The 55,054-nt window shown below is 71.5% G+C and carries 55 protein-coding genes (2 of these 55 only partly in view); 31 read left to right on the top strand and 24 right to left on the bottom strand.

Annotation, left to right across the window (positions count from 1 at the left end):
• Positions 1-135, bottom strand: the 5' portion of a protein-coding gene (gene gndA, locus JI746_RS18380) for an NADP-dependent phosphogluconate dehydrogenase (protein ID WP_201691658.1). 1,275 nt of this gene lie to the left of the window's left edge; only the first 135 of its 1,410 coding nucleotides appear in the window; it begins with the start codon at positions 133-135; its stop codon lies beyond the left edge, outside the window.
• Between the two features lie 44 nt (positions 136-179).
• Positions 180-2,093 (bottom strand): ABC transporter ATP-binding protein, encoded by a 1,914-nt coding sequence (locus JI746_RS18375; protein ID WP_201691656.1) that lies wholly within the window; start codon positions 2,091-2,093, stop codon positions 180-182.
• Positions 2,094-2,386: 293 nt separating this feature from the next.
• On the opposite strand from JI746_RS18375, the gene JI746_RS18370 reads away from it, so the two are divergent.
• Entirely contained in the window at positions 2,387-3,370 is a 984-nt protein-coding gene (locus tag JI746_RS18370) for a hypothetical protein (protein WP_201691654.1), read from the top strand.
• Between the two features lie 19 nt (positions 3,371-3,389).
• On the opposite strand, the gene JI746_RS18365 is transcribed toward JI746_RS18370, so the two are convergent.
• Positions 3,390-4,352, bottom strand: coding sequence for a transporter (locus JI746_RS18365; protein WP_201691652.1), 963 nt, complete (start codon positions 4,350-4,352; stop codon positions 3,390-3,392).
• 70 nt (positions 4,353-4,422) lie between these two features.
• Positions 4,423-4,791, bottom strand: coding sequence for a hypothetical protein (locus tag JI746_RS18360; RefSeq protein WP_201691650.1), 369 nt, complete (start codon positions 4,789-4,791; stop codon positions 4,423-4,425).
• Between the two features lie 46 nt (positions 4,792-4,837).
• Here JI746_RS18360 and JI746_RS18355 point away from each other — a divergent pair, with 46 nt between their 5' ends.
• Complete coding sequence (locus tag JI746_RS18355; RefSeq protein WP_201691648.1) at positions 4,838-5,320, top strand: thioredoxin family protein; 483 nt, start codon at positions 4,838-4,840, stop codon at positions 5,318-5,320.
• 136 nt (positions 5,321-5,456) lie between these two features.
• On the top strand, positions 5,457-8,195 hold the full coding sequence (locus JI746_RS18350; RefSeq protein WP_201691646.1) for a response regulator: 2,739 nt from the start codon (positions 5,457-5,459) through the stop codon (positions 8,193-8,195).
• Here JI746_RS18350 and JI746_RS18345 read toward each other — a convergent pair.
• The gene (locus JI746_RS18345) at positions 8,192-8,581 is read right to left on the bottom strand and encodes a response regulator (RefSeq protein ID WP_236599944.1); all 390 of its coding nucleotides are present in this window, start codon (positions 8,579-8,581) and stop codon (positions 8,192-8,194) included. The two genes, JI746_RS18350 and JI746_RS18345, sit on opposite strands and share 4 nt — an antisense overlap.
• A gap of 200 nt (positions 8,582-8,781) precedes the next feature.
• Between JI746_RS18345 and JI746_RS18340 the strand changes: the two genes are divergently transcribed.
• Both JI746_RS18340 and JI746_RS18335 read left to right on the top strand, forming a co-directional pair.
• Entirely contained in the window at positions 8,782-10,524 is a 1,743-nt protein-coding gene (locus JI746_RS18340; protein ID WP_201691637.1) for an ABC transporter transmembrane domain-containing protein, read from the top strand.
• Entirely contained in the window at positions 10,514-12,331 is a 1,818-nt protein-coding gene (locus JI746_RS18335; protein ID WP_201691628.1) for an ABC transporter ATP-binding protein, read from the top strand. Before JI746_RS18340 ends, JI746_RS18335 begins: the two co-directional genes overlap by 11 nt.
• Before the next feature lies 1 nt (position 12,332).
• On the opposite strand, the gene JI746_RS18330 is transcribed toward JI746_RS18335, so the two are convergent.
• The 7 genes from JI746_RS18330 to JI746_RS18300 form a co-directional block, all read right to left on the bottom strand.
• Entirely contained in the window at positions 12,333-12,743 is a 411-nt protein-coding gene (locus tag JI746_RS18330; RefSeq protein WP_201691620.1) for an ABC transporter substrate-binding protein, read from the bottom strand.
• Positions 12,744-12,834: 91 nt separating this feature from the next.
• Positions 12,835-14,265 (bottom strand): NAD(P)/FAD-dependent oxidoreductase, encoded by a 1,431-nt coding sequence (locus JI746_RS18325; protein ID WP_201691618.1) that lies wholly within the window; start codon positions 14,263-14,265, stop codon positions 12,835-12,837.
• A 4-nt stretch (positions 14,266-14,269) separates the two neighbouring features.
• Positions 14,270-14,665, bottom strand: a complete 396-nt coding sequence (locus tag JI746_RS18320; RefSeq protein WP_201691616.1) for a hypothetical protein — start codon at positions 14,663-14,665, stop codon at positions 14,270-14,272.
• On the bottom strand, positions 14,665-14,934 hold the full coding sequence (locus tag JI746_RS18315; RefSeq protein ID WP_201691614.1) for a hypothetical protein: 270 nt from the start codon (positions 14,932-14,934) through the stop codon (positions 14,665-14,667). The genes JI746_RS18320 and JI746_RS18315 overlap by 1 nt, the downstream gene beginning before the upstream one ends.
• Before the next feature lie 136 nt (positions 14,935-15,070).
• Positions 15,071-16,174: an enolase C-terminal domain-like protein gene (locus JI746_RS18310; protein WP_201691613.1), complete on the bottom strand. Its 1,104-nt coding sequence runs from the start codon at positions 16,172-16,174 to the stop codon at positions 15,071-15,073.
• Positions 16,167-17,090: a ketopantoate reductase family protein gene (locus JI746_RS18305; protein WP_201691611.1), complete on the bottom strand. Its 924-nt coding sequence runs from the start codon at positions 17,088-17,090 to the stop codon at positions 16,167-16,169. The genes JI746_RS18310 and JI746_RS18305 overlap by 8 nt, the downstream gene beginning before the upstream one ends.
• Positions 17,091-17,125: 35 nt before the next feature.
• On the bottom strand, positions 17,126-17,632 hold the full coding sequence (locus tag JI746_RS18300) for a cupin domain-containing protein (RefSeq protein ID WP_330893028.1): 507 nt from the start codon (positions 17,630-17,632) through the stop codon (positions 17,126-17,128).
• Positions 17,633-17,928: 296 nt separating this feature from the next.
• Here JI746_RS18300 and JI746_RS18295 point away from each other — a divergent pair, with 296 nt between their 5' ends.
• The 4 genes from JI746_RS18295 (at position 17,929) to JI746_RS18280 (ending at position 22,130) form a co-directional block, all read left to right on the top strand.
• The gene (locus JI746_RS18295; protein ID WP_201691609.1) at positions 17,929-18,603 is read left to right on the top strand and encodes a hypothetical protein; all 675 of its coding nucleotides are present in this window, start codon (positions 17,929-17,931) and stop codon (positions 18,601-18,603) included.
• A 17-nt stretch (positions 18,604-18,620) separates the two neighbouring features.
• Positions 18,621-19,232: an NADPH-dependent FMN reductase gene (locus JI746_RS18290; protein WP_201691607.1), complete on the top strand. Its 612-nt coding sequence runs from the start codon at positions 18,621-18,623 to the stop codon at positions 19,230-19,232.
• Positions 19,233-19,374: 142 nt separating this feature from the next.
• Positions 19,375-20,199, top strand: coding sequence for a DUF4062 domain-containing protein (locus JI746_RS18285; protein ID WP_201691605.1), 825 nt, complete (start codon positions 19,375-19,377; stop codon positions 20,197-20,199).
• The gene (locus JI746_RS18280; protein ID WP_201691603.1) at positions 20,196-22,130 is read left to right on the top strand and encodes a hypothetical protein; all 1,935 of its coding nucleotides are present in this window, start codon (positions 20,196-20,198) and stop codon (positions 22,128-22,130) included. The genes JI746_RS18285 and JI746_RS18280 overlap by 4 nt, the downstream gene beginning before the upstream one ends.
• Here JI746_RS18280 and JI746_RS18275 read toward each other — a convergent pair.
• Together JI746_RS18275 and JI746_RS18270 are read right to left on the bottom strand one after the other, a co-directional pair.
• Positions 22,127-22,717, bottom strand: a complete 591-nt coding sequence (locus JI746_RS18275; RefSeq protein ID WP_201691601.1) for a DUF937 domain-containing protein — start codon at positions 22,715-22,717, stop codon at positions 22,127-22,129. The two genes, JI746_RS18280 and JI746_RS18275, sit on opposite strands and share 4 nt — an antisense overlap.
• A 106-nt stretch (positions 22,718-22,823) precedes the next feature.
• The gene (locus JI746_RS18270) at positions 22,824-26,249 is read right to left on the bottom strand and encodes a DUF748 domain-containing protein (RefSeq protein WP_201691600.1); all 3,426 of its coding nucleotides are present in this window, start codon (positions 26,247-26,249) and stop codon (positions 22,824-22,826) included.
• 90 nt (positions 26,250-26,339) lie between these two features.
• Between JI746_RS18270 and JI746_RS18265 the strand changes: the two genes are divergently transcribed.
• The 3 genes from JI746_RS18265 (at position 26,340) to JI746_RS18255 (ending at position 29,900) form a co-directional block, all read left to right on the top strand.
• Complete coding sequence (locus JI746_RS18265; protein ID WP_201691598.1) at positions 26,340-26,978, top strand: MBL fold metallo-hydrolase; 639 nt, start codon at positions 26,340-26,342, stop codon at positions 26,976-26,978.
• Positions 26,979-27,092: 114 nt separating this feature from the next.
• Complete coding sequence (locus tag JI746_RS18260; protein WP_201691596.1) at positions 27,093-28,655, top strand: DUF1800 domain-containing protein; 1,563 nt, start codon at positions 27,093-27,095, stop codon at positions 28,653-28,655.
• An 18-nt stretch (positions 28,656-28,673) separates the two neighbouring features.
• Entirely contained in the window at positions 28,674-29,900 is a 1,227-nt protein-coding gene (locus JI746_RS18255; RefSeq protein WP_236599943.1) for a DUF1501 domain-containing protein, read from the top strand.
• On the opposite strand, the gene JI746_RS18250 is transcribed toward JI746_RS18255, so the two are convergent.
• Positions 29,897-30,733 carry a M48 family metallopeptidase gene (locus JI746_RS18250; RefSeq protein WP_236599942.1) on the bottom strand — a complete coding sequence of 279 codons (837 nt, stop codon included), beginning with the start codon at positions 30,731-30,733 and terminating at the stop codon, positions 29,897-29,899. The two genes, JI746_RS18255 and JI746_RS18250, sit on opposite strands and share 4 nt — an antisense overlap.
• Before the next feature lie 31 nt (positions 30,734-30,764).
• On the opposite strand from JI746_RS18250, the gene JI746_RS18245 reads away from it, so the two are divergent.
• A complete protein-coding gene (locus JI746_RS18245; RefSeq protein ID WP_201691592.1) occupies positions 30,765-32,168 on the top strand; it encodes an AmpG family muropeptide MFS transporter in 1,404 nt (467 codons plus the stop codon).
• 98 nt (positions 32,169-32,266) lie between these two features.
• On the opposite strand, the gene JI746_RS18240 is transcribed toward JI746_RS18245, so the two are convergent.
• Positions 32,267-33,730 carry a class I adenylate-forming enzyme family protein gene (locus tag JI746_RS18240; protein WP_201691590.1) on the bottom strand — a complete coding sequence of 488 codons (1,464 nt, stop codon included), beginning with the start codon at positions 33,728-33,730 and terminating at the stop codon, positions 32,267-32,269.
• A gap of 102 nt (positions 33,731-33,832) precedes the next feature.
• On the opposite strand from JI746_RS18240, the gene JI746_RS18235 reads away from it, so the two are divergent.
• Both JI746_RS18235 and JI746_RS18230 read left to right on the top strand, forming a co-directional pair.
• On the top strand, positions 33,833-34,546 hold the full coding sequence (locus JI746_RS18235; RefSeq protein ID WP_236599941.1) for a response regulator: 714 nt from the start codon (positions 33,833-33,835) through the stop codon (positions 34,544-34,546).
• Between the two features lie 16 nt (positions 34,547-34,562).
• Positions 34,563-35,756, top strand: coding sequence for a sensor histidine kinase (locus JI746_RS18230; protein WP_201691588.1), 1,194 nt, complete (start codon positions 34,563-34,565; stop codon positions 35,754-35,756).
• Positions 35,757-36,101: 345 nt separating this feature from the next.
• Here JI746_RS18230 and arsC read toward each other — a convergent pair whose 3' ends face one another.
• The 6 genes from arsC to radA form a co-directional block, all read right to left on the bottom strand.
• Positions 36,102-36,539 carry an arsenate reductase (glutaredoxin) gene (arsC, locus tag JI746_RS18225; protein WP_201691851.1) on the bottom strand — a complete coding sequence of 146 codons (438 nt, stop codon included), beginning with the start codon at positions 36,537-36,539 and terminating at the stop codon, positions 36,102-36,104.
• Positions 36,540-36,561: 22 nt separating this feature from the next.
• A complete protein-coding gene (gene waaF / locus JI746_RS18220; protein WP_330893035.1) occupies positions 36,562-37,536 on the bottom strand; it encodes a lipopolysaccharide heptosyltransferase II in 975 nt (324 codons plus the stop codon).
• Positions 37,537-37,593: 57 nt separating this feature from the next.
• Positions 37,594-37,815 (bottom strand): zinc-finger domain-containing protein, encoded by a 222-nt coding sequence (locus JI746_RS18215; protein ID WP_201691584.1) that lies wholly within the window; start codon positions 37,813-37,815, stop codon positions 37,594-37,596.
• Between the two features lie 5 nt (positions 37,816-37,820).
• On the bottom strand, positions 37,821-38,759 hold the full coding sequence (locus JI746_RS18210; protein WP_201691582.1) for a branched-chain amino acid transaminase: 939 nt from the start codon (positions 38,757-38,759) through the stop codon (positions 37,821-37,823).
• A 50-nt stretch (positions 38,760-38,809) separates the two neighbouring features.
• Entirely contained in the window at positions 38,810-39,232 is a 423-nt protein-coding gene (locus JI746_RS18205; RefSeq protein ID WP_201691580.1) for a glycerate kinase, read from the bottom strand.
• Between the two features lie 61 nt (positions 39,233-39,293).
• The gene (gene radA / locus JI746_RS18200; RefSeq protein ID WP_201691578.1) at positions 39,294-40,673 is read right to left on the bottom strand and encodes a DNA repair protein RadA; all 1,380 of its coding nucleotides are present in this window, start codon (positions 40,671-40,673) and stop codon (positions 39,294-39,296) included.
• A gap of 34 nt (positions 40,674-40,707) precedes the next feature.
• On the opposite strand from radA, the gene JI746_RS18195 reads away from it, so the two are divergent.
• The 13 genes from JI746_RS18195 to JI746_RS18135 all read left to right on the top strand — a co-directional run bounded on the left by JI746_RS18195 (position 40,708) and on the right by JI746_RS18135 (position 50,724).
• Positions 40,708-40,992 (top strand): cupin domain-containing protein, encoded by a 285-nt coding sequence (locus JI746_RS18195; RefSeq protein ID WP_330893027.1) that lies wholly within the window; start codon positions 40,708-40,710, stop codon positions 40,990-40,992.
• 122 nt (positions 40,993-41,114) lie between these two features.
• The gene (gene hpaR / locus JI746_RS18190) at positions 41,115-41,546 is read left to right on the top strand and encodes a homoprotocatechuate degradation operon regulator HpaR (RefSeq protein ID WP_201691849.1); all 432 of its coding nucleotides are present in this window, start codon (positions 41,115-41,117) and stop codon (positions 41,544-41,546) included.
• Positions 41,543-42,166, top strand: a complete 624-nt coding sequence (locus JI746_RS18185; RefSeq protein ID WP_201691576.1) for a fumarylacetoacetate hydrolase family protein — start codon at positions 41,543-41,545, stop codon at positions 42,164-42,166. The genes hpaR and JI746_RS18185 overlap by 4 nt, the downstream gene beginning before the upstream one ends.
• Positions 42,163-42,912 carry a fumarylacetoacetate hydrolase family protein gene (locus JI746_RS18180; RefSeq protein WP_201691574.1) on the top strand — a complete coding sequence of 250 codons (750 nt, stop codon included), beginning with the start codon at positions 42,163-42,165 and terminating at the stop codon, positions 42,910-42,912. The genes JI746_RS18185 and JI746_RS18180 overlap by 4 nt, the downstream gene beginning before the upstream one ends.
• A 2-nt stretch (positions 42,913-42,914) precedes the next feature.
• Positions 42,915-44,372, top strand: a complete 1,458-nt coding sequence (gene hpaE, locus JI746_RS18175; RefSeq protein ID WP_201691573.1) for a 5-carboxymethyl-2-hydroxymuconate semialdehyde dehydrogenase — start codon at positions 42,915-42,917, stop codon at positions 44,370-44,372.
• A 210-nt stretch (positions 44,373-44,582) separates the two neighbouring features.
• Positions 44,583-45,509, top strand: a complete 927-nt coding sequence (gene hpaD / locus JI746_RS18170; RefSeq protein WP_201691571.1) for a 3,4-dihydroxyphenylacetate 2,3-dioxygenase — start codon at positions 44,583-44,585, stop codon at positions 45,507-45,509.
• A 2-nt stretch (positions 45,510-45,511) separates the two neighbouring features.
• A complete protein-coding gene (locus JI746_RS18165; RefSeq protein WP_201691569.1) occupies positions 45,512-45,916 on the top strand; it encodes a 5-carboxymethyl-2-hydroxymuconate Delta-isomerase in 405 nt (134 codons plus the stop codon).
• 128 nt (positions 45,917-46,044) lie between these two features.
• Positions 46,045-46,845, top strand: coding sequence for a 2-oxo-hept-4-ene-1,7-dioate hydratase (gene hpaH, locus JI746_RS18160; protein WP_201691567.1), 801 nt, complete (start codon positions 46,045-46,047; stop codon positions 46,843-46,845).
• 13 nt (positions 46,846-46,858) lie between these two features.
• On the top strand, positions 46,859-47,671 hold the full coding sequence (locus tag JI746_RS18155) for an aldolase/citrate lyase family protein (RefSeq protein WP_201691565.1): 813 nt from the start codon (positions 46,859-46,861) through the stop codon (positions 47,669-47,671).
• An 11-nt stretch (positions 47,672-47,682) separates the two neighbouring features.
• Positions 47,683-48,465 carry a class II aldolase/adducin family protein gene (locus JI746_RS18150; RefSeq protein ID WP_201691563.1) on the top strand — a complete coding sequence of 261 codons (783 nt, stop codon included), beginning with the start codon at positions 47,683-47,685 and terminating at the stop codon, positions 48,463-48,465.
• Complete coding sequence (locus JI746_RS18145; protein ID WP_201691561.1) at positions 48,462-49,439, top strand: 2-dehydropantoate 2-reductase; 978 nt, start codon at positions 48,462-48,464, stop codon at positions 49,437-49,439. Before JI746_RS18150 ends, JI746_RS18145 begins: the two co-directional genes overlap by 4 nt.
• Positions 49,439-50,356, top strand: coding sequence for an EamA family transporter (locus JI746_RS18140; protein ID WP_201691559.1), 918 nt, complete (start codon positions 49,439-49,441; stop codon positions 50,354-50,356). Before JI746_RS18145 ends, JI746_RS18140 begins: the two co-directional genes overlap by 1 nt.
• Positions 50,357-50,499: 143 nt before the next feature.
• On the top strand, positions 50,500-50,724 hold the full coding sequence (locus JI746_RS18135; protein ID WP_201691557.1) for a hypothetical protein: 225 nt from the start codon (positions 50,500-50,502) through the stop codon (positions 50,722-50,724).
• On the opposite strand, the gene JI746_RS18130 is transcribed toward JI746_RS18135, so the two are convergent.
• Positions 50,710-51,492, bottom strand: a complete 783-nt coding sequence (locus tag JI746_RS18130) for a hypothetical protein (protein WP_330893026.1) — start codon at positions 51,490-51,492, stop codon at positions 50,710-50,712. The genes JI746_RS18135 and JI746_RS18130 overlap by 15 nt on opposite strands.
• A gap of 53 nt (positions 51,493-51,545) precedes the next feature.
• Positions 51,546-52,643, bottom strand: a complete 1,098-nt coding sequence (gene alr, locus JI746_RS18125; RefSeq protein ID WP_201691553.1) for an alanine racemase — start codon at positions 52,641-52,643, stop codon at positions 51,546-51,548.
• Positions 52,644-52,767: 124 nt separating this feature from the next.
• Between alr and lplT the strand changes: the two genes are divergently transcribed.
• The 3 genes in view from lplT to JI746_RS18110 are tightly spaced (at most 4 nt apart) and all read left to right on the top strand, a layout consistent with a single transcriptional unit that may run on beyond the window.
• Entirely contained in the window at positions 52,768-54,051 is a 1,284-nt protein-coding gene (lplT, locus tag JI746_RS18120) for a lysophospholipid transporter LplT (protein ID WP_201691848.1), read from the top strand.
• Entirely contained in the window at positions 54,044-54,943 is a 900-nt protein-coding gene (locus tag JI746_RS18115; RefSeq protein ID WP_201691552.1) for a DMT family transporter, read from the top strand. Before lplT ends, JI746_RS18115 begins: the two co-directional genes overlap by 8 nt.
• Before the next feature lie 4 nt (positions 54,944-54,947).
• Positions 54,948-55,054, top strand: the 5' end (the start) of a protein-coding gene (locus tag JI746_RS18110) for a glutathione peroxidase (protein WP_201691550.1). 379 nt of this gene lie beyond the right edge of the window; only the first 107 of its 486 coding nucleotides appear in the window; the start codon lies at positions 54,948-54,950; its stop codon lies off the right edge, out of view.

The following is a 55,054-nucleotide window of genomic DNA, read 5'->3' as shown; positions in this document are numbered from 1 at the left end:
GAAGCTGGCGCGCTTGTGCTCCTCCAGGTCGAAGCCCGTGACGGCGAAGCCGTGGCCGTGCAGGTTGAGGGCGAGGTTCTCGCCCATGACGCCCAGGCCGACCAGGGCGACGTCGAAGGACTGCGGGGTTTCCATCCGCGGATTGTCCGCGACCGCCGGGGGCCGCGTTGCGAGGCCTATCAGTGTTCCAGCGCGCCGAATGCGGACTCGCGCGCGGGCGGCAGGGCGTGGCGGCGTGCGCCCACCGGCCTGTCGCGGCCCAGGCCGGTCTCGAGCCCGCGTGCATGGCGCGCGAACAGGCGGGCGTAGTAGCCGCCTTGCGCCAGCAGTTCGGCGTGCGTGCCGGTCGCCTCGATGCGGCCGTTCTTCATCACCACGATGCGGTCGGCATCGACCACCGTGGAGAGCCGGTGGGCCACGACGATGGTCGTGCGGCCGGCCGTCAGGCGCTGCAGCGCCGCCTGCACCAGCGCCTCGCTCTCGTTGTCCAGCGCGCTGGTCGCTTCGTCCAGCACCAGGATGGGCGGATTCTTGAGGATCGCCCGCGCGATCGCGATGCGCTGCTTCTGCCCGCCCGACAGGCCGGCACCGCGTTCACCGACCACCGTGTCGTAGCCCTGGGGCAGCGCGGCGATGAACTCGTGCGCGTTCGCCGCCCGCGCGGCCGCCTCGACCTGCTCGCGCGCGGCGCCCGGCGTGCCGTAGGCGATGTTGGCCAGGATCGTGTCGTTGAACAGGTGGACGTCCTGCATCACGCTGCCCACCTGCCGGCGCAGCGACTTCTGCGTGCAGCGGCGCAGGTCGACGCCGTCCACCAGGATGCGGCCGGACGTCGGCGCGTGCAGGCGCTCCAGCAGCGACACCAGGGTGGTCTTGCCGCAGCCGCTCGGGCCGACCAGGGCGACCGTCTGGCCGGGTGCGATCTCCAGCGCGATGTCACGCAGCACCGGCCGGCCTTCGCCATAAGCGAAGCACACGCCTTCGAAGCGCACCGAGCCTTGCGTGACGACCAGGTCGGCGGCCCCCGGCAGGTCGGCCACGGGGTCGGGCGCATCGAGGATCGCGCACACGCTTTCCATCGCCACGCCGGCACGGCGCACCGTGCTGTAGATGCTGGTCAGGCCCTGGATCGGGCCGAACAGGCCGCCCACGTACTGCAGGGCGGCGATCAGCGTGCCGACCGTGCCCTGCCCGTTGAGCACCAGCCAGGCGCCCAGCCCGGCGACCGACAACCGCGCCGCCGCCGCCGACAGGCCTTGCAGCGAATTCGTGCGCGCATCGCGGCGCGCCCCGCGCGTGACGCGCTCGTTGCCCTGCGCCACGGCTTCCAGGAAGCGCCGGGTCTCGGCCTTCTCCATGGCGAAGCCCTTGACCGTGCGGATGCCGGCCAGCACCTCGGTCCAGCGGCCGAAGGTGGCGCTCCAGTGCGCCAGCAGGGCCTTGTCGCGCCGGCTCTGTTCCGGCGCGGCCCGCATCCCGATCAGCGCCGGCAGCGGCGCGAAGATGCAGATGGCCAGCGCCAGCCGCCAATCGAGCTGGACCAGTGCGGCCAGCGCCAGCAGCAGGTAGACCACCGCCGGCAGCGCACGGAAACCGAGCTCCGCCACCGCCGCCACGAAGCCGTCGATCGAGGTGTTGATGCGGTTGATGGTGGCGCCCACCGTCTGCTGCTGGTGGTAGGTGAGGGGCAGCTGGTGCAGCTTGGCCGTGACGCGCTGGCGCAGGGCGAAGTCGAGGTCCAGCCGCACGCGCCAGCTGCGCGTCTCCAGCAGGCGGGCGAGCCACACCTGCGCCAGCTCCGCCGCCGCGACGACCGCCAGGGCCCACAGCACGGTGCGGCCGACCTGCCCCGGCAGCGGCCGCGCCCCGGGCAGCTGCGCGGCGGCGACGCGGCCGAGCGTGTCCACCAGGCCCATCACCGCCAGCGGCGCGGCGGCGCTGACGGCCGCCAGCAGCAGGGCGACGAGCAGCACCTTGGTGATCGGTCGCTCGAATCCCTGCAGCCAGGGCAGCGCGCGCAGCACCAGCGCACGGGCACTGCCGGGCGCGGCCGGTGGGCGGCGGGAGGGGCTATCGATCGTGAGGGTGGACATGGTAGGGGCGGGGGCCCGCCGCCTGCCGCGCGGGCAATTGGAGCGGCGCCGAGTATCCAACGCCCATGGATGAGCTTGGTTGACAGCTGTCAAGGGGGCAGACCCGCACTCGCAACTTTTCCACACTCCCGGCCGGCGGCCGAAGCGAGCACCTGCCGCGCCGGTAAGCTCGCCGGTCTTCCGGGGGGCCCGCGCGGGCGGATTCCTTGACCGGGGACAGGATCCCGTCTTTGGCCTGTCGCCACGCAAGGCCTTGCCTTGCCGCGGCTGACACACTTATTCACAATTCGCCCATGCACCTGCCTTCCCTGCGCATGGCCCTGGTCGGCTTTCCCGACCCCGGCTTTCCCGAGTCCCTGCTGCGCGCCCGCAGCCACCCGGCCTGGGAGGCGGCTTCCCTGGACGACGCCGATGCCCTGTGGGTGGCCGGTGGCTCCGCGCACCTGGAAGCGGACAGCCTGGTGCGCGTCTGGAACGGGGAGGACAAGCCGGCCGTGGTGCTGCACCTGCACACGCTGGAGCGGCCCGTCACCTTCACGTTGCCGCTGGCCGATCCCCGCATGCAGGACGTCGGCCAGGTCGACCTGCAGAACCCCGGCCAGGTGGAGTACGCGCTGCGCCGCACCGAACAGTCGCTGCGCGCCGTGCTGCTGCAACTGGCCATGGGGCAGCAGATCGCCGAGCGCATGCAGAGCCTGAGCGCCCACACCTACCACCTGACGCTGAAGGAGAAACTCGTCGGCGTGGTCAGCGTGCCGGGCCGCATCGGCATCGACCTGGGCCTGGGCCCCGACGATCTGGCGGAAGCACGCTGGGTGGCGCGGCCGGCCTTCGCCAACGACATCCCCAAGTGGTTCCTGCCCACCAGCTTCGCCGAATGCCTGTGGCTGTACGCTGGCCGGGTGGAGACGGACCTGCTGCCCAACCGGTATCGCAGCGCGCCGCTGTATTTCCGCTGCGTGCCGCGGGTGTCGCAGCGGCTGATGCAGAACGTGCACTACGCCGTGCTGTCCGAACTGGCGACGGCGCCGCGCACCTTCGCCGAGCTGCAGGAGTCCATCGGCCTGCCGCGGCAGGAGCTGGACGCCGTGCTCACGGCGCTCTATTTCTCCGGCAGCATCACCTGCAACCCGGAGCGGGCGGCCCGCCGCGGCGCCGTCGCCAACCGCGACGCCGTCACGGCCAGCGAATTGCGCAACTCGATGTTCCCGCCGGCCGGCCCGGCCTCCGGCGTGCCGGATGCGACGATGCCGGCGCCGCTGGAGTGGCGCCCTTAGGCGCCCTCCTCGTTCGGCCTCAGAAGCGCGTCGCCAGTCCCACCGCGATGGCGCGCCGCGCCGTCAGCTGCACGCCGTTGACGCTCTGGCGCAGCGGCAGCTGGTAGAACGCGTAGACGCGCATCCGCTCGCCCAGGTCGTAGCTCAGGCCCGGACTGAGGAACAGCGAGCGGCTGCCGCTGTCCTCGGGCTCGGCCTCGGCGCCGCGATCGCGACGCTTGACCACCGCATTGAGCTGCAGCAGGCCGGCGAACTTCTCGCCCAGCCGGCGCGCATAGCCCAGGTCGAGCGTGAGCTGCGCGCCCGGCGCGAAGCCGTCGTGCTTGTTCAGCGCTTGCTGCAACTGCGCCTGGGCGAACCACGAGCCGGTGTCGGACAGCTGCTGGTGGAAGAAGGCCCCGGCGATGGCGTCGGTCGTGCCGGTGCCGGGCTGCAGGCTGCGCTCCGCCACGTCGCCCGCGGCGTTGTCGACGTGGGTGCGGCCGGTCGGCAGCTTCACGCCGAAGATCACCCCGGCGTTGCTGGTGCCGGTGCCGACGGGCTGCTGGTAGCGGCCGGTCAGGCGCAGGTCGCCGATCTCGCGGAAATCCCAGCGCTCGGGCACCAGGCCGCCGTCGTGGTGGTGCAGGTGGAAGTGCTTGCGGTCGACGATCGGCAGGCCGACCGAATAGCCCCAGCCCGAGGCGAAGCCACGGCTGTAGTTCACCAGCAGGTTGCGGTTGGCGGTGCTCACCTCGTCGTGGTGGTGCGGGATCTCGCCCACGGCGATGCGGCGCGTGCCGGTGCGCGGCCGGTCCTGGTTGATGTATTCGTAGCGCAGGTCCAGCACGCCGCCCTCGGCGAGGCCGAGCGCGTCGGAGGCCCAGTCGGTGTTGACGGAACAGAAGGCGGAGCCGCAGCTCGCATGCGCCGCGCTGGCGGCAAGAAGGGTGGCAGCGGCCAGCGCCAGTGCGCGTGCCGCCGCCCCAGGGATCTGGTGCACGGTAAGGACTCCTGAAAGCAAGGGGGAGGTCCGCCGGGTCAGCGGCGGACGAAGGCGGAAACGATGCAGCTCAGGAGACCGCGGGCGGGCCGCGCGCCGGCGGCTGCGCCAGCCCTTGCGCGCGCGCAGCCAGCGGCGTGGGCGGCAAGGGACCGAGCGGGGCGGCGCTGCTGCGCGCGGAAAGGGCGAAGTCCTGCGGCGGCGGGGCGGTTGAAAACAGGCAGCCCGGGCATTGGGCCAGGTGGTCCGCGGCCGAGTGCCCGCCGCCGTGGTCGGGGTGCTCCTCGTCGCACTCGTGTGCCGCGTGCTGGCCATGGCCGGCGGCCGGCTCCACCGCCGGCAGCTTCAGCAAGGCGGCCGCCTGCAGCAAGGCGAACCACAGCAGGATCCACGCCGCCACCAGGCGGGCGAGCCGGCGGGATCGGGCCAGGGCAGGCATGCGCCGGATTGTCACCCGATCTGCCGCGCTTGCCTAAAATGGCCGGATGGAAAAGCGCCGCTTCCTTGCCCTGCTGGCCGCGCTGCCGCTGGCGCGGGTGGCCGCCGCAGCACCGCAGGCCGGCCGCTTCGACCCGCAACGCGATGCCGTCGCCGACGTCGAGGCGGCGGTGACGCGCGCACGGGCCGAGGGCAAGTCGGTGCTGGTCGACGTGGGCGGCGAATGGTGCGCCTGGTGCCACATCCTCGACCGCTTCATCGAGGCCCGGCCGGAGGTGCAGCGCACGCTGGAGGACCACTACGTGGTGGTGAAGGTGAACTGGTCGCCGCAGAACCGCAACGAGAAGCTGCTGGCGCGGTGGCCCAAGCCCAGTGGCTACCCGCACCTGTACGTGCTCGATGGCCAGGGGCGGCTGCTCGTCTCGCAGGCCACCGGCGAGCTGGAGGCCGGCCGCGACTACGACGAGCAGAAGATGCTCGCCTTCCTGCGCCGCTACGCGCCGGCGGCCCGGCCCGGCGACAAGATCTAGGGCCCGGCCACCCGGGCACGCGGGGCCCGGTAAATTTCCGCGCCCGCCCCGCGCCCCTGTCGCGGACAGGCCCCAGGGCTGCACGTCGTTGACCCACGGGACATTTCCGCAACTGCGGCGGTTCTACACTGCCCCCATGCATCGCACCTCGAGACTCGCTGCCTTCCTGCTCGCGGCGCTGCTGGTGCTCGTGCTGGCGGGCGTGGCCGGCGCGCGCGCGCCGCAGGCGCGGCAAGGCGTCCTCGACGTGCCGGCGGTGCCCGATCGGCCGCTCGCCCTGCAAGGCCAGTGGGGCTTCGCCTGGCAGCAGTTCGTCGACCCCGCCTGGCAGCAGCTGCCCACGCAAGGCTTCGCCCCCGTGCCTTCGAGCTGGAACACCATCGACGGCAAGCCCGCCGGCGAGAACGGCTGGGGCAGCTACGTGCTGCAGGTCAACTGCCCGGTGGGCGCCTCCCTGGCGATCGAGGCGGTGGGCCAGCGCACCGCCTCGCGGCTGTTCGTCAACGGCACCGAAGTCGCCGCGCACGGCCGCCCCGGGCCTTCGGCGCAGGCGAGCTGGGCGGCCGTGCACAACCGCGTTCCGATCACGCGCGAATTCGCCTGCCCGCTGCGCCTGACGCTGCAGATCTCGAACTTCGACCACCGCGCCGGCGGCTTCGTGCGGCCGATCTGGGCCGGCCCCAGCGACGTGCTGGAGCGCGCGCGCGAGGCGCGGCTGGTGGAGCACGCGGCCCTGCTCACGGCCTACCTCGTCACGGGCGCGGTGGCGCTGATCTTCTTCGCGGTGCGCCCGCGCGAGCCCGTCCCGCTGGTGTTCGGCCTGTTCTGCGTCGCGATCGCCGTGTACACCGACATGATCGGCGAGCGGCTGTTCCTGCGGCCGCTGCCGGACCAGGTCTCGTGGTTCGGCTACATGCGCGTCGAGTACCTGTCCTGGCTGGCCGCCATGGCCTTGTTCCTGCTGACGCTGCGCGGCCTGTTCCCGGTGGAGATCCCGCGCCGCGCCGTCGACGTCGTGCTGGCGATGCTGGGGCTCGCCAGCCTCGCGGTGCTGGCGCTGCCGCCGGCCGTCTACTCCTACCTGGTCGTGCCGGGGCAGGCGATCGCGGTGGTCGTCGCCGTGCTCGTGGCGGTGGCGATGCTGCGCTCGGCGCGCGGTGGCAATACCGATGCGCGCGTCCTGCTGCTGGGGATGCTGGCGGTGCTCGCGACCCTGGCGCTCGACCTGCTGATGATCGACACGCCGGGGCCGGACCGCAAGTTCTCGACCCTCGGCTTCGCGCTGTTCCTGCTGTCGCCCGCCGTCGTGATCGCACGGCGGATGACCGCGGCGCTCAACGCGGAGGAGCGCAGCCGTGCGCTGGAAGAGAACGCCCGCCTGCGCGAGGACGTCGAGCGCATCTCGCGCCACGACCTGAAGACGCCCCTGAACAGCATCCTCGGCGCGGCGCGCCTGCTGCGCGACGACGCCCGACTGGCGCCCGACCAGCAGGAGCTCGTCGGCGTGCTGCAGCGCGCCGGCCTGCGCATGCTGGAAATGGTGAACCTGTCGCTGGGCCTGTTCCGCATGGAGACCGGCACCTATGCGCTGCGGCCGGCGGCGGTGAACCTGCGCGAAGTGGTGTCCCGCGTGCTGGTCGACCTGCATCCCTACGCCGAGGAGCACGGCGTCGCGCTGCAGTGGCGCGGCTCGCATCCGGCGCCGGTGCAGGTCCGCGGCGAGGAACTGCTGTGCTATTCGATCGTCGCCAACCTCGTGAAGAACGCGGTGGAGGCGGCCGGTGCCGGCGCCCAGGTGGACGTGACGCTCGCCGCCGGCGACCCCGTGAGCCTGAGCGTGCACAACCCGGGCGCGGTGCCGCCGGAGATCGCCAGGCGCTTCTTCGAGAAGTACGTGACCGGCCGCAAGATCGCCGGCACCGGACTGGGCACCTATTCCGCGCGGCTGATGGCGCGCGCGCAGCACGGCGAGCTGCGCATGCGCACCGGTGCGCAGGGCACCACGCTCACGCTGACGCTGCCGGCCCTCAAGGGCGCGCTGCCGGCACCGGCCTCGGCCGGCACCGCGCAGGCGCCGCAGGAGGACTGGCTGCGGGCGCTGCCCGCGCGCGAGGTGCTGCTGGTCGACGACGACGAATTCACCCGCCTGGTCACCAGCCGCATGCTGCCCCATCCGCCGTTCCACGTCGAGACGGCGAGCAACGGCCAGGCCGCCGCCGAAGCGATGCTGCGCCGCTGGCCGCACTACCTGCTGCTGGACATGGAAATGCCCTTGCGCAGCGGCGTCGACACCGTGCGCTGGGCCCGCGAACACGAAGCCGCGCAGGGCCTGGCGCCGCTGCGCGTGATCATGATGTCCGGCAACGACGACGAGGCCTCGGCCGCGCGCGCCGGGCAGGCCGGCGCCGACCGCTTCCTGGTCAAGCCGGTCAGCCGCGAGCGCCTGCTGGCCGCCCTGCGCGAGCTGGAACGGCTCCAGCCGGTGCGCCCGGCGAGCGCCGGACCCTCCGCGCTGTTCCAGCCGCACCCCGCGGCGCCGGGCAACGACGCGCCGCGCGCCGAAGACGAGCAGGTGGTGATCGATGCCGAGTGGTCCGAGGTCTTCCCCAATTTCCTGCAACTGCAGCGCGAGACGGTCGATGCGATGGCGCAGGCGGCCGCGGCCGGCCGGCGTGACGAGCTGCGCTTCCTGGCGCACCGCGCCTACGGCGCGCTCGGGGCGATGGGGCTGAACTGGGCGGCGCGCCAGAGCCGGGCGCTGGAACACGGCGCCGCGGACACGCCGGAGCCCGAGCTGCAGCAGCGGGTGCGCGCCTTGCGCGAGCACCTGGACCGGCTGCAGGTCGAATACCGCCCCGCCGACAGCACGTCCTAGCCGGGAGGCTCCTGGGCGCGACGCGCCAGCGCGTGCAGCCACGTGACGAACTGCGTCGTCTGGTCCTTGCCGAACACGTGGTCGGCGCCCAGCCCGACGCAGTGCTCGCGGATCACCGGCGTGACGTAGCTGCTGAAGATCACGACCTGCCCGTGCGGATGCGCGGCGCGGCAGGGCCGGATCACGCCCATGCCCGAGCCGTGCTGCAGCACCAGGTCGAGCACCGCCACATCCCAGTCGCCGGGATGGTCCTCCAGCCAGAGTTTGGCCTCGCCCTCGCTGCTGGCGGTGGCGACGAGCTCCAGCCCGCCGACCGCCGCGAACAGATCGCGCATGAGGGAGTGCATGCTGATCAGGTCATCGACAAGGAATACACGCAGCGTCATACCGCGTCTCCGCCGTCCTTTGTTCTTTGCTGCATTTTCGGGCAGTGCTGGCTGGGCCGTTGTGATGAAAAGGGACGCACCTACAGGCCGGCGAGGCGCTGTCGGGCCAGCAGGCCGTGCGCGGGCGGGCCTGCGGCTGCGCGGCCTTGCGAGCTGCGCAAGAATCGCGGTTTCCCCTCGCGCCCGCGGGCGCCGTTCGCATGTCCCTGTACCGCCTGGTCGGCCGCTTCGTGCTGCGGCACCGCGCCGCCTACGCTGCCTCGGCCGTGATGCTGGTCGGCATCGCCCTCCTGATCGTCTGGATCCCGCGCCAGATCGGCCACGTGGTCGACGGCCTCGTGGCCGGCCAACTGCCGCGCCCCGTGCTGCTGCGCGAGCTGGCCTGGCTGCTGGCCGCCGGGGCTGCCGTGTACTTTCTGCGCGTGGGCTGGCGCTTGCGCCTGTATGCCGCCGCGTACCGCATCGGCGTGGAGCTGCGCGAGCGCCTGTACACGCGCCTGTCGCTGCAGGGCGCCGCGTTCTACCAGGACCACCGCACCGGCAACCTGATGGCGCTGGCCACCAACGACATCGATGCGGTGGAGATGGCGGCCGGCGAGGCGCTGCTGGCCGGCTTCGACGGCTCGCTCACCCTGGTGCTGGTGGTCGGCATGATGTCGCTGGGCGTCGATTGGCGGCTCGCCGCCTTCGCGATCCTGCCCTTTCCCCTGATGGCGTTTGGCTTCTGGCGCATCTCGCGCCACGTACATGCGGCTTCGCGCCAGTCGCTGGAACGCTTCGGCGCCCTCAACGACCACGTGCAGGAGACGCTGGCCGGCGTGCGCACGCTGCGCGCGCTGGGCCTGCAGGCGCGCAGCGAGGCGCAGTTCACCGCGCTGGCCGGCGGCGCGGCGGCCGCCAGCCTGGACGCGCAGCGCTGGGAAGCGGCGTACGAGCCGGCCGTCGGCTGCACCTTCGCGGCGGCGACGGCGATGGTGCTCGGCGCGGGGACCTGGCTGGTGTGGCACGGCCAGCTCACCGTGGGCCAGCTCACCAGCTTCAGCATGTACCTGGGCCAGCTGATCTGGCCGATGTTCGCGGCAGGCTGGGTGCTGTCGCTGCTGGAACGCGGCAAGGCGGCGTGGAGCCGCCTGCAGCCGGTGCTGGATGCGCCCGCGAGCGTGGACGATCGCGGCAGCGTGGCGGCCGTCCGGGCCGGGCCGATCGCAGTGCGCGACGTGCATTTCGCCTACGCCGCCGGCGCGCGGCCGGCGCTGGCGGGCGTGACGCTGGCGCTGCAGCCCGGCCGCACGCTGGGGCTGGTCGGCCCGACGGGCGCCGGCAAGACGACGCTGCTGAAGCTGCTGCTGCGCCAGCACGCGCCCGAGCGCGGCGAGCTGCGCTGGAACGACGTGCCGCTGCAGGCGTACACGCTGCAGGCGCTGCGCGCCGGCATCGCCTGGGTGCCGCAGGAGCCCTTCCTGTTCTCCGCCTCGGTGGCCGAGAACATCGCGCTGGCCAGGCCCGGCGCGACCCGCGCCGAAGTGGAGCAGGCCGCCCGGCTGGCCGCCGTGCATGACGACATCCAGCGCCTGCCGCGCGGCTACGACACGCCGGTGGGGGAGCGGGGCGTCACGCTCTCCGGCGGGCAGCGCCAACGGGTGGCCATCGCGCGCGCCCTGCTGGCCGACGCGCCGCTGCTGCTGCTCGATGACGCGCTGTCGGCCGTCGACACCGAAACCGAGGCGCGCATCCTGGCCCACCTGCGCGCGGCCCGCGTCGGCCGCACCGTGATCATCGTGAGCCATCGCCTGAGCGCGGTGCTCGACGCCGACGACGTGGCGGTGCTGCGCGAGGGCCACCTGGTCGAACAGGGCCGGCACGCGGAACTGGTCGCGGGCCACGGCTGGTATGCGCGCCAGTGGCGCTACCAGCAACTGCAGGCGAGCCTCGATGCCAGCTGAATCCATTCCCGGCCGCCCGCCGGCCGCCGCGCCGGCAGCGCGCCCGCGTTTTCGCGCCGAGGCGGCGGCCCTGCTGCTGCGCGCCGCGAAGCCGGAGCGCCGCCACCTGTGGATCGGCGTCGCCTGGCTGATGGTGGCCGTCGGCTTCGAGGCGCTCGGTCCGCTGGCCGGCAAGTACCTGATCGACAGGTACCTGCTGCCGCACGACGCCGACCTGCCGCGCATCGCCGCGCTGCTGGTGGGCGCCATGCTGGCCGGCGCGGTGGCGAGCTGGGTGCGTTACCTGCAGCTGGTGCGCCTGTCCGGCGTGGCGATGCGCTCGGTGCAGCGCATCCGCGAGGAGGTGTACCGGCACGTGCTGCGGCTGCCGATGGCCTTCTTCGACCACGCGATCACCGGCCAGCTGGTGAGCCGCGTGACCAACGACACCGAAGCCGTCAAGACGCTGTACGTGCAGGTGCTGTTCGTGATCCTGGACAGCCTGATCCTGCTGGCCGGCGCGATGGCGGCCATGCTGTGGCTGGACTGGCGGCTGATGCTGATCGTGGCGGCGCTGGTGCCCGCGGTGGTGCTGATCGTGTTCGCCTACCAGCGCCTGTCCGCGCCCGCCGTGACGCGCAGCCGCGAACTGCGCAGCGAGCTGAACGCGCACGTGGCCGAATCCATCGGCGGGATGGCGGTGCTGCAGGCGGCCAACGCCGCCCCGCGCTTCCGTGACCGCTTCGAGGGATTGAACGAAGGCCACTACCGCTCGCGCCTGGGCGAACTGCGCGCCAACGCCTGGCTGCTGCGGCCGGTGCTGGACTTCCTCAACGTGCTGCTGCTGGCGGTGGTGCTGTGGGTGTTCGGGCTGCGCGCCGGCAGTGCCTCGATGAACGCGATCGAGGTCGGCATCCTTTATGCGTTCATCAGCTACATCGCACGCGTGATCGAGCCGCTGATCCAGATCACCATGCAGTTCTCGCAGCTGCAGCAGGCGCTGATCGGCGCCTCGCGGGTGCAGGCGCTGCTGACGGAAGTGGAGTCGCCGGTGGCGAGCGAGCGCGGTGCGGTGACCCGCGGCGAGATCGCGATCGAAGGCCTCACCTTCGGCTACCAGCCGGGCCGGCCGGTGCTGCACGCGATCGACCTGCGGATTCCCGCCGGCAGCTTCCACGGCATCGTCGGCCACACGGGCAGCGGCAAGACGACCCTGCTGTCGCTGCTGCTGCGCTTCTACGCCGGCGCGCCGGGGCACGTCCGCATCGACGGCGTGCCGCTGGAGGCGATCGGCGAAGACACCTTCCGCGCCAGCGTGGGCATGGTGCCGCAGGAGCCCTTCCTGCTGGCCGCCAGCGCGCGCGAGAACATCGCCATGGGCCGGGCGCTGAGCGATGCGCAGGTCGAGGCGGCCGCCCGCGCCGCCCATGCGCACGACTTCATCGCGGCGCTGGAGCAGGGCTACGACACGCTACTGGGCGAGGGCGGCGCGCGCCTGTCGGTGGGACAGAAGCAGCTGCTGGCGATCGCCCGGGCGCTGGCCGGCGAGCCGCGCATCCTGTTCCTCGACGAGGCCACCGCGCACATCGATTCGGAGACCGAGCAGCTGGTGCAGCAGACGCTGGCGCTGCTGCGCGGACGGGTGACGGTGGTCGCCATCGCGCACCGGCTTTCGACGGTGCGCGAGGCCGACCGGATCGTGGTGCTCAATCACGGCCGGGTCGCCGAGCTGGGCACGCACGCGCAGCTGATGGTGATCGAGGGCGGCCTCTACCAGCGCCTGTACCAGCTGCAGCAACTGGAGGAAGAGGACGAGGAAGTGCAGTGAGCTATTCCAGGTTCTTCGCCGCCGGGCTTTCGCGCGAATACGCAGGCATGGCGAGGAAGGCGCGGGGCTCGTAGCTCCAGAACTGCGACACCTCGGGGAAGGTGTCGACGATCGTGTTCACCAGCTGGCCGTCCTTGCGCTCCACCTTGCGCACGTAGATGTTCAGGACCGGCTTGCCGTATTCGTCGAGCCGGATCGGGCCCATGGGGCCGCTGGCCAGCTTCGCCTGGTGCAGCGCGCGCACGAAGGCGGGCTTGTCCTCGAACCTGCCGTTCACGAGCTTGAGCGCCGCCTCGAGCCACAGCCCCGCGGTGTACGTGCCGGCCGTGTAGAAGCCGGGCGTGACCTTGTACTCGCTGCGCACGGCGTCGACGAAGCGCCGGTTGTCGGGCGTGTCGATGGCGGCCGGCATGGCAGGTCTCCGGGGCGGGTGCGGGGACCGCAGGATAGAAGCTTTGGTTCCCATCCCGGACGCGGGTTAACACCAGCGCCGACGCCAGCGCTCACCCGCCGGGCGACCCCGGTTCAGTGGCGGCGATGACGCGCGCGGAGCGCTGCGAAGTCCAGTAGGCCCAGGCCCAGTCCAGCATCACGATGATGCGGTTGCGAAAGCCGATCAGGAAGTAGATGTGGGCGAACAACCAGAACAGCCACGCGGGCCGGCCGCTGAATTCGATGCGGCGCCACGGCGTCCACAGGTCCACCACCGCGGAATTGCGGCCGATGGTGGCCAGGCTGCCCCAGTCGCGGTAGCGGAACGGCTGCGCCGGCCGGCCGCCGGCACGCAGCAGGATGTTGCGCGCGGCGGTGCGGCCCATCTGCTTGGCCGCCGGCGAAACACCGGGCACCGGCTGCGGTTCCGTGCCGGCGACGTAGCTGCGGGCGGCGGCCAGGTCGCCGATCACGCTGATCTCCGGATGGCCCGCGATGCTCAGGTCCGGCTCGACCTGCACGCGGCCGGCGCGATCGACGGTGGCCGCCGTGGCCTCCGCGATCTGCCGGCCCAGCGGCGACGCGGCCACGCCCGCCGCCCACAGGATGCAGCCGCTCGCGATGCGGTAGGGCGCTGCGTCTCCGGGCGGCTGCACCTGAAGCCCGTGCGCGTCGATCGCCGTCACGCGGGCGCCCACGCGCACCTCGACGCCCAGCTTCTCGAGCTGGCGCTGCGCGCTCGCACCCAGGCGCTCCGGCATCGCCTGCAGCAGGCGCGGGCTGCCTTCGACGAGCAGGATGCGGGCGCGGCTCGGGTCGATGTGGCGGAATTCGCCGGGCAGCGTGCGGCTGGCGATCTCCGCCAGCGTGCCGGCCAGCTCCACGCCGGTCGGTCCGCCGCCGATCACCACGAAGGTGAGCCAGGCCTCGCGCCGCGCCGCATCGGCTTCCTTCTCGGCAGCCTCGAAGGCCACCAGCACCCGGCGCCGGACTTCGAAGGCATCGGCCAGCGTCTTCAGCCCGGGCGCGTGCGCCGCCCATGCGTCGTGTCCGAAGTAGCTGTGGGTCGCACCGGCCGCGACGATCAGGTGGTCGTAGGGCAGCACGGCGCCGTCGGCCAGCCGGACGCTGCGGGCGACGGCATCGATGGCCGTGACTTCGCCCAGCAGGGTCGTGACGTTCGGCTGGTGGCGGAACAGGTGGCGCACCGGCGCGGCGATCGCGGGCGCCGGCAGGCCCGCGGTGGCCACCTGGTACAGCAGCGGCTGGAACAGGTGGTGGTTGGCGCGGTCCACCAGCGTGATCTCGACCTCGGCGCCATGCAGCGCCCGCGCGGCCTCGAGGCCGCCGAAGCCGCAGCCGACGATCACCACGCGCGGGCGCTCGCTGCCGGTGCGCGGCGCGCCTGCGGGGCGACCGCCGCCACGCTCCTCGCCGCCGGGGTCGGACCCGCCCGGGGAGCCGCGCAACAGCACGGGCGAGGCCGCGGCCGACGCGGCCATCCCTTCAGCTTCCCTGCCCGGAGCGCGCCAGCTCGGTGACCGCCACGCTGTCGAAGCCCGCCAGCACCGATTGGGCGACGGAACGTTGTGTCGGCCCGAGCTGGTGCAGCGTGAGCAGGTAGGCGCCGTGGTACTCGGTCGCGCGGAAGTTGGCGTCGTACGCAACCTCGCCGCCGCTGCGCACCGGGGCCGGCGTGCCGCCGTGGTGGGTCTGGCCGTTGCCGATCAGGAAGTTGCTCGCGACCGGACCGGCTTCGTCCTCCAGCACGGTCAGTTCGAGCAGTTCGCGGGCGATGCCGGCGGCGGCCAGCGCGTCCTGCGCCGCCAGCGCATCGTCCAGCGTGGAGAAGGAGCGCACCAGCGCGCTGCGGCGATCCGCGGCGGGATCGGCGGCGGCCATCACATCGGCTCCCGTCCGGCCGTGGCCCAGATGTGCTGCAGGCGGGCGCACAGCCGCCGCAACTCCGGCGTCAGCTCGCCGTCGTCCGCGAGGGCGTGCAAGCCCTGCGCGATCGCCGCCGCGGTGGGCGCGCGTTCGGCGGCCGCGCCATCGAAGGAGAACTTGGTCATGAGGGTGAGCGCGAGCGCCACCCGCTCCTGGCTGGCGGCGTCCAGCCCGCGCAGGGCGGGGCGCACCGCGATGGGGCTGGTCCCGTTGGTGCCTGGCATGGGGTCCTCCTTCGCCGCGCGTGGGCCGGGGTCACGCGCGGATCCGATTAGGCTACCGCCGCGCACCCGGCTTCGTAGGTCGGCGGACTACACGCGTGTAGGACCGCAGGCAGGGCATCGCGCGCAGGCGCTCCCGTCACTCGATCCGGCAGCGCGCGACCTTGTCGGCGTCCCATTCCAGCCCGGTGCCCGGCTGGTCGCGCAGCGGCCAGCAGCCGTCGACGATCTTCACCGGCTCGGCGGCGATGGCATCGCTCCAGTCCACGTATTCGAGCCAGTGGCAGGTCGGCGTGGCGGCGAGCAGGTGCGCGCTGACCTCCGGCATCAGGTGCGAACTCATGGGGATGCCATGCGCCTCGGCCACGCCGGCGGCCTGCATCCAGCCGGTGACGCCGCCGATGCGCGCCACGTCGGGCATCACGAGATCGCAGGCTTGCGCCTCGACGGCGCGCAGCAGGTCCTTGGGACCGTCGAAGTTCTCGCCGATCTGCACCGGCAGATGCAGGTCGCCGGCGAGCGCGGCGCAGCCGGCCAGGTCGTCCTGCCGGATCGGCTCTTCCAGCCAGCTCACGCCTTCGGACTGCAGCGCGCGCCCGCGCAGCAGCGCCTCGTGCCGCGACAGCGCCTGGTTGTAGTCGACCATCAGTTCCACGGCTTCCGGCAGGCGCGCCCGCACCGCGCGCGTGACTGCCAGGTCCTCCTTCAGCGTGGCATACCCCAGGCGCAGCTTCACGGCCTGCAGGCCGCCTTCGAGCAGCGCCTCGGCTTCGTCCGCGGCGGCCTGCGGGCTCATGAGCCCGAGCCCGCAGGAGTTGTACGCGCGCACCGGGCGCGGTGCGCCACCGAGCAGCGTGGTCAGCGGCGCGCCGGCGGCGATCGCCAGCGCGTCCCACAGCGCCATGTCGAACACCGACAGCGCCATGCGCACCATGCCGGTGACGCCGATGAGGGCGAATCGGCGCTGCAGTTTCGCCGCGATCGCCACCGGCGCCACCGGATCGCCGCGCACCACTTCGCAGGCGTCTTCCACCAGCGCCGCGATCGGCTTGGCCGCGCTGCGCCGGTAGCAGAAGATGTAGGCCCGGCCGCTGACGCCCTGCTCCGTGAGCAGTTCCACCAGCAGCAAGGGCGCGGCCTTCACCGTCGCGGCGCTGGTGCCCAGCACGTAGCGCAAGGGCACTTCGACGGCGGTGCAACGGACGCTGCGCACGCGCAGGCCGGACAGCGTGGTTTCAGGCATGGGCGCCTCCTTCGGCATGCAGGGCCAGGATGTCGGCGATCGCGCGGTTCAGCGGTGCAGGCACGCCCTTGGCCTGCCCCAGTTCGACCACGCCACCGGCCAGCCAGCGCACCTCGAGCCGGTTGCCGCGCTCCAGGTCGTGGTGCATGGAGGAGGTCATGTCGGGCGACACGTCGTCGGCCAGCTGCAGCCGCACCTCGGCGTAATCTTCCGGCAGCGGCACGCCGTGCGCGCGCCCCACCGCCACGACTTCGCGCATCACGTCCAGCAGGAAGGCGCGCGTCTGCGGGTTGCTGCGGATCGGGCCGATCGTCCTGCGCATCGTCGTCGTGGTGCCGGAGAGGCCGACCAGGAAGACGAACTTCTCCCAGATGTCGCGCAGGATCTGCTGCGACAGTTCGGCCTTGATGCCGCCGGCCAGGCAGGCGGCCAGCAGCGCCTCGCCGCGCGCCGAGCGCGAGCCGTCGAACTCGCCGAACACCAGGCGCTGCATCGGCCCGGTCTGGCGGATCACGCCCGGGGCGGCGATGGTGGTCGCCACGTAGCCCACGCCGCCCATGAGCTGCCGCGCGTCGAACGCCGCGCGCAGGTACTGGTCCTTCAGCACGCCGTTCTGGAACGACACGATGGTGGTGCCCGGGCCGACCAGCGGCCGGATCTGGGCGATGGCCTGCTCGGTGTCCCACAGCTTCACGCACAGCATGACGACGTCGGCGACGCCCACGTCGGCGACCCGGTCCGTGACGTTCACCTTCGGCAGGTGCATGGGCTCGGGGCCCTCGATGCGCAGGCCTTCGCTGCGCATGGCCTCGAGGTGGCGGCCGCGGGCGATGAAGTGCACGTCGGCGCCGCCCTGCGCGAGCCGCGCGCCGAAGTAGCCGCCCAGTCCACCCGAACCCATGATCGCAATGCGCATCTTTTCTCCTGGTTGGTCGTGCGTGCGGCGGGCGGCTATTCGCCCTGCCAGTAATCGAGGCTGTCCTGCTGCCTTGCCACGTGCCGGAAGCCCTCGGGCGCCGTGCCGTCGAGCACGGCGAACTTGCCCGAATCCGGGTAGTGGCAGACCTCGGGCCGCTGCATGGTGCTGACCGCCAGCACCTTGAGCTCCGTCGCGCCGGTGTTGACGATCTGGTGCGCCACCTCGGCGCCGCCGGGCGGGCAGGCGACCACGTCGCCGGCGCGCAGCGGATACGTCGCGCTGCCGAAGCGCAGCTGGCCCGTGCCTTCGATCACGAAGAACATCTCCTCGTTCAGGCGATGGCTGTGGAACGGAAAGGCGCGCTTGCCCGGGGCCACCACGGTGACGTTGAAGCCCAGGTGCCGGGCGCCCAGCGCGGGGCCGAGCGGCGCGATGCGGCCGCCGAAGCGCTCCTGCGGCAGGGCGCTGCCCCTGCTGCGCGCACGCTCCGCCAAGTCGGTGTAGGGCGCATCGGCGATGTTCATGACCGGAGCGGGCACGGGGGTCTCCTTGGGGTCGCCGCATTCTGCAGGAAAGCTGCAAACGGGCGCCGCGACCCGGCGAAAGCGCCCGCTGCGCGCAGTGAGAAAACACCGGCGCCGACCGCCTGCGCCGCGGCCAGGGCCGCCTGTCCCGAAATGTGGCCTTAAGGATTAGCGGCTTGCCCCGAGGCGCGCTACCGAATCGACCGTCTGGCCTGCCGGCCCCGGTTTCGTCACACTTCGAAACAATAGGAGAACACGATGAGAACGAGCAGGCGGGTGGGTTCGCGCGGCAAGGCGCCGGGGGCAGGGACATGCTGATCGACCAGGTTTCCATGGGCCACGGCCTCGTGCCTTGCACCACCGCAGTGGCGCCCCCCGACGATGCCGCGTGGCTCGAACTGCTCTCCGAAGAACTGCTCGACGAAGTGCCGGTGGAAGCCTGGCGCAAGCTGTTCCTCGGCCCCGGCTACGACAGCATCCGCTTCGTCCGCGAGACCGCGACGCTCCTGTGCTGCGAGGCGCCGACGCCGGAATGGAGCGAGATCGACGTGCGGATGCTGGCGGCGCGCTTCGGCGGCGCGGTCGAACGCTACGGCCCGCGCATCGTGATGGCTTTCGCGCGGCCCCGCGCTGCGCTGGAAGTCGCGATGCTGCTGCAGCGCACCTGCAGCCGGCGCCTGCGCAGCGCGCTCTTCACCGCGCCCTGCGTGGCGGCCTGCTTCGAGGTGGAAGGCGAGAGCCGGCGCCTGACGCTGGGCGATGCGCCGGCCGCGGCCCGCGGCTGCGCCGACCATGCGCCGCCCGGCAGCATCCACCTGTGCGCCGCCACCTGGCGCGCGCTGGGGCCGGCCGCACTGGAGCGCCAGACGCACGGGGCGCTCGTGACGACGGAATACCAGGGCGACGAGGTCATTTCCGCCTTCATCACGCCGGCGCCGCCGCCGCGCGCCGACCTGAGCACCTTCGCCGGCCTGGGCCTGGTCTGAGAGCTACGATCCGGCGGATGAACCCCGCCGCACCCGTCCACCTGCTCGTGATCTCCGGCAGCTCGCGCACCGGATCCCTCAATCTCGCGCTCGCCCGCGAGGCCTGCCGCATCGCCGAGGTGCAGGGCGCGACGGCGCGCCTGCTGGACCTGCGCGCGCTGGACCTGCCGCTGTACGACGGTGACATCGAGGCGGGCCCGGGCGTGCCGGCGCAGGCCGGCGAACTCATCGCGGCCATCGCCGCCGCCGACGCGGTGCTGCTGGTCACGCCGGAATACAACGGCTTTCCGCCGCCGCTCGTGATCAACGCCTTCGACTGGATGTCGCGCGCCCGGGCGAGCGGCACGCAGCCGGCCGGCCTCAAGGCAACGGCCGGCAAACCGGCCGGCCTGCTCTCCGCATCGCCGGGGCCGCTCGGCGGCCTGCGCTCCATGAACTACCTGCGGCAGTACCTGCAGATGGCGTTCGCGATGATCGTGCATCCGCGCCAGTTCGCCCTGTCGCGCGCCGACCAGGCCTTCGATGCGACCGGGGAACTGAAGGACGAGAAGGCGCGGGAAGCGGTGACCGGCGTGGTGGTGTCGCTGCTGCAGCTGGGGGCGGCCCTGGCCGCGCCGCGCGGCGAGTGAAGGTGGGGCCCCCGGGCCCTTCATTCAGGGTTTGCGCGCGCGCGCAGCGCCGAGCACAATGCCTGCCGATCCGACGAGGGCCGATTCGCGGGCGGTGTTGCCGCCACGACGTCCGACAAGCGCATGACGGGAGGAATCTCGCGTGAAGGGGATCCAGATCTTTCTGTCCGCGGTCACCGCCGAGTTCGGGCCCTATCGCGAACGCATCCGGCGCGCCCTCTCGCTTCCGGGCGTGACGGTCAAGACGCAGGAGGAGTTCGTCCCCACGGGCACCGAGACGCTGGACAAGCTGGACCTGTACATCCGCGAATGCGATGCGGTGATCCACCTCGTGGGCGACATGACGGGCGCCATGGCCAGGCCCGCATCGGTCGCGCTGATCCGGGAGCGCTACCCCGACCTGGCCGAGCGCGTGCCGCACCTCGCCGCCGCCCTCGCGCCCGGTGGGCCCGCCTTGTCGTACACGCAATGGGAGGCCTGGCTCGCGCTGTACCACGAGAAAGTGCTGCTGATCGCCAAGCCGGCCGAGAGCGCCGAACGCGGGCCCGGCTACCAGAGGCTGCAGGAGCAGAGCGCGCTGCAGCAGGCGCACCTCGCCCTGCTGGCGCAGGAGGAGCGCCATGCCGAAATCGTCTTCACCGACGCGCAGGACCTGACCATCGCGTTGCTGCGCGGCCTGCAACCCGTGCTGGCGCGCGTCCAGCCGGCCTGGCGTCGCCTGCTGGCACCTGCGTTCGGGATGGCCGGCAACGTTTTCTGGCGCCTCGGGCGCATCCTGGTCGTCGCGGCCCTGAGCGCGCTGCTGGTCCGGAGCATCCTGAACGCGGGCCTGCCACGCATGGCCGACCACGGGTCCGCCGCAGCGACCTCGACGCCCCTGATCGTCGGCCTGCTCGTCGCGCTGGGGGTCGAGGCCATCCTCCACGTCTGGCAGCTGCTGGCCCTGCGGCGGGGCCGTGCGCCATGAGCGTTGCACGGCCGCCGGATCCAGGGAGCTCACGACGCTCGCTGCTGCTGCTGGCCGCTGCCTGGCCGCTCGCGCGGGAGGCCTCTGCCCAGGGCACGGCGATCCGGGCGCACGCCGCGAAGGCGAGGCTGGACCGGGCGCGCACGCGGCTGGACGCGGTCCAGGCCGCCCATCGGGCCTGGCGGGACCTGCGCGACGCCGCCGCGCAAGGGCGCCAGTCCGTGAGCAGCACGCAGGACTGGTCGACCCGGCACGCCAGTGCGCTCGACGCGCTGCTGAAGGCGAACGCAGCCGCCACGGAAGCCTTCGCCTTGCTGCAGTCGCGCCTGGTCGCCAACGGGCAGGCGCAGGTGCAGGCGAAAGAGGCCCTCCCGGCCTGGCACGCCACGGTGACCCGGCTGGCGCTGGCCGGCCCGGCGGACCTGCGCGGCGCGACCGAAGCCACCGACGCGTCCCTCGCGCGCCGGCGCACGGCGGACCGGCAGTTCCACGCCGCCTGCGCCGCGGCCAGGGAAGCGGACGCGCGCTGGCGCGGCCGCGTCTTCGAGGCGCGCATGCAGGCCGACTCCGCGCGGCAGACCCTGGAGAGGCTCACCGGGAGCGCCGCCGGCGTCCTGCGGCAGGACGGCGATGTGCGTTCGCGGCTGGAGGCGGTGCTGCTCGCCCACGGCAAGACGCTGGCGGAACGCCATGTCGCCGTGCCGGTGCCGCGCGTGAGCCTGCCGGCCGCTCCGGCCTTGGCCCTGTTGCGCCCCCTGGTCGTCGATGCCCCCGCGGGTCCACCCCGGCCGGGACCTCGGCCGGGCGTGGAGCTGTCGGACCTGAGCACGCAAAGGGAGCGGATGGCCGACGAATGGGCGCAGGTGCGGGATGCCGCGCTGTACCTGCAGCTCGCGGCGGAGCCCGCGGCGCGCAGCAGCGCCGAGCGTGCAGCGCTGGCGGCGCGCGCCCCCGCGCTCGAGGCCGACCTGCAGGTGCTGGCGCGCAGGATGGACGAAACGGCGCAGGCCGCGCGCAGCTGGTGGTCCGCCGGACCGGCGGCCGAAGCAGCCTGGCTGGTCCGCAGGAAGGCGGAGCTCGCGCCGCGGCTGGCGCCGGCGCTGGTGCAGGCCGGACAGGATTTCGCGACCGTGCAGCAAGCCGCCGAACAGGTGCTGCCCTCACTGGCCGAGGCCGAGGCAGCGGCGCAGCGCGAATGGCAGGCCGCCCATGCCGCGGTGCATGGCTCCGCTCCGGCGACGGCGCAGCGTGCCGCACCGTCGCATTCATCGAACGCGACGGCCTCCATCTCCCCGGGCGGTTCCGCTGCCGCGCCCCGCATCAGCGCCCACGCCTACCAGGAGTTCGACGTCTTCGACCGCGAGGACCCCGATTACGCCGCCTACACCTATGTCCTCCTGCGCAGCGAGGGCGACCTCGCCGACCCGAAGGTGCAGCGCCGCTGGGAGAACCTGCTCACGGTGGTGCGGACCCAGATCCCGGCCAGCCAGGTGACGGACCGTGCCTTGCGCGCGCAACTGCACCTGTTCTGCCTGCCGATGCGCGCCGCGGCGGCGGGCACGCCGGCGCGTTACCACGGTGCGCTCGGGCACCAGCTGAAGGTGAACGCCTGCGCGGGCATCCTGACCAACGTGGCCCTCAAGCAGCGCCTGACCGGTTCTGCGGGGCCCTTCCTGCTCACGCTGCCCGCCCGCATGACGGCGAGCAACAGCCGCACGGCCGTGCTCTTCGCCGACCTCGCGCCGCACGCCGAGGACGCTGTGGCCGATCTCGCGTATGCCTACATGACGGGCCTGCTCAAGGACTTCCCGCGCGACCAGGCCCTCTGGCGGCCGCCCGTCGTGCAACGCGTCGCGCTGACGCTCGTGCAGGTCGCCAGCGCCGCCGGGTCGCTCGTGCAGACGGTGCTGCCGGCGGCGCAGGCGCGCTAGCCGCGCGCCTTGCCGGCCAGGCGCAGGATGTCGTCGAGCGCGTTGCCGTCGCCGTTGGCATCCAGCAGCGCGCCCAGTCCGCCGAGGGCGCCGCCTTGCTGCCCCGGCTGGCCGCCACCGAGCATCCCGCCCAGCACGCCTCCGAGCATGCCGCCCAGGCCGCCACCCTGGCCGGGCGCCGCCGCCGCAGCGCCCTGCTTGCTCATGAACCCGGTCACCAGCATGGCCAGCAGCGGCAGCATCTTCTTCAGCAGCTCGGGGCTCAGGCCCGACTGCGCCGAGGCGCTCTGCGCCACCGTGCGGCTCACGTCGCGCGAGCCGAAGATCTGGCCCAGGACCGCGTCGCCGGGTGCCACGTCGGTCTTCTGCGGCGCCAGCACCTGGTCCATGAGCTCGCCGCCACCCAGCTGGCCGAGCAGGTCCCCGAGGCCGCCCCCGCCGCCGCCCTGCGCCTGCTTGCGCAGGCCGCCCAGGATCGCCGGCAGCAGCGCCTCGGCGCCGCTGCGCGCCTCGTGCGGCTCGATCTCCAGTTCGCGGGCAATGGATTGCAGGCCTCCCGCCTGGGCCAGCATGTCGGTGATCTGCATGACATTCCTTGGTGAGGGACGCGGCGGCCGCCCGGCCGCCGACGCCAGGCCATCGTAGTCCGCACTGGGGTGAAGGGTCACCCACCGTCGGTCGCTGCGCCCTGCCTCACCGGGCCGACAGCTCCAGCGCCAGGGGCACCATCCGGCCCGAGCCTTCGACCTTGGCGGCCGGCGCGGGACCGGCGCGCTCGCCGGCCACGCCTTCGGCCACCAGCGCTGCGACGATGGCCGCGGCGCGTTGCTCGCCCAGGCGCGCCAGCGTGCCGGCCGGCAGTTCCTGCGCCGCCTCGAGCCGCCGCTGCAGCGTGGCATAGAAGCCCCGCGCGTCGGCCACCTGCGGCTCGCCCTGCACCAGCTTGCCCACCCGCTGCCAGAGGGCCAGCGAGGGCTGCGGCGCCGACGCCGCGGCGCCGGGCGCCGGGGCGCCCCGTTCGACGGCCGCGACTTCCTTTTCCAGCTCGGCCTTGCCGAAGCGCTGCGCGAACAGCTCGCGCAAGGCCACGCGCACCGCGCGGTCGGCCGGATCCAGCGGCCCTGCCTCCTCGTCCGCCGCCACGGTGAGGCCGGCGCGCCGGGCGACCTCCGCGCGCACCGCCCGCCGCCGCAGCGCCGCGCCGTCGGCCGCTTCGTCGTAACGCCCCGGCACGGCGAGTTTCAGCTGTGCCCGCTGGCCCAGGATGCCCGCCACCTGCCGCAGCTTCTCGCGTTCCGGCGGCAGCAGGCGCGCGCTGCCCGGATCGAACTCGATCGCCTCCAGCTTCTCGCCGCCCACGCCCAGCAGGCCGCCGAGGGCCCGGAACGGCGCGCTGACGATCCTTCCCAGCAGGTTGGTGATCGCCTTCCACACCACCGCGCCGTAACTGAACTGCGGGTCGTCGAGGCTGCCGGAGACGGGCAGCCCCAGCTCGATGCGGCCGTTGCTGTCCTTCAGGATCGCGATGGCGAGCTGCAGCGGAAGCTTCATCGCATCGGGGCTGTCGACGCGCTCGCCCAGCGTGAGCCGGTCGATCACGACCCGGTTGTCGCCTTCGAGGCGGCCGCCGGCCAGCTTGTACTGCAGGTCCAGCGAGATCCGCCCCTCGGCGATGCGGTAGCCGGCGAACTTCATGGAATACGGCGAAGCGGCGACCATGTCGACGTTGCGGAACTCCGCCCGCAGGTCGGTGCTGTCGCGCGGCGAAAAGGCGTTGACTTCGCCGCGCAGGCGCGCCAGCCCGAATTCGTCGACGCGGCCCTCGAGCTCCACCTGGCTGCGCGTGCCCGGCTGCGTGGACAGGCCGTTGATCGCGCCATGGAGTTCATGGATCCTGGCGCCGAACTGCGGCCGCAGGCTCAGGTCGGTGAAATCGAGCTTCGCGTCCTGCAGCCGCACCCGCCGGATGCGCACCGGGAAGGGCTCGGCGGCCGCAGGCGGCGCTGCAGCGGCCGCGCGCGGGTCGGTCGCGACCGCGACCGGCACCGCCTGCGCTGTCGCAGGCGCAGGCGCAGGCTGCGCCACCAGCAGGCGCACGGCATTCAGGCTGCGGTCGTCCTCGATCATCAGCTTGGCCTCGGCGCCCACCACGCGCAGTTCGGGCACCTCCAGCCGGTTCGGGGCCAGGGTGGCCCGCAAGCTGTCGGCGCCCACGTCCTTCCAGGCCAGGAAGCGTTCCCCGTCCTGCTCGTTCAGCACCAGGCCGGTGACGTGCAGGCCGCCGTCGTATTGCAGTTCCGGCGCCTTCCTGCCGCCTCCGGGCGGCCGCATCTGCAATCGTCCGCGCGCCGACACGCTGCCGCCCGCCAGCCGCAGCCGCAGGTACTGCGCCAGCAGCGACTGCGCCGGCGCCAGGGCAAGCTCCTGCGCCTGCAACTGTGCATCGAGCGCACCGGTGGCGGGCACGAGCCGCCCTTCGGCGCGCAGGCGCCCCCCGCTGCGCAGCGCGAACCCGCCCTGGAAGCGCAGCGGCTGCGCCAGGTCGCTGCCGGCGCCCTGCACCGCCAGCGCGATGTCCTGCGCCTGCAGGTCGAGGCCGCTGGCCTGGTCGCTCACCCGCACGCTGGCGTGCTGCAAGGCGAGTTCGCCGGTGGCCACCGTCCAGGCCGCCGCCTCCGACGGTGCCGGATCGGCGGCAGGCAGCGTGGGCAGCAGGTTCGCGAGGTCCAGCGTGCCGTCACGCGCGCGCCGCAGCTGCACCTCGGCGCCATCGAGCAGCACCTTGCCGATCTCGACCCGGCGTGCCTGCAGGTCGACGCTGCCCTGCGACAGGCTCGCCTGGCGCAGCTTGAGCGGCGGCTGCGTGCCGCGCGCGAGCGCCAGCCCCGCGGCGTCGAAGCGCGCGTCCGACACCTTCACCTGCAGCCCGGACGCGTCCTGCTGCGCCGCCAGGGCGAAGCGCAGCGTGAGTTCGCCGGCATCGAGCAGCAGCGGCGGCGCCACGCTCTCGTCGCGGGCATGCACGGCCACCTGCTCGAGCGCCACGTCGCGCACGGCCAGCCGCCACGCCGTGGGCGGCCCGGCTTGCGCGACGGGCAGCGCCGCGGCGGGCCCGGCGGCCTGCCCCATGAGGCGCTGCAGGTCCAGCTCGCCATGCGCATCGCGGCGCACCGCGAGCTGGCCGCCCTGGGCCTTGAGCTGCGCCACCGTGGCCTGCAGCTGCACGAGGTCGGCGTCGACGCCGCTGGCCTCCAGGCGGGTCAGCGTGGCGAAGCTGTCCTTGGCACCCTGGTGGCTCACGGCCAGGTCGCGCAGCTGCACCCGCATGCCCGCGATGCGCGCCTGCACCCTGGCCTGTTCGTACGAGAAGGTGTAGGGCAGCACGGCGTCGAGCCGCCCCGCGGCGAGCGTTGCCCGCATCCAGGGCTGCAGGTACACCGCCAGCTCCGGCAGCGACGCGTTCTCCAGCGTGAGCTCGCCGCTGGCGCGCAGCGGCTGCAGGCTGGTGCTGCCCTTCCAGCGCAGCACGCCACCGTGCTCCGAGCGGGCCGTGAACACGTGGTCCTGGTTGTGTTCGGGCAGGGTGCTGAAGTTCTCCAGCCGGAACGCGATCGGCGTGATCACGTTGCGGTAGCCGGCGTGCCGGTCGTCGAACGCGACGCGGCCCTGCTCCACCGCGAACTGGCCGATGACCACGCGCGGCAGCGAGGTGCCTTCTTCCGGTGGCGTGTTGCCGCGGACGTCGGCCAGCAGCCGCGCCAGGTTGAAGCTGCCGTCCGGGGCGATGCGCAACCAGGCCTGGGGCTGCGCGAGGCGCAGCTCGGCGAACGACCAGGCCCGGCGCGTGATCGAGCGCCACTGCGGCTGGACCACCAGCCCGCCGAGTGAGAGCAACTCGCTGCCGTCGCGGTCGCGCAGCCGCAGGTCGGCGGCCTGCAGCCGCAGCGTGAACGGGTTGAAGCGCAGCTCGCCGAGCGACACGCTGCGGCCGAGCTCACGCTCGGCGTAGCGCACCAGCAGCGCCGACACCGCGGCCGGCACCGCCCAGAATCCGAGGGCGGCGTAGAGGGCGACGGCACCGAGGGCGCCTGCCGTCCAGCGCATCCAGCTGCGTTTCATCGTTCCAGAATAGTGCCGCGCTACGGGGCTGAATTGCGGGGCATCAACACCGGCCGTGAGGCTTTGTCACCGGCGTTGGACAATCGGTGCATGCTCGGCTATTTCACCTTTCCCGTCACGCCCTTCCGGCAGAACTGCTCCGTCGTGTACGACGACACGAGCCGCAAGGCGGCCGTGATCGACCCCGGTGGCGACCTCGACGCGCTGCTGGCCGAAGTCGATCGCCGCGGCTTGCAGCTCGAACAGATCTGGCTCACGCACGCGCACATCGACCATGCGGGCGGCACCGCGGAACTCGCAAGGCGCCTGTCGCTGCCCATCGTCGGCCCGCATCCGGAGGACCAGTTCTGGATCGAAGGGCTGCCGCAGCAGGGCGCGATGTTCGGCTTCCCGCCGGCCGAGGCCTTCACGCCCACGCGCTGGCTGCACGACGGCGACACCGTGGAACTGGCGGGGCACACGCTGCAGGTGCGCCACTGCCCGGGGCATACGCCGGGGCACGTGGTGTTCCATTCGCCGGAGATGCAGCGGGCCTTCGTCGGCGACGTGCTGTTCGCCGGCAGCATAGGTCGCACCGACTTCCCGCGCGGGGACCACGCCACGCTGATCGCCAGCATCACGCAGCGCCTGTGGCCGATGGGGGACGAGACGGTGTTCATCCCCGGCCACGGGCCGGAGAGCAGCTTCGGGCGCGAACGCCGGACCAATCCCTACGTGCGCGGGACGTGAGCCCACGGCCGGGCAGCTTTTACCGGCCGTTTACCAGCATTGTGGGTCTCCACAGGCCCGGCGGCCGCAGCGCCGCCTATCCTTTGCGCCGCGAGCACTGGATCGGAGGTGCCCATGCTCACACGTCGCGCAACGCTCCTGCACGCAGCGGCATCGGCGGCCACGGCCGCCATCGCGTGGCCGGCCCGCGCCGCTGCCGGCCCCCGCACAGGCGCCGCCGCCGCTGCGCATGCGCTCAATCGGCTCGGCTACGGCCCCCGACCGGGTGACCTGGCCCGCCTCTCCGCCGATCCCATGGCCTGGGTCGACGAGCAGCTGCAGCCCGCAAGGCAGCCCCTGCCCGCCACGCTGACGGCGCGGCTGCGCGAAGACCGCTTCCTCGCCGTCGACCCCACCGCCCTGATGCAGGGCTACCTCGCCGTCGCGCGCCATGTGCACGAGATCGGCCGGGCGCGCGCCGCCGGCCTCCCCACCCCCGGCTACGAATTGCGCCCCGACCGGCAGGGAACGCCGGAGTCGGGCGAGCTGGGCCGCTACATCGTCGCCCTGCAGGTGCCCGCCTTCGAGTCGCGCATCTACCGCGCGCTGGAAAGTCCGCGCCAGCTCGAGGAGGCGATGGTCGACTTCTGGTTCAATCACTTCAACGTGCACGAGAGCAAGGGGCATGCGCGCGTGCTGATCGGCCATTACGAGCAGTACGCGATCCGCCCCTATGCACTCGGCCGCTTCGCCGACCTGCTGCACGCCACCGCCCGCCACCCGGCGATGCTCAGCTACCTCGACAACGCGCGCAGCGTGGCGCCGGGCCGCGGCGCGCGCGGCATGAACGAGAACTACGCGCGCGAGCTGATGGAACTGCACACCCTCGGCGTGGACGGCGGCTACACGCAGCAGGACGTGACGGAGCTGGCGCGCATCCTGACCGGCTGGACCTTCACGCCCGTGTACCCGGACCAGGCACCGGCCGCCGGACCCGTCGCGATGCCGGGCGAGCCGCGCCGCATGCCCGGCTTCCTGTTCAACGCGCGCACGCACGATGCGGGCACCAAGACCTGGCTGGGCCACCGCATCGCCGCGCAGGGCGAGGCCGAAGGCGACTTCGCCCTCGACACGCTGGCACGCCATCCGGCCACCGCACGCCACATCGCCTTCAAGCTGGCGCAGTACTTCGTCAGCGATGCGCCGCCGCCGGCGCTGGTCGACACGCTCGCGCGGGTGTTCCTGGCGCAGGACGGCCAGGTGGTGCCGGTGCTGCGTGCGCTGTTCGCCAGCGACGCCTTCTGGGAGGAACGCCAGCGCGGCGCCAAGTTCAAGACGCCCTTGCAGTTCACCCTCGCGACGCTGCGCGCCCTCGGCCATACGCCGCCCAACGTGCGCCCGTTGAAATTCGAGCTGCTGACCGAGGGCATGCCCCTGTTCCAGTGCGCGACGCCGGATGGCTACAAGAACACGGAAGCCGCCTGGCTGAGCCCGCACGTGCTCGGCCGGCGCGTCGAGTACGCGACCCGGGTGACGAACAACTGGCTCGGTCGGGTGCCGCTGGACGTCGACCGGCTGCTTGCCGACCTCGGCCCGCTGGTCACGCCCGCGACGGCGCAGGCGGTCGCCGGCCACCGCGAAGAGCCCCAACTCGCCGTGGCGCTGGTGCTGGCCAGTCCCGGCATGATGCGGCGCTAGCCGCCCGAAGGAGAAGCCATGGCCCTGGATCGACGTGCCATGCTGCGCTGGGCCGCCTGCGGTGCGGCCGCGAGCGGGCTGCGGATCGCACTCGCCGCCCCGGAACAGGCGCCGGCCCGGTTGGTGCTGGTGCTGCTGCGCGGCGGCATGGACGGACTCTCGCTGGTGGTGCCACATGGCGACGCCGGCTACTACGCGAACCGCTCCACCATCGCCCTGGCGCGCCCCGGCCAGCCCGAAGGCGTGCTGCCGCTCGACAAGCTGTTCGGGCTGCATCCGGCCGCGGCCGCGCTGATGCCGTGGTGGGAGAACAAGCAACTGGCCTTCGTGCACGCGAGCGGCTCGGCCGACCCGAGCCGCTCGCACTTCGACGCCCAGGACTACATGGAAACCGGCACGCCGGGCCGCAAGGGCACGCCGGACGGCTGGATGAACCGGCTCGCTTCGGCGCTGGCGCCGTCAGCGGCCAACGCGCAAGCACGCCGGATGATGACGGTCGGCCTGGGCCCGACCCTGCCGCGGATCCTGCAGGGCACTGCCGAGGCGGCGTCCATGGAAACCGGTCCGGGCGCGGCCAAGGCCGCCGCGACCGATCCGCGCGCGATCGCCGCCTTTGCAGCGCTGTACGGCAGCACCGATCCGCTCGGTCGCACGATGCAGCAACTGACGACCAGCCGCCGCGAGATGCAGGCTGCGCTCGCGAGCGATGACCCGAAGGCCGATGCCGGCGCACTCTCGCTCGCCGCCCTGGCGCGCGATACCCATCGGCTGGGTCGCCTGATGGCCGCCGATGCGCGGGTGCGCCTGGCCTTCGTTCCGGTGGCGGGCTGGGACACCCATGCCAGCCAGGGAGCGGCGCACGGGCTGCTGGCCAACAGGTTCGGCCTGCTGGCGGCGGGACTGGACGCGCTGGCGCAAGGCCTGGGCGACCGGCTGCGCGAGACGACGGTCGTCGTCCTTTCCGAGTTCGGCCGCACGGTCAAGCAGAACGGCAACGGCGCGACCGACCATGGCCACGGCAACGTGGCGCTGCTGCTCGGCGCGGGCGTGCGCGGCGGCAAGGTGCACGGCGAGTGGCCGGGGCTGGAGACCGCGTCGCTGTACGAAGGGCGCGACCTCGCGGTGACCACGGACTTCCGGGCCTTGCTGGCCGAGATCCTGGAGCAGCGGTTCCGGCTCGGCGATCGGGCGCTGGCCAGCGTGCTGCCCGAGGCGCCGCGGCAGCGGATCCGCGCGGTGGCTTAGCGGTTGCCCATCGCCTGCCGGTACAGCCCCTCGACCCGGGGGATGTTCTCGGCCAGGCGGCGGGTGCGGTCGACACCCGACGGGTGCGTCGACAGGAACGCGGGGCCGCCTCCGCTGCCCGACACGCGGGCCATCTTGTCCCACAGCGAGATCGAGGCCTGCGGGTTGAAGCCGGCGCGGGCGCCCATCTCCAGGCCGACCAGGTCGGCTTCGACCTCGTCGTCGCGGCTGAACTTGAGCGTCAGCAACTGGGTGCCGATGTTGGCGGCGACGTCGCCGATCTGGCCCAGCCCGAACAGCTGCGCGCCGAGCGACAGCAGCGCACCGGTGCCCTGGCTCTTGGCGATGCGTTCGCGCGCGTGCTCGCGCAGCGCGTGCGCCATCTCGTGGCCCACCACCATCGCGAGTTCGTCGTCGCTGGCGTGCAGCTTCTCGATCAGCCCGGTGAACACGGCGATCTTGCCGCCCGGCATGCAGAAGGCGTTGACGCTGTCGCTGCCGATCAGGTTCACCTCCCAGTTCCATTGCCGGGCGCGCGCGTTCCAGCGCGGCGCATCGGCGATCAGGCGCGAGGAAATCGCGCGCAGGCGGCGCAACTGCGGGTTGCCTTCGCCGGCCAGTGCGTGCTTGGCGCGCGCTTGCTTGAGCAAGTCGTCATACTGCTGCGCGGCTGCCTGTTCGAGTTCCCCGGCGGGGACCAGCGATCGCAGCCGGGAGCTTTCGCCGACGTCCACCTCGCTGAAGGCAGGACTCGCAGCGACGGCGCCCGCCGCCAGCATGAAGGCACGCCGGCTGACCCACGGGTTCGACTTGGCAGCACAGAGTTGGCACATGGGCAAATAATACTGACGAAGCACAGCCACCATGTCGGACCCCGTCGCCTCCTCTGCTCAGCGCACGCCTGCAAACGCCTCCCCGCCGGCTTCGGCCCCCAAGCGCCGCAAGCGCTCCGCGCTCGACGTCGTGCGGGCGCTGCGGCAACCCAAGATCGCCGTCATGCTGGCCCTGGGCTTCGCCTCCGGCCTGCCCTTCCTGCTGACCGCCAACACCTTCGGCTACTGGCTGCGCGACGAGGGCACCAGCCTGAAGGCGATCGGCTTCATCTCCTGGGTCGGCTTCATGTATGCCTTCAAGGTGTACTGGTCGCCGCTGGTCGACCGGCTCGACATCCCCTTGTTCGGCAAGCTGGGGCGCCGGCGCGGCTGGATGCTGTTCTGCCAGATCTTGGTGGCGATCGGCCTGGTCGGCATGGCCCTGGTCGGCGTCTCGGCGGGCCTGGTGGCGATCGGCGCCTTCGCGCTGCTGGTCGCCTTCGCCTCGGCGACGCAGGACATCGCGATCGACGCTTGGCGCATCGAGGCGGCGGACAACTCGGATGAAGTCGGCCTGCTCACCTCGGCGGCGCAGCTCGGTTACCGCGTCGCGCTCCTGATCACGGATGCGGCGATCATCGCGGCGGCCGAACGCGTCGGCTGGCCGATCTCGTATGTCGCGATGGCGGTCCTGATGGCCGTCGGCGTAGCGGCGACCTTCTTCGCCTTCGAACCGCAGCGCGCCGACGAGGTGCTGCACAGCAAGCCGCCGTTGTGGAGCGGGCGCGGCCTGGTGGACGCGCTGATCGGCCCCTTCGTCGACTTCTTTCGCAAGCACAAGATCGCCGGGCTGGTGATCCTGCTGATGGTCGCGCTGTACCGGCTGCCCGACTTCATCATGGGCCCGATGTACAACCCCTACTACCACGACCTCGGCGTGAGCAAGGACACGGTGGCCGTGGTGCGCGGCTCCTTCGGGCTGGTGTTCACCTTCGTCGGGCTGGGGGCGGCGGGCCTGACGGCGATCCGCATCGGCATCCTGCCGACGCTGATCGTCGGGCTCGTGCTGGAGGCCTTCGGCACCGGCGCCTTCGCCTTGCTGGCGCTGCACGTCAACGATGTCGTGTTCGCGATCGTGATGTCGCTGGACGCCTTCGCGCAGGCCTTTGCCGGCGTGGCGCTGGTCACGTACATGTCGAGCCTGACCAGCCTGGGCTACACCGCCACGCAGTACGCGATGCTGTCCTCGACGTATGCGCTGCTGGGCAAGTTCCTCAAGGGCTTCTCGGGCGTCGCGGTGGATACGCTCACGCCGCACTACGGCTTGCTGGGCGCGTACGCGACGGCCTTCCTCGGCACGGCGCTGACCGCGATCCCGGCGATGCTGCTGATCCTGCTGCTGTGGAAGATGCAGGGTCGGCATGGGAGCCAGGGGGCGCCGGCGGAGGCGGGGTGAAGGGCTGGCGTCCTTCGGTAGGCTGGCGGTGAGCCGCGACAGCGCGAATCCCAGCGCTTCGCAACGCTGGGGTTCGGCCTTCGGCGCTCACCACCAGCCTACGTGAACTGCCGCGCAAGCACCGCCCGCTGGACCTTTCCCAACGCCGTCTTCGGCAACTGCCCGACGAAGAACCAGCGCCGCGGCACCTTGAAGCGCGCGATCTGCGATTGCAGGTGCGCGACCAGCTCTTCTTGGGACACCTGCGCTCCCTCCGCCCTCACCACCGCCACCGCGACCACCTCGCCCCAGCGCGCATCCGGCAGCCCGAACGCGGCGCATTCGGCCACCCCCGGGTGCAGCATCAGCGCGGCCTCCACCTCGGCCGGATGCACGTTCTCGCCGCCGCTGATGATCAGGTCGCGGGCGCGGCCGACGATGCGGTAACTGCCGTCTTCGTCGCGCTGCGCGAGGTCGCCGGTCGCGAACCAGCCCGCAGCGTCGCAGGCCGGGAGGTCGGGCCAGTAGCGCCGCACGACGTTGGGCGCGCGCAGCAGCAACTCCGCCGCATCGCCCAGCGGCGGCCCCAGCCGCGCCTCCACTTCCGGCGCCGGCCAGCCGCAGGAACCCACGTGGTCCATCGCACGCGATGGCGGCAGGGCCACGGAGAAAGGCCCCGTCTCCGTCGCGCCGTACACATTGCACACCGGCACGCCGCGCGCATGGAAGGCCTCGACCAGCGAAGCGGGCAGCAAGCTGGACCCGGCCCACACGGCGCGCAGGCACGACAGGTCGGTGCCGCTCCACGCCGGATGCTCGACCAGCGCCCTCATGGTGGCCGGGACCAGCAGGGTGAGCGTCGGACGCGCCTGCGCGATCGCCGCCAGCGTCTCGCCGGGATGGAAGCGTGCGTGCAGCAGCACCCGCGCGCCCGCATGCAGCGCCGGCAGCGTCTGGATGCACAGCCCGCCGACGTGGAACATCGGCAGCACGGTGAGCACCGTGTCGGCGGGCGTCATCTCCTGTACCTGGCCGGCGATGCGCATGTTGGCCAGCAGGTTGGCCTGGGTGTGGACCGCCGCCTTCGGCCCGCCCGTCGTTCCGGAGGTGTGCACCAGCAGAACGGGCGCGTCGGGGCCGGCGTGCACGGGTGCGGGTGGCGCATCGGCGGCCGAGAGGGTCTCGGCCGGATGCGCGCTCAGTGCGCTTCGAGACGCGAGGTCGCGCGCCGCCTGCGCCCAGTCGCCGTCGTGCACCAGGTGGCGCGGACCGCACTCCGCCAGCGCGCGCTGCCACTCGGCCATCGCGAGCCTGAAGTTCAGCGGCAGCAGCATGGCGCCGATGCGCGCCAGCCCGAACAGCAAGGCGATCTGCGCCGGGTGGTTGGCACCCAGCCAGGCCACGCGGTCGCCCGGCCGTACGCCCCAGTCGTGCCAGGCAATGGCGGCAGCGCGCTCGGCGGCCGCCCGCACTTCGCCGTAGCTGAGCCACACCGCGCCGAAGCGCAGCGCCGGGGCACCCGGCTCCTGCCGCGCCAGCGCCTCGGGCAAGGTGGCGGGAATATGCACCGTGGAGACCGCCATTTACCTTACTTTACGGGAGCTACAAGCCCCTGCGATGCCCGCTGCCCACCATGGCTTGCGAGGGGCCCCGCGTCGGTGGCCCGCAGTAAGTAGTATTCCGACATGCAGCAACTCCTGATGATCGAGGACGACACCCGCCTGGCCCACATGGTCGGCGAGTACCTGGAGCGATCGGGCTTCGGGGTGACCCATGCGCCGGATGCCACCGCCGGGCTGAACCTGCTGGAGGACCCGCCCACCGGCACCGCACCCGACCTCGTGGTGCTGGACCTGATGCTGCCCGACCTCGACGGGCTCGAAGTATGCCGGCGCGTGCGCTCGCTGCCCGGCGAAACGGGCAAGGTGCCGGTGCTGATGCTCACCGCCAAGGGCGATCCGATGGACCGCATCGTCGGCCTGGAGCTGGGCGCGGACGACTACCTGCCCAAGCCCTTCGAGCCGCGCGAGCTGCTGGCGCGCATCCGCGCCATCCTGCGCCGCCGGCACGACGGTACCCCGCCGCCCGCCAAGCTCATGCGCTTCGGCTCGCTGGAGATCGACCGCGACGCGCGCACGGTCTCCGTGGGCGGCAAGCCGGCCGACCTCACGTCCTACCAGTTCGACCTGCTGGTCGTGCTGGCCGAGCGCGCCGGCCGCGTGCTCACGCGCGACCAGATCATGGAGGCCGTGCGGGGCCGCGAGCTGGAGGCCTTCGACCGCTCGATCGACGTGCACATGGGCCGCATCCGCGCGGCCATCGAGGTCGACGCCAAGAACCCCAAGCGCATCCTCACGGTGCGCGGCGTGGGCTACGTGTTTGCCAAGCAGCAGGACTAGGAGAATCCGCCACGGCATGACCGCCTGGAACGCCGGCTGGCGCTTTCCCCTCTACCTGCGCATCTGGATCGCCGTGATCGCCACGGTGGGGGTGCTCACGGTCGCTTTCGGCTGGCTCTGGCGCGTCAACCAGGAGCAGTTGCCGATGCGCGAGGTGATCGTGCGCAACGCGGCGGGCGAGGTGATCGGCCAGAGCCGCGTGCGGCCGCAGCGCGTGCCGGGCGTCGGGCTGGAATTCCCGATCGAGATGAACGACGGCAACAGCATCGTGGTGCAGCTGCCGCCGCGTCCGCGTCCGCCCGGCGACGGCCGGCCGGGGGGCCGTTCCTGGCTGCCGCGCGGCTCCACCGGCTTCCTCTGGCTGCTCGGCATCGTCGCGCTGGCGGTGGCGGTCGGCAGCTACCCGATCGTGCGGCGGCTCACGCAGCGCCTGGAGGACCTGCGCGTCGGCGTCGAACGCTGGGGCGAGGGCGACCTGAGCGTGCGCGTGCCCGAGCGCGGCAGCGACGAGGTCGCCTTCCTGGCGCGCCGCTTCAACCACGCGGCCGAGCGGGTGGAGACGCTGGTCAAGTCGCACAAGTCGCTGCTGGCCAATGCCTCGCACGAATTGCGCTCGCCGCTGGCGCGCATCCGCATGGGGCTGGAGCTGATGGACCCCGAGCCCTCGCCGCGCACGCGCGAGGAGATCACCCGCAACATCGCCGAGCTCGACCAGCTGATCGACGAGATCCTGCTGGCCAGCCGGCTCGATGCCCGCGAGTCCGACATGGGCACGGTCGAGCCGGTCGACCTGACCGGCCTGGCTGCCGAGGAAAGTGCCCGCGCCGGCGCCGAACTGGAGGAAAGCGCTTCCGACCAGACGCTGGTGGTGCAAGGCGTGGCCAAGCTGCTGCGCCGCGCGATCCGCAACCTGCTGGAGAACGCCCGCCGCTACACCAGCGGCCCGGTGCGGGTGAGCGTCGTGCGGCAGGGCACGCAAGCGGTCGTGCGCGTCTGCGACCGCGGGCCCGGCGTGCCGCCGCCGGAGCGCGAGCACATCTTCGAGCCCTTCTACCGGCTGCGCGGCGCCAGCGAGCGCGAAGGCGGCGTCGGCCTCGGCCTGGCGCTGGTGCGCTCCATCGCGCAGCGCCACCACGGCAGCGCCCACTGCGAGGACAACCCCGGCGGCGGCGCCTGCTTTGTCCTGCGGCTGCCCTGCACCCCGGTGTAACCTGCCGTAAAAGCGTTCTGCGGGGCTCGCCAACGCGGAAGAAAATCACGAAGATGAATTCGTGCTTCGCTTCCGCTGCCTCCTCCTAAAAGGGGATGTTCGCAAGCGGTGCGGGGATTAAAGTCAACCCATCTGTCGCGCTTCGGCGGACAACCGGTCCAGGTTTCAAGTCTCCCAACGACGTCCTTCCAAGGACTTCATACAGCCATCGCAAGATGGCTGTTTTTTTTGGCGCGGGTGATCGGGCGCTGGCTGGTTCCCTGGGTAGGCTGGCGGTGAGCCGCGCAGCGCGAACCCCAGCGTCTGCGTGGAGCGCCGGGGTTGCGCTGGCGCTCCACCGCCAGCCTACGAATCGCCCCGGCTCCGTCGTCGCCCGTCGTCGACGACCTCTTCCCCATCCGACTTGGTGAACGGTGCGATCGGCTCGGCCACCGGCAGGATCTCCAGCACTTCCTCGCTCGGCCGGCACAGCTTCGTGCCCAGCGGCGTGACCACGATCGGCCGGTTCATGAGGATCGGATGCTGCACGATGAAGTCGAGCAGCTGCTCGTCCGACCATTTCGGATCCGCCAGCCCCAGCTCCGCGTACGGCGTGCCCTTCTCGCGCAGCAGCTCGCGCACCGGCATCTGCATGGCGGCCAGCAGCTCTCGCAGCTTGTCCTTGGTCGGCGGAGTCTTCAGGTACTCGATCACCTCGGGCTCGAGGCCGGCATGCCGCAGCAGGGCGAGCGTGTTGCGCGAGGTTCCGCAGGCGGGGTTGTGGTAGATCGTGACGCGGTCCATGGTGGCGCGCATCATGCCGCAGTCAGAGCAGCGCGTGCACCCGCTGCGCGCTCACATCGTTCAGGCAGCGGAAATGGCCCAGCGGGCATTCGCGCTGGAAGCAGGGTGCGCAGTCCAGGGGCGGAAGGTAATCCGGATCCTGCTTGAGCCAGACCACCTGGGCGCGATCGTTCAGCGGCGGCGTGTGCAGCGGGCTCGACGAGCCGAACAGGGCGACCTGCGGCACGCCGAAGGCCGCCGCCACGTGCATCAGGCCGGAATCGTTGCTGACCACGTTGCCGGCGCCGGCAATGAGCGCGAAGGCTTCGAGCAGCGACGTCTTGCCGGCCAGGTTGCGGGTGCGCCCGGGCGCCTGCAGCGCGATCGCTTCGCACAGGTCTGCCTCCTTGCCCGAGCCGAGCAGCACCACCGGCTGCGCGATGCGCTGCGCCAGCGCGCCGAAGTGCGGCCAGCGCTTGGCCGGCCCGTATTCGGCACCGGGCGCCATCACCACGTAGCCGCCGCGCTCGAGTCCCTGCGCGCGCAGGACCTCGTCGACCTGCTCCGCCGGCAAGGCGAGCTGGGGACGATCGTGCTCCAGCCCTGGCTCGCCGCTCAGCGCCGAATAGAAGGCCACCATCGGCGGCTTGTCCTTCGGGTTCTTCAGGCGGTGCGTGAGCAGGCCCACGCGCGCCTCGCCCAGGTAGCCGACGCGGCGCGGAATGCTGGCCAGGAAGGGCAGCAGCGCGCTCTTGAGCGAATTCGGCAGCACGTAGGCGGTGTCGAAGCCGCCTTCGATCTGCCGCGCGAGCGCGCGCCGTTCGCGCCATTGCAGCCCGCCGTGGCGGAACGGGAATTCGATCACCGCATCGACCTGCGGCATGGCGCGGTAGGCGGGCGCCACCCACGGCAGGGCGCCCACGGTGATCCGCTCGCCGCGCGCATGCAGGCGACGCAGCAGCGGCTCGGTCATCACCGCGTCACCGATCCACTGCGGTGCGATGACGAGGGACCGGATCGCTCCCGCCGCCCGCTGGCCGGCGGCGGTGGACCGGAAATTGGAATCTGACCCCAATTAGTGGTGGCCGCCGAAGTGCTCGCCTTCCCTGAGCTTGTAGACCGTGCCGCAATAAGGGCACTTGGCCGCCCCGCTCTGCGCGATGTCGAGGTACACGCGCGGGTGGCTGTTCCACAGCTTCATGTCGGCCTTCGGGCTGGGGCAGAAGATGCCGCCGTTGCCGTTCAGGTCCTTCGCCAGCAGTTCGACGATCTTTTCGGGTTTGTTGGGGGTCGCCATGCGGGTCAGACGCGGGTGAGCCAGTGGGCGTACTTGGGATTGCGGCCGTTGACGATGTCGAAGAAGGCGTTTTGCAGCTTCTCCGTGACCGGGCCGCGGCGGCCGATGCCGATCTCCACCCGATCGAGTTCGCGGATCGGGGTGACTTCGGCGGCGGTGCCGGTGAAGAAGCACTCGTCGGCGATGTAGATCTCGTCGCGGGTGATGCGCTTCTGCACGACTTCGATGCCCAGGTCCTTGGCGATGTGGAAGACGGTGTTGCGGGTGATGCCGTTCAGCGCGCCGGCCGAGAGGTCCGGCGTGTAGATCACGCCGTCCTTCACCACGAACACGTTCTCGCCCGCGCCTTCGGAGACGAAGCCGGAGCTATCGAGCAGCAGCGCTTCGTCGTAGCCGTCGTCCAGCGCCTCCATGTTGGCGAGGATGGAGTTGCTGTAGTTGCTCACGGCCTTGGCCTGCGTCATCGTGATGTTGACGTGGTGGCGCGTGTAGCTCGAGGTCTTGACGCGGATGCCGCGCTGCATGCCTTCCTCGCCCAGGTAGGCGCCCCAGGCCCAGGCGGCGACCATGCAGTGGATCTGGTTGCCCTTGGGGCTCACGCCCAGCTTCTGCGAGCCGATCCACACCAGCGGGCGCAGGTAGCAGGATTCGAGCTTGTTGGCCTTGACGACGGCCTTCTGCGCTTCGTTCAGCTGCTCCTTGCTGAAAGGCAGCTGCATGCGCAGGATCTTGGCGCTGTTGAACAGGCGGTCCGTGTGTTCCTGCAGGCGGAAGATCGCCGTGCCGTCGACCGTGTTGTACGCGCGGACGCCTTCGAACGCGCCGCAGCCGTAGTGCAGCGTGTGGGTCAGCACGTGGATCTTCGCGTCGCGCCAGTCGACCAGCTCGCCGTCCATCCAGATCTTGCCGTCGCGGTCGGCCATCGAGGGTACTACCGGGCTCATGGTGTTTCCTTCAGGGAAATTGAATTCGCTCGATTGCGAAACCCCCCATTTTAAGCGGCGGGCGTTTGCCCCTCGTCGGCAGCCGCCTGCGGCCGGAACAGCACCCATTTCACCAGCTTGCCGTGCAGGAACTCGCAGGTGACGTGCGAGCCCGAGCCGTCGGTCCAGCGATAGAGCTCCGGCTGCTGCTCCTTGGGGCTGACCTGCTCGCCCAGCGCGCGCGTCATGGCCATCACGTGCAGCAGGTTCACGCCGGGCCGCAGCTTCGCGTTGAGCATCACGGCGCTGTCGCAGAAGCCCACGGGCCGCGCCGAGGCGCGCTGCAGCACCTTCATCATGCGGGTGAAGTGCAGCAGCATCCACATCACGATGCCACCGCCGGCCAGGGCCACGCCGGGCCAGCCATAGGCGCGCCACGCGACGGCCACCACCACGACGCCCAGGATGGGCAGGACGATCCTCTGGAAATTCATGCGCGCATTGTGCGTCGGCGCGCCGGCAGCCTGGCACGGCCCCCGGCCGGCAGCGCGATCTTCACGCCAGCCCGCGCACTGCTTCCAGCGCTTCCTCGATCCGCTCCACCGGATGGATCGTCAGGCCTTCCAGCTCGCGTACCTTGCCCTTGGGCGCATTCGCCTTCGGCACGATCGCCACCGAGAAGCCGAGCTTGGCCGCCTCGCGCAGGCGCTCCTGCCCGCGCGGCGCCGGGCGCACTTCGCCCGCCAGGCCCACCTCGCCGAAGGCGATGAAGCCCTTGGGCAGCGCGCGGCCGCGCAAGGAGGACGTGATGGACAGCATCACGGCCAGGTCGGCCGCCGGCTCGCTGATGCGCACGCCGCCCACCGCGTTGACGAACACGTCCTGGTCCATGCAGGCGACGCCGGCATGCCGGTGCAGCACCGCCAGCAGCATGGCCAGGCGGTCGCGCTCGAGGCCGACGGACAGGCGGCGCGGGCTCGGCCCGCCGCTGTCCACCAGCGCCTGGATCTCCACCAGCATCGGCCGGGTGCCTTCCAGCGTCACGAGCACGCAGCTGCCCGGCACCGGCTCGCTGTGCTGCGACAGGAAGATCGCGCTCGGATTGGCCACGCCCTTGAGCCCCTTTTCCGTCATCGCGAACACGCCGATCTCGTTGACGGCGCCGAAGCGGTTCTTGATCGCCCGCACCAGCCGGAAGCTGGAATGCGTGTCGCCCTCGAAGTAGAGGACGGTGTCCACCATGTGTTCCAGCACGCGCGGGCCGGCCAGCGCGCCTTCCTTGGTCACGTGGCCCACCAGCACGATCGTCGTGCCGCCCGACTTCGCGGCGCGGGTGAGGTGCGCCGCGCATTCGCGCACCTGCGCCACCGAACCGGGCGCGGAAGTGAGCTGGTCGGAGTACACGGTCTGGATGGAGTCGATCACCGCGACGGCGGGCTGCTGGGCCGCGATGGTGGCCTGGATCTTTTCGAGCTGGATTTCCGCCAGCACCTTCACCTGCGAGCGCTCGAGCCCGAGCCGGCGCGAGCGCAGCGCCACCTGCGCGCCGCTTTCCTCGCCGGTCACGTACAGCGTCGGCACGCCGGTGCGCTGCAGGCCGTCGAGCGCCTGCAGCAGCAGGGTGGACTTGCCGATGCCCGGATCGCCGCCGATCAGCACCACGCCGCCTTCCACGATGCCGCCCCCCAGCACCCGATCGAGCTCGCCGATGCCCGTCGGCGTGCGGGGCACTTCGGCCGCCTCGATGTCCGCCAGCACGGCGACTTCCGACGGCGGCGCCAGCGAGGCGAAGCGGTTGCGGTTGGCGCCGGCGGCGGCTTCGGCCACGCCCTCGATCAGGGTATTCCATGAGCCGCAATGGGGGCACTTGCCCTGCCACTTGGGGGATGCCCCGCCGCACTCGGTGCAGGAATAGACCGTCTTCTCCTTTGCCATTGACCCGAGTGTAGGCGCGAGTACCATCGTCCTCGTGAATGCCGCACGCCAGCCCTTCTCCGAATTCGAGGCGATGGAACGCGCCCGCGGCTGCACCGAGGTGCTGGCGCGCTCGTACGAGCCGAACACGCTCGTTCCGGAACACACCCACGAATTCACCGCCCGCGCCCTCGTGGTGCAGGGTGAGCTTTGGCTCACGCAGCACGGGGTGACGCAGCACCTGCAGCCGGGCGACCGCTTCGAGGTGATCCGCGGCACGCCCCACATCGAGCAATACGGGCCGCAAGGCGCGACCTACTGGGTCGCCCGCACCCTGTAGCCACCCTGCCGTCGCGCTGCCTGCTGCCGCGCAAGGATCCGGGCCTCCGTTGCGTAAGGACATGCCCGCTTGACCTCCCACGCCGGACATTTAACATGTTAAATATCGGTGTGCCGCCCGCCATGAGTCCCGCCTTCGCCCATCGCAACCTTCCGCGCCTGCTGCTGCAGGCCCGCGAGTCGCTGATGGCGCGCACCCGCCCCAGCCTGCGCGAGCACGGCCTGTCGGACCAGCAGTGGCGCGTGCTGCGGGTGCTGGGCGAGCACGGCACGCTGGAGACGGGCCGCGTCGCGCGCGAGGCCACCATCCTCGGCCCCAGCCTCACCGGCGTGCTGGCGCGCATGGAGCGCGACGGCCTGATCCGGCGCGAACGCGATCCCGCCGACCAGCGTCGCACAGTGGTGGAGGCCACGCCCAAGGGCCTGAAGATGGTCGACCGCATGGCGACCGCGGTGGAGGTCCACTACCAGTGGCTGGAACAGTCGCTGGGCAAGCAGAAACTGGCGCAGCTGTACGGGCTGCTCGACGAACTCATCGCACTGGAACAACCATGAACCTGCTCAAGCGAGGCACGGTCTACGGCACGCTGCTGAATTTCCGCGGCGAGCTCGACGCGCTCGGCCCGAAGGTGAACGAAGCCCCGTACAAGGCGCCGCCGCAAGCCCCCGTGCTGTACGTCAAGCCGGCCAACACCTGGACCGAGAACGGCGGCGCGATCGCCATCCCCGCCCACGTGCAGGAGCTGGAAGTCGGCGCCACGGTGGCGATGGTGCTGCGCTCGGCGCGCGAGATCGGCGGCTACGTGCTGATGAACGACGTGCGCATCCCGCACGAGAGCCTGTTCCGCCCGCCGGTGAAGTACAACTGCCTCGACGGCTTCCTCGGCATCGGCGACCGCGTGCGCGCCCGCAACGAGGCCGGCGATCCGGCGGTGTTCAAGCTGGAGGTGCGCGTCAACGGCGAGCTGAAACAGACGGTGCGCTTCTCGCAGCTGGTGCGGTCGGCGGAAAAGCTGCTGGCCGACGTCAGCGAGTTCATGAGCTTCGGCGAGGGCGACATGCTGATGCTGGGCTGCGACACGGACCGGCCGCGCGTGCGCGCCGGCGACCGCGTCGAGATCAAGATGCCGGCGCTCGGCACCCTCACCAACACTTTCGTCGCGGAGGCCGCATGAAGCGCGCGCGCGTGATCCACCAGGGCGTGGTGCACAACGCCACCGAACGCGACGGCCAGCTGCTGCTGGAGGACGGCCAGCGGGTCTGGCAGGACCAGGTCACGTGGCTGCCGCCGCTGGCGCCGGTGGAGAAGCCGCGCACGATCCTGGCGCTGGGCCTCAACTACGCGGACCACGCGAAGGAACTCGCGTTCAAGGCGCCCGAGGAGCCGCTCGTGTTCCTGAAAGGCGAGCGCGCCCTCAACGGCCACCGCCAGTCCACCCGGCGCCCCGCCGACGTGCAGTTCATGCACTACGAGTGCGAACTCGCGGTGGTGATCGGCAAGCGGGCGAAGAAGGTCCAGCGCGACGACGCCTACGATTTCATCGCCGGCTACACCGTTGCCAACGACTACGCGATCCGCGACTACCTGGAGAACTGGTACCGGCCCAACCTGCGCGTGAAGAACCGCGACGGCGCCACGCCGCTGGGCCCGTGGCTGGTCGACCGCGCCGACGTGCCGGACCCGATGGCGCTCGCGCTCAAGACCACCGTCAACGGCCATGTCACCCAGCAGGGCAACACGAAGGACATGATCTTCAACGTGCCCTGGCTGGTCGAATGGTTCTCCGGCTTCATGACGCTGAACCCCGGCGACCTGATCCTCACCGGCACGCCGGATGGCGTCGTGGACTGCAAGGTGGGCGACGTCGTCGTGACCGAGATCGAAGGCATCGGCGCGCTCATGAACACCATTTCCTCCTGACCATGCGCATCGACCACCTGATCGCCGGCAAGCCTGTCGCCGGCCGCGAATACTTCGAGACCGTGAACCCCGCCACGCAGGAGGTGCTGGCCGAAGTCGCCGCCGGCGGCGAAGCGGAGGTGAACCAGGCCGTGGCCGCGGCGAAGGAGGCGTTTCCCAAGTGGTCGTCGCTGGCCGCGCCGGAACGCGCCAAGCTGGTGCGCAAGCTGGGCGAACTGATCGCGCAGAACGTCCCGGAACTCGCGCAGACCGAGACCGACGACACCGGCCAGGTGATCGCGCAGACCGGCAGGCAGCTGGTGCCGCGCGCGGCCGACAACTTTTCCTATTTCGCCGAGATGTGCGTGCGCGTGGACGGCCACACGTACCCGACGCCAACGCACCTGAACTACACGCTGTTCCATCCGGTGGGCGTGTGCGCGCTGATCTCGCCCTGGAACGTGCCTTTCATGACGGCCACCTGGAAGGTCGCGCCCTGCCTCGCCTTCGGCAACACCGCGGTGCTGAAGATGAGCGAGCTGTCGCCGATGACGGCCGCCCGGCTGGGCGCGCTGGCGCTGGAGGCGGGCATTCCGCCCGGCGTGCTGAACATCGTGCACGGCTTCGGCAAGCAGGCCGGCGAGCCGCTGGTGCGGCACCCGGACGTGCGCGCGATCTCCTTCACCGGCTCCACGGCGACCGGCAACCGCATCGTCAGGGAAGCGGGGCTGAAGAAATTCAGCATGGAGCTCGGTGGCAAGTCGCCCTTCGTGATCTTCGAGGACGCGGATTTCGAACGCGCCCTCGATGCCGCCGTGTTCATGATCTTCTCCAACAACGGCGAGCGCTGCACCGCCGGCAGCCGCATCCTGGTGCAGAAGTCCATCTACGCGAAGTTCGCGGAGCGCTTCGCCGCGCGGGCGAAGAAGATCGCCGTCGGCGATCCGCTGGACGAGAAGACCATCATCGGCCCCATGATCTCGCAGGGCCACCTGGCCAAGGTGCGCGGCTACATCGAGGCCGGCACGAAGGAAGGCGCCACGCTGCTGTGCGGCGGGCTCGACGTGCCGCCCTTGCCCGGACGCGTGGAGAAGGGCAACTACGTCGTGCCCACGGTCTTCGCCGACGTCGACAACCGCATGCGCATCGCGCAGGACGAGATCTTCGGGCCGGTGGCCTGCCTGATCCCGTTCGACGGCGAGGAAGACGCGATCCGCATCGCCAACGACATCCCTTACGGGCTCTCGTCGTACGTGTTCACGGAGAACGTCGGCCGCGCGCACCGGGTGGCGGCAGCGATCGAGGCCGGCATGTGCTTCGTCAACAGCCAGAACGTGCGCGACCTGCGCCAGCCTTTCGGCGGGACGAAGGCGTCGGGGACGGGGCGCGAAGGGGGGACGTGGAGCTACGAGGTGTTCCTGGAGCCGAAGAACATCGCGGTGTCGCTGGGGTCGCATCACATTCCGCGTTGGGGGGTGTGATGGGTCGGATGCCGTTGTGCCCGCGTGGGCGGGGGGCCAGGAAGGGTGCATACCCGTCACCCTCGCGCAGGCGGGGGCCCAGAGCACGCGCGCAGCGCGTGAATGCGGAAGCCCTGGATTCCCGCCTTCGCGGGAATGACGGTGAGGGTGGCCTCCGCGCGAATGACGGCGAGGGAGGCCTTCGCAGCAATGACGGCAAGGGAGGTTCGCATGGGTAAGCTCGCGCTCGCCGCCAAGATCACGCACGTTCCCTCCATGTACCTCAGCGAGCTGCCGGGCCCGCGCCACGGCACGCGGCAAGACGCGATCGACGGGCACGTCGAGATCGGCCGGCGCTGCCGCGAACTCGGGGTGGACACGATCGTGGTGTTCGACTCCCACTGGCTGGTCAACGCGAACTACCACGTCAACTGCGGCGCCCACTTCCAGGGCCTCTACACCAGCAACGAGCTGCCGCACTTCATCAGCAACCTCGAATACGCGTTCCCGGGCAATCCGGAACTCGGCCAGTTGCTCGCCCAGGCCTGCAACGAATGGGGCGTCGAGACGCTGGCGCACGAGCGCACGACACTGGCACCCGAATACGGCACGCTGGTTCCCATGCGCTATATGAACCAGGACCGGCACTTCAAGGTGATCTCGGTCTCGGCGCTGTGCCAGGCGCACTACCTGAACGACAGCGCGCGCCTGGGCTGGGCCATGCGGCGCGCGGTGGAGGATCACTACGACGGCACCGTCGCCTTCTTCGCCAGCGGTTCGCTGTCGCACCGCTTCGCGCAGAACGGACTGGCGCCCGAGTACGCCTTCCGCATCTGGAGCCCCTTCCTGGAAACGCTGGACCGCGACGTGGTGCGGCTGTGGGAAGCCGGCGACTGGAAGACCTTCTGCGGCATGCTGCCCGAATATGCGGCCAAGGGCCACGGCGAGGGCTTCATGCACGACACGGCGATGCTGCTGGGCGCGCTCGGCTGGTCCGCCTACGGCGGCCGCGCGGAAGTGATCACGCCCTACTTCGGCGCCTCCGGCACCGGGCAGATCAACGCGGTGTTCCCGGTGACGCCCGTCGCCGACGACGCCATCCCCAAGGCCCAGGCGTCCAGCGCCGACGGCTACACGAACATCGGCCAGCGACTCTGAGCATGCCCCACTGCGTCATCCTCTACACACCGAACATCGAGGCGAAGACGGACCTCGACGCCCTCTGCCGCAAGCTGGCGGACACGATGCTCACCATCCTCGACGAGGCCGGCAAGCAGGTCTTTCCCACCGGCGGCACGCGGGTGCTGGCCTTTCCGGCCGCGCATTACGCGGTGGCCGACGGCAAGGGCGACTACGCCTTCGTCTACATCAACGTGCGCATGGGTCCTGGGCGCAGCGCGCCCGTGCAGAAGAACGCGGGCGACCGCCTGCTGGCCGTCGTGCAGGAGCACTTCGCCCCGGTGTTCGCGCAGGAGCTGATCGGCATCACGCTGCAGATCGACGAGAGCCCCGGCCAGGTGTACGACGCCAAGCACAGCACGCTGCATCCGCTGTTCAACAAATGACCCCACGCACCGTCCGCCCCGCCTCCCTCCCCGTCATCCCCGCGCAGGCGGGGATCCAGTGCATCGAAGCTCACGCGCTGCGCGCGTGCTCTGGGCCCCCGCCTGCGCGGGTGTGACGGATAACGACCATGTTCGATCCCCAGACCATCCAGCAGCTCGCCCGCGAACTGCACGAATCCGAGCGCTCGCGCGTGCAGGTCGAGCACTTCTCGAAGCGCTTCCCGGGCATGACCATCGAGGACGGCTACGCCGTCTCGCGCGCCTGGGTCGCCATGAAGATCGCCGAAGGCCGCCAGGTGCGCGGCCACAAGATCGGCCTGACCTCGCGCGCGATGCAGCAGTCCAGCCAGATCGACGAGCCGGACTACGGCACCCTGCTGGACGACATGTTCTTCGAGCCCGGCGACATCCCGGCGCAGCGCTTCATCGCGCCGCGGGTGGAGGTCGAACTCGCCTTCATCCTGAAGGACGCACTGGAAGGCGAGCAGGTGACCATGGAGGACGTGCTCGCCGCCACGGAGTACGTGCAGCCGGCCATCGAGATCATCGATGCGCGCATCGAGCAGTTCGACCGCCACACGAAGGCGCCGCGCAAGGTGTTCGACACCATCAGCGACAACGCCGCCAATGCCGGCATCGTCCTCGGCGGCCGCCGCGCGGATCCGCGCACGCTGGACCTGCCCTGGGTCGGCGCGATCCTGCGCCAGAACGGCGTCGTGGAGGAAACCGGGCTGGCCGCCGGCGTGCAGGGACATCCCGCCGTCGGCGTCGCCTGGCTTGCGCGTAAGCTCGCGCCCTGGGGCGAGCGGCTGCAGGCCGGCGAGGTCGTGCTGGCCGGCTCGTTCACGCGGCCGGTGCCGGCCCGTCGCGGCGACGTCTTCGACGCCGACTACGGGCCGCTCGGCCGCTTCACGTTCACATTCACCTGAGGGGAGACAAGGAATGCAGACGCCCATCAACACCTTCAAGCAAGCGATGCGCGAGAAGCGCACCCAGGTCGGCCTGTGGTGCAGCCTGCTCGGCCCGCTGCCGACCGAGATCTGCGCCGCCGCCGGCTTCGACTGGCTGCTGCTCGACTCCGAGCACTCGCCCAACGACCTGCAGAACCTGATGATCCAGTCGCAGATCATCGCCGGCTACCCGGGCGTGCAGGCGGTCGCGCGGCTGCCGATGGGCCACGGCTACGTCGGCCAGGCGGCGATCAAGCAGTACCTGGACCTCGGCATCCAGACGCTGCTGGTGCCGATGGTGGAGACCGCGGAGCAGGCGCGCGAGCTGGTGCGCTGCCTGCGCTACCCGCCCGAGGGCATCCGCGGCATGGCCGCGACGCGCGCCTCCGGCTGGGGGCGCAACACCAACTACGCGAAGGAAGCCAATCGCGAGGCCTGCCTGCTGGTGCAGGTGGAGACGCAGGCCGGCGTGCGCAACATCGACGCGATCGCCGACGTCGAAGGCGTGGACGGCGTCTTCATCGGCCCGGCGGACCTGTCGGCGGCCTTCGGCCACGTGGGCGATCCCTGGCATCCCGAGATGATGAAGATGCACGAGGACCTGTTCGCGCGCATCCGGAAGGCGGACAAGGCGATCGGCATCCTGACGCTGGACGAGGCCCTGGCGCGCAAGCACATCGAGATGGGCGCCACCTTCATCGCCGTGGGCACCGACAGCAGCCTGATGGTCAAGTCCACCAGCGCCCTGTCGGCGAAGTTCAAGGGCGGCGCGCAGCCGCAGCCCGTGGCCAAGGGCAATTACTGAGGCCATTGCGCATGAACGCCGTCTTGCAGCCGCGCGCACCCGGCATGCACCCCGAGGAATGGGCCGCCCGGGTGCAGCTCGCCGCCGCCTACCGCATCTTCGACATGCTCGGCTGGACCGAGATGATCTACAACCACATCACGGTGCGGCTGCCGGACAGCGTGACCGGCGGGCACAAGCACTTCCTGATCAACCCCTTCGGGCTGCACTACTCGGAAGTGACGGCCAGCAACCTGCTGAAGATCGACCTCGAGGGCAACAAGCTCGATGCCGACAATCCGTGGCCGGTGAACCCGGCGGGCTTCACCATCCACGCCGCGATCCACGACCACGTGCCCGACGCGCACTGCGTGATGCACACGCACACCACCAGCGGGCTCGCCGTGGCGTGCACCGAAGGCGGCCTGGCGCAGAACAACTTCTATTCGGCGCAGCTGCACGACATGGTGGCCTACCATGACTTCGAGGGCATCACCATCCACGCCGAGGAGGCACCACGCCTGCTCGCCAGCCTGGGAACGAAGCCGCTGATGATCCTGCGCAACCACGGCCTGCTGGCCGCGGGGGCGACGCTGCCGCTGACCTTCGTGCGGCTGTGGACGCTGCAGCGGGCCTGCGACGTGCAGGTGGCGCAGGCGGCACTGGGCCGCGCGATTGCCGTGCCCGAAGCCGTGGCGAGCCGGACCACGCACGACTCCTTCCAGTTCGACCAGAAGTTCGGCGCCGGGCAGGACGTGTTCGATGCCATGACGCGGCTGGTCGAGAAACGGTACGGGACGGATTACAAGGCATGAAACGGGTCTGCATCTACGGCGCCGGCGCGATCGGCGGCTGGATCGGGGTCAAGCTCGCGCGCTCGGGGTGCGAGGTGAGCGTGGTGGCGCGCGGCGCCACCTTGCAGGCACTGCAGGCCGACGCCCTGCGCCTCGACGAAGGCGGCGCAACGCTGCAGGCGCCGGTGCGCGCCAGCGCCTCGCCCGCCGACCTGGGCGTGCAGGACCTGGTGGTGATCGCGGTGAAGGCGCCGGCGATGGCCGAAGTCGCCCGCGCGATCCGCCCGCTGCTCGGTCCCGACACCATCGTGCTGACCGCCATGAACGGCGTGCCCTGGTGGTTCTTCGAGGGTTTCGGCGGCCGCTATGCCGGCACGCGCCTGAAGTCCATCGACCCGGATGGCGCGATTGCGCAAGCCGTGCCGGCGCGCCACATCGTGGGCTGCGTGGTGCACGCAAGTTGCGCCTTGCGTACGCCTGGCCATGTGCAGCACCACTTCGGCAACAAGCTGATCATCGGCGAGCCCTCGGGCGAGAAGACGGCGCGCGTGCAGCAGCTCGCGTCGCTGCTGGCTGGCGCCGGCTTGGAGTGCGTCCTTTCCGAGCAGATCCAGAAGGACGCCTGGTACAAGCTGTGGGGCAACATGACCGTCAACCCGGTCAGCGCGATGACCGGCGCAACCACCGACCTGATCCTCAACGACGACCTGGTGCGCGGCTTCATCTCGCGCGTGATGCTGGAAGCGCGCGAGATCGGCGAGCGCGTCGGCATCCCGATCGCGCAGCAGCCGGAGGACCGGCACCAGGTCACGCGCAAGCTGGGCGCCTTCAAGACCTCGATGCTGCAGGACGTGGAGGCGGGCAAGCCGGTGGAGATCGACGCCCTGGTCACGGTGGTCCGGGAGATGGGCGAGATGACCGGCGTGCCGACGCCGTTCACCGACGCCCTCCTCGGCCTGTCCCGCCTGCACGCCCGCGTGCACGGCCTGTATTGATGTCGGCGGTCGTTCCCGCGCCGGCCCGCGCCATCAGCGGCGCGGCCTTCGCCACGCTGCTGCTGATCGCGCTGATGATGGGCGCCAACCACGTCGCCGCGCGCATCGCCTTCAACAACGGGGTCGACGTGGCGACGGCGGTGGTGTTCCGCAGCTCCGTCACCGCCTGCGTGATCTTCGCGATCCTCGCCTCGCAGGGCGTGCGGCCCCGCTTCACCCTGCGCCACAAGCGCATGCTGCCCGTGATCGGCCTGCTGATCGGCGTGCAGAGCCTGTGCCTGTATTCCTCGGTGGCGCGGCTGCCGGTGGCGCTGGCGCTGCTGGCCTTCAACACCTATCCGATCTGGACGGCGTTCTGGGATGCAGTGGTGTACCGCCGCCGGCCCGAGAAGACGACGCTGGTCGCGATGCCGCTGATCCTGGTCGGCCTGGCGCTGGCGCTCGACGTGTTCGGCGCCGCCTCGGGGCTCGGCGCGTCCGGCCAGTGGGCCCGCATCGGCGCCGGCGTCGGCTTCGCGCTATCGGCGGCGGCGACCTTCGGGCTGGCCCTGGTGCTCACGCAGCACGAGGCCGGCGACGTCGACGGACGGGTGCGCACCGCGACCACCATGACGCTGGCCGGCCTGGTGGCGCTCACCATGGTGGCTTCCAACGGCGGCTTCCACCTGCCCAATGCCGGCGCGGGCTGGGCCGGGCTGGCGACCCTCACCTTCCTGTACGGCACCGCGTTCACCATCATGTTCACGGTGCTGCCGCGCCTGGGCGTGGTCGGCAACTCCGCGATCATGAACGTGGAGCCGGTGTTCGCGCTGGTGCTGGCCTGGCTCGTGCTGGGACAGGCGATCGCGCCGGTGCAGGTGGCCGGTGCCCTGCTCGTCGTGAGCGCAGTGGTCGGCCTCGGCTTGCGCAAACGCTGATCGCCCCTCGTCCGGCCGACAATTCAGCGCCCCGAACCCGACGAGCGGCGACGCAGCCTAGGGTTGGCCCTGTGTTGCCCTGGCTTGTCCGCCGCCGCGGCCCCTCCTAGCATGGCTCGACAATGGATGAGAGGGGCCGCCAGATGGAACCGAATCGACTTCCCCACGGGATCGAGCAGCGCCTGCAGGCGCGCGCCCGCAGGACGGGCCGCAGCGTCACCGCCGTCACGCGCGATGCGGTCCTGGACAGCATCGAGGCCATCGAGGACTACTACCTCGCGCTCGCACTGGTGCGCGAGCAGGCGCTGCGCGGCACGCCCGGTCCCGCGCGCAGCGAGGGTGCAGTCGCCGCTTCAGCGCGCGCCTGACCACAGCTTCACCGCCTGCGGCAGCGAGCGCGCCTGCGGCGCGAACACGTCCAGCAAGCCCCCCAGCAGCACGGCGCAGGCCAGCGCCCCCAGCAAGGGCTTCCACGTGAGGCGCACGGCGGCGGTGAGCCAGCCCTCGCGCGCCACCCGCAGCGCGGTGCGGGCGGACACATAGCCGAAGGCGATCTCCACGGCCACCGCCAGCAGCACCTCGGAGCCGAAGTACAGGAGCAGCAGCGAGCCGACACCGGACAGGACCAGCACGCCGGCGACGAACACCACCACCACCGGGATGACGACCACGGCGCCCTCGTCGGCGCTGCCGGCCACCTCCGCGGCGCCCGCGGCGAGGTCACCGATTGCCGGGCCGGCGTCGCCGATCGCGCTGAAGTCCGCATCGGCGCTGAAGTTGCCCTGCGCTCCGCCGCCGCCGAAATCGCCGCCACCGCCGGAGCGGATCGGCGCCACGTCGGGCGCGCCATCGTGGCTGGCACCCCCGCCACCTCCCCAGTCGCCGGGCGCATCGAGCGAAGCGCGCCGGTCCACCAGCCAGCCGGCCCACCAGCGCAGCACCAGCAGGAACACGAGGTAGCCGGCGCCGAGCGACACCAGGTAGCGGCCCGCCAGCGAGCCGGAGCCGAGCACCATCTGCAGGTGCGCCACGCCCCAGGTCACCAGCAGCACCAGCGCTCCGATGCACCAGCCGTGCAGCCACAGCGCGTGCCTTCGCCGCAGGCGCTCGCGCGTCTCGCCTTCCCAGACCCGCACGCCGCGCCAATCCGCCAGCCCCCGGCGGGGACGCCCGTCGGGACCTCCGCGCGTCACGCCCCGACGGCGACCGGCACCCGCGGCGCCAGCGCGCACATCAGCTCGTAGCCCAGGGTGCCGGCGCTCGCCGCGATCTCGTCGATCGCCAGCACGGTGCCGTCGTCGGCCCGGCCCCACAAGGTGACCGGCGTGCCGAAGCCGGCCTGCGGCACCGGCGTCAGGTCCACCGCGCTCATGTCCATGCTCACGCGCCCGAGCAGCCGCGTGCGCACGCCGTCCACCAGCACCGGCGTGCCGGTGCCGCAGTGGCGCGGATAGCCGTCGGCGTAGCCGCAGGCGATCACGCCGATGCGCATCGGCCCCTCGGCGACGAAGCTGGAGCCGTAGCCCACCGTGTCGCCGGCCTGCAGTTGCTGCACGGCCAGGATGCGGGTGGCGAGCGTCATGGTCGGCTGCAGCCCCCAGTGCGCGATGTCGTGCTGCGGATAGTCGGGCGCGCTGCCGTACACCGCGATGCCGGGGCGGATCCAGTCGCCGCGCACGTGCGCGTCGCCGGCGTGCCGCAGGGCCGCGGCGCTGTTGGACAGCGTGCGCTCACCGGGCAGGTCGCGCGTCGCCTCCTCGAAGGCGCGCACCTGGTGGGCGATGCCGCGCGGCCCGTCGGCATCGCTGAAGTGGGTCATGAAGGCGATCTCCTCCACCTGCGGCAAGGCCTCCAGCCGCGCATAAGCCGCACGCAGGCGCTGGGGCGTGAAGCCCAGGCGGTTCATGCCGGAATTGAGCTTGAGGAACACGCGCTGCGGCACCTGCGTCTTGTGCGCCGCCAGCCAGGCGATCTGCTCGTCGCAGTGCACCGTGTGCCACAGGCCCAGGCGCGAGCACAGTTCCAGGTCGCGCGGCTCGAACACGCCTTCCAGCAGCAGGATGGGCCCGCGCCAGCCGAGGGCGCGCACGCGCTCGGCCTCCTGCAGGTCCAGCAGCGCGAAGCCGTCGGCGCCGCGCAGCGCCTCGTACACCCGCTCGATGCCGTGGCCGTAGGCGTTGGCCTTGACCACCGCCCAGACCCGCGCGTCCGGCGCGGCGGAGCGCATGCGCGCCAGGTTGTGGCGCAGGGCCTCGGTGTGGATGGTGGCCAGGATGGGACGGGGCATGGCAGCTCGCTTTCAGCCCGGATTCTGTCATTACCCCGCGTGATATAACCCCGTGTCGCTGGGAGACAGCAGAAGAATACCGATGGCCACCGGCTGCGGTGCAACCATCCACAACCACGATCGGATGAAGCGCGGTTTCTACACCATCATGGCGGCGCAGTTCTTCTCGTCGCTGGCCGACAACGCGCTGTTCATCGCCGCCGTCGAACTGCTGAAGACGTCGCGCGCGCCCGCCTGGCAGGCTGCGGCGCTGGTGCCCATGTTCGCCCTGTTCTACGTGGTGCTGGCGCCCTTCGTCGGGGCCTTCGCCGACGCCAAGCCCAAGGGACAGGTCATGTTCCTGAGCAATGCCATCAAGGTGGTCGGCTGCCTGATGATGCTGCTGGGCATGCACCCGCTCGCCTCGTACGCCATCGTGGGCCTCGGCGCGGCGGCCTATTCGCCGGCCAAGTACGGCATCCTCACCGAGCTGCTGCCGCCTTCGCAGCTGGTGAAGGCCAACGGCTGGATCGAGGGCCTGACGATCGCCTCGATCATCCTGGGCATCCTGCTCGGGGGCCAGCTGGTGGGGCACGTGCTGTCGCACCGGATGCTGGCGCTGGACTTTCCGATCATCGACACCGGCATCGACACGCCGCCCGAAGCGGCGATCTTCGTGCTGATCTTCGTCTACTGCCTGGCCGCCTGGTTCAACACGCGCATCCCCGTCACCGGCGTGGAGATGCGGCCGATCCCGCGCAACGCGCTGGAACTGGTGCCCGATTTCTGGAGCTGCAACGGCCGCCTGTGGCACGACAAGCTGGGGCAGATCTCGCTCGCCACCACCACCCTGATCTGGGGCGTGACCGGCAACCTGCGCTACATCATGCTGGCCTGGAGCGCCGCTGCCCTGGGCTATTCGACGACGCAGGCCTCCGCCCTCTCCGGCGTGGTGGCCCTCGGCACGGCGGCCGGGGCGGTGATCGCCTCCATGCGCGCCCGGCTGGACCGCGCCATCGGCGTGATCCCCCTGGGCATCGTCCTGGGCGCGCTGGTGATCTGCCTGCGCTTCATCGACAACGTGTGGATCGCGGCGCCGTTCCTGATCCTGCTCGGCGCGCTGGCGGGCTTCATGGTAGTGCCGATGAACGCGCTGCTGCAGCACCGCGGCCACAACCTCATGGGCGCCGGCCGCTCGATCGCGGTGCAGAACTTCAACGAGCAGGCCTGCATCCTCGGACTGGGTGCGCTGTACAGCCTGTCGGCCGGCATGGGCCTGTCGGCCTTCGGCGCCGTCACCGGCTTCGGGCTGATCGTGGCCGGCTTCATGTGGCTGATCAGGCGCTGGCACGCCCGCAACTGCGTGCAGCACCGCGACGAGGTGGAACACCTGCTGGAACTGGCGCGGCACGACAACGTGCATGGCTAGCGCGGCGCCCAAGGCGGCAGCGGTCGCTGCGCTGATGGCCAACGCCTTCGTCTGGGGCGTCTCGTGGTGGCCGTTCCGCGCGCTGCAGGATCACGGGGTGCACGCCCTCTGGTCCACCGCCGTGATCTACCTGGTGGCCTTTGCCGGCTTCGCCGTGCTGCGCCCCGCGGCCGTGCCGGAACTCCTGCGCACCCCGGGGCTGTGGCTCCTGGCCGCCGCCGCGGGCCTGACCAACGTCGGCTTCAACTGGGCGGTGACGATCGGCGACGTCGTCCGCGTCGTGCTGCTGTTCTACCTGATGCCCGCCTGGTCCGTGCTGCTGGCGTGGGCGCTGCTCGGGGAGCGGCCGTCGCCGGCCGGGTTGGGGCGGCTGCTGCTGGCCCTGGCGGGCGTGGCCACGGTGCTCGACGCCGGCGGCGTCGGCCTGCCCTGGCCACGCGCGCTGCCGGAGTGGCTGGCGCTGGCGGCCGGCTTGTGCTTCGCGCTGACCAACGTGCTGCTGCGCCGGCTGTCGCAGGTGACGGCCGGCTCGCGCGTGCTCGCCATGTTCGGCGGCGGCATGCTGATGGCCGGCGGCGTGGCGCTCGCCGGCGTGCTGCAAGGCGCGATTGCGCCGCTGCCGCGGCTGGACGCCCAGGGCTGGGGGCTCGCGCTGCTGCTGGCGGGCGGCTTCCTGGTCGCCAACCTCGGCCTGCAGTACGGCGCCTCGCGCCTGCCGGCGCACACCACGGCGCTGGTGATGCTGTCCGAAGTGGTGTTCGCCAGCCTGTCGTCGGTGGCGCTGGGCGCCGCGCAACTCACGCCGCGCACCCTCGCCGGCGGCGCGCTGATCCTCGGGGCGGCGGCCTGGTCGGCATGGCCGCGCAAGGAAGGACCGGGCGGCGCACAATAGCCGCATGGCCAGCGTCTACGATTTCGAAGCGCAGCAGATCGGCGGGCAGGACGTCCCCTTGGCGCAGTTCCGCGGCAAGCCGCTGTTGATCGTGAACACCGCCAGCGCCTG

The sequence above is a fragment of the Ramlibacter alkalitolerans genome, from assembly GCF_016722765.1.
Taxonomy (GTDB): domain Bacteria; phylum Pseudomonadota; class Gammaproteobacteria; order Burkholderiales; family Burkholderiaceae_C; genus Ramlibacter; species Ramlibacter alkalitolerans.
Note: the sequence above shows the minus strand (reverse complement) of the source record. Positions and strands in the feature narration are given on the sequence as shown.

Excerpts from the sequence above, each read along its gene's own strand:
- JI746_RS18375 (WP_201691656.1), bottom strand. The coding sequence starts at position 2,093 with ATGTCCACCCTCACGATCGATAGCCCCTCCCGCCGCCCACCGGCCGCG.
- JI746_RS18370 (WP_201691654.1), top strand. The coding sequence starts at position 2,387 with ATGCACCTGCCTTCCCTGCGCATGGCCCTGGTCGGCTTTCCCGACCCC.
- JI746_RS18360 (WP_201691650.1), bottom strand. The coding sequence starts at position 4,791 with ATGCCTGCCCTGGCCCGATCCCGCCGGCTCGCCCGCCTGGTGGCGGCG.
- JI746_RS18355 (WP_201691648.1), top strand. The coding sequence starts at position 4,838 with ATGGAAAAGCGCCGCTTCCTTGCCCTGCTGGCCGCGCTGCCGCTGGCG.
- JI746_RS18350 (WP_201691646.1), top strand. The coding sequence starts at position 5,457 with ATGCATCGCACCTCGAGACTCGCTGCCTTCCTGCTCGCGGCGCTGCTG.
- JI746_RS18345 (WP_236599944.1), bottom strand. The coding sequence starts at position 8,581 with ATGACGCTGCGTGTATTCCTTGTCGATGACCTGATCAGCATGCACTCC.
- JI746_RS18340 (WP_201691637.1), top strand. The coding sequence starts at position 8,782 with ATGTCCCTGTACCGCCTGGTCGGCCGCTTCGTGCTGCGGCACCGCGCC.
- JI746_RS18335 (WP_201691628.1), top strand. The coding sequence starts at position 10,514 with ATGCCAGCTGAATCCATTCCCGGCCGCCCGCCGGCCGCCGCGCCGGCA.
- JI746_RS18330 (WP_201691620.1), bottom strand. The coding sequence starts at position 12,743 with ATGCCGGCCGCCATCGACACGCCCGACAACCGGCGCTTCGTCGACGCC.
- JI746_RS18325 (WP_201691618.1), bottom strand. The coding sequence starts at position 14,265 with ATGGCCGCGTCGGCCGCGGCCTCGCCCGTGCTGTTGCGCGGCTCCCCG.
- JI746_RS18320 (WP_201691616.1), bottom strand. The coding sequence starts at position 14,665 with ATGGCCGCCGCCGATCCCGCCGCGGATCGCCGCAGCGCGCTGGTGCGC.
- JI746_RS18315 (WP_201691614.1), bottom strand. The coding sequence starts at position 14,934 with ATGCCAGGCACCAACGGGACCAGCCCCATCGCGGTGCGCCCCGCCCTG.
- JI746_RS18310 (WP_201691613.1), bottom strand. The coding sequence starts at position 16,174 with ATGCCTGAAACCACGCTGTCCGGCCTGCGCGTGCGCAGCGTCCGTTGC.
- JI746_RS18305 (WP_201691611.1), bottom strand. The coding sequence starts at position 17,090 with ATGCGCATTGCGATCATGGGTTCGGGTGGACTGGGCGGCTACTTCGGC.
- JI746_RS18295 (WP_201691609.1), top strand. The coding sequence starts at position 17,929 with ATGCTGATCGACCAGGTTTCCATGGGCCACGGCCTCGTGCCTTGCACC.
- JI746_RS18290 (WP_201691607.1), top strand. The coding sequence starts at position 18,621 with ATGAACCCCGCCGCACCCGTCCACCTGCTCGTGATCTCCGGCAGCTCG.
- JI746_RS18280 (WP_201691603.1), top strand. The coding sequence starts at position 20,196 with ATGAGCGTTGCACGGCCGCCGGATCCAGGGAGCTCACGACGCTCGCTG.
- JI746_RS18275 (WP_201691601.1), bottom strand. The coding sequence starts at position 22,717 with ATGCAGATCACCGACATGCTGGCCCAGGCGGGAGGCCTGCAATCCATT.
- JI746_RS18270 (WP_201691600.1), bottom strand. The coding sequence starts at position 26,249 with ATGAAACGCAGCTGGATGCGCTGGACGGCAGGCGCCCTCGGTGCCGTC.
- JI746_RS18265 (WP_201691598.1), top strand. The coding sequence starts at position 26,340 with ATGCTCGGCTATTTCACCTTTCCCGTCACGCCCTTCCGGCAGAACTGC.
- JI746_RS18260 (WP_201691596.1), top strand. The coding sequence starts at position 27,093 with ATGCTCACACGTCGCGCAACGCTCCTGCACGCAGCGGCATCGGCGGCC.
- JI746_RS18255 (WP_236599943.1), top strand. The coding sequence starts at position 28,674 with ATGGCCCTGGATCGACGTGCCATGCTGCGCTGGGCCGCCTGCGGTGCG.
- JI746_RS18250 (WP_236599942.1), bottom strand. The coding sequence starts at position 30,733 with ATGTGCCAACTCTGTGCTGCCAAGTCGAACCCGTGGGTCAGCCGGCGT.
- JI746_RS18245 (WP_201691592.1), top strand. The coding sequence starts at position 30,765 with ATGTCGGACCCCGTCGCCTCCTCTGCTCAGCGCACGCCTGCAAACGCC.
- JI746_RS18240 (WP_201691590.1), bottom strand. The coding sequence starts at position 33,730 with ATGGCGGTCTCCACGGTGCATATTCCCGCCACCTTGCCCGAGGCGCTG.
- JI746_RS18235 (WP_236599941.1), top strand. The coding sequence starts at position 33,833 with ATGCAGCAACTCCTGATGATCGAGGACGACACCCGCCTGGCCCACATG.
- JI746_RS18230 (WP_201691588.1), top strand. The coding sequence starts at position 34,563 with ATGACCGCCTGGAACGCCGGCTGGCGCTTTCCCCTCTACCTGCGCATC.
- arsC (WP_201691851.1), bottom strand. The coding sequence starts at position 36,539 with ATGGACCGCGTCACGATCTACCACAACCCCGCCTGCGGAACCTCGCGC.
- JI746_RS18215 (WP_201691584.1), bottom strand. The coding sequence starts at position 37,815 with ATGGCGACCCCCAACAAACCCGAAAAGATCGTCGAACTGCTGGCGAAG.
- JI746_RS18210 (WP_201691582.1), bottom strand. The coding sequence starts at position 38,759 with ATGAGCCCGGTAGTACCCTCGATGGCCGACCGCGACGGCAAGATCTGG.
- JI746_RS18205 (WP_201691580.1), bottom strand. The coding sequence starts at position 39,232 with ATGAATTTCCAGAGGATCGTCCTGCCCATCCTGGGCGTCGTGGTGGTG.
- radA (WP_201691578.1), bottom strand. The coding sequence starts at position 40,673 with ATGGCAAAGGAGAAGACGGTCTATTCCTGCACCGAGTGCGGCGGGGCA.
- hpaR (WP_201691849.1), top strand. The coding sequence starts at position 41,115 with ATGAGTCCCGCCTTCGCCCATCGCAACCTTCCGCGCCTGCTGCTGCAG.
- JI746_RS18185 (WP_201691576.1), top strand. The coding sequence starts at position 41,543 with ATGAACCTGCTCAAGCGAGGCACGGTCTACGGCACGCTGCTGAATTTC.
- JI746_RS18180 (WP_201691574.1), top strand. The coding sequence starts at position 42,163 with ATGAAGCGCGCGCGCGTGATCCACCAGGGCGTGGTGCACAACGCCACC.
- hpaE (WP_201691573.1), top strand. The coding sequence starts at position 42,915 with ATGCGCATCGACCACCTGATCGCCGGCAAGCCTGTCGCCGGCCGCGAA.
- hpaD (WP_201691571.1), top strand. The coding sequence starts at position 44,583 with ATGGGTAAGCTCGCGCTCGCCGCCAAGATCACGCACGTTCCCTCCATG.
- JI746_RS18165 (WP_201691569.1), top strand. The coding sequence starts at position 45,512 with ATGCCCCACTGCGTCATCCTCTACACACCGAACATCGAGGCGAAGACG.
- hpaH (WP_201691567.1), top strand. The coding sequence starts at position 46,045 with ATGTTCGATCCCCAGACCATCCAGCAGCTCGCCCGCGAACTGCACGAA.
- JI746_RS18155 (WP_201691565.1), top strand. The coding sequence starts at position 46,859 with ATGCAGACGCCCATCAACACCTTCAAGCAAGCGATGCGCGAGAAGCGC.
- JI746_RS18150 (WP_201691563.1), top strand. The coding sequence starts at position 47,683 with ATGAACGCCGTCTTGCAGCCGCGCGCACCCGGCATGCACCCCGAGGAA.
- JI746_RS18145 (WP_201691561.1), top strand. The coding sequence starts at position 48,462 with ATGAAACGGGTCTGCATCTACGGCGCCGGCGCGATCGGCGGCTGGATC.
- JI746_RS18140 (WP_201691559.1), top strand. The coding sequence starts at position 49,439 with ATGTCGGCGGTCGTTCCCGCGCCGGCCCGCGCCATCAGCGGCGCGGCC.
- JI746_RS18135 (WP_201691557.1), top strand. The coding sequence starts at position 50,500 with ATGGAACCGAATCGACTTCCCCACGGGATCGAGCAGCGCCTGCAGGCG.
- alr (WP_201691553.1), bottom strand. The coding sequence starts at position 52,643 with ATGCCCCGTCCCATCCTGGCCACCATCCACACCGAGGCCCTGCGCCAC.
- lplT (WP_201691848.1), top strand. The coding sequence starts at position 52,768 with ATGAAGCGCGGTTTCTACACCATCATGGCGGCGCAGTTCTTCTCGTCG.
- JI746_RS18115 (WP_201691552.1), top strand. The coding sequence starts at position 54,044 with ATGGCTAGCGCGGCGCCCAAGGCGGCAGCGGTCGCTGCGCTGATGGCC.